Origin of the sequence: Xanthomonas sp. Leaf148 (genome assembly GCF_001423585.1) — a bacterium.
Classification (GTDB): domain Bacteria; phylum Pseudomonadota; class Gammaproteobacteria; order Xanthomonadales; family Xanthomonadaceae; genus Xanthomonas.
This window is the reverse complement of record NZ_LMOP01000008.1, coordinates 1,608,126-1,665,796: the sequence shown is the minus strand read 5'-3', so window position 1 is coordinate 1,665,796 and position 57,671 is coordinate 1,608,126. Positions and strand designations below refer to the sequence as shown.

46 protein-coding genes and 3 other RNA genes (2 of these 49 cut by a window edge) are annotated in these 57,671 nt (G+C 64.8%); 27 read left to right on the top strand and 22 right to left on the bottom strand.

All coding sequences use genetic code 11. From position 1 onward, the window contains the following. Positions 1-604: the 3' end of an ectonucleotide pyrophosphatase/phosphodiesterase gene (locus ASF90_RS11550; protein WP_055849862.1), read on the top strand. The gene continues 701 nt to the left of window position 1, outside the view; only the last 604 of its 1,305 coding nucleotides appear in the window; the start codon falls outside the window, past its left edge; its stop codon occupies positions 602-604. 45 nt (positions 605-649) lie between these two features. Further along, positions 650-1,987, top strand: coding sequence for a chloride channel protein (locus ASF90_RS11545; protein ID WP_055849860.1), 1,338 nt, complete (start codon positions 650-652; stop codon positions 1,985-1,987). Between the two features lie 266 nt (positions 1,988-2,253). On the opposite strand, the gene ASF90_RS11540 is transcribed toward ASF90_RS11545, so the two are convergent. Together ASF90_RS11540 and ASF90_RS11535 are read right to left on the bottom strand one after the other, a co-directional pair. Next, positions 2,254-2,436, bottom strand: a complete 183-nt coding sequence (locus ASF90_RS11540; RefSeq protein ID WP_055849858.1) for a 30S ribosomal protein THX — start codon at positions 2,434-2,436, stop codon at positions 2,254-2,256. 279 nt (positions 2,437-2,715) lie between these two features. After that, positions 2,716-3,132 carry a MerC domain-containing protein gene (locus tag ASF90_RS11535; RefSeq protein WP_055849856.1) on the bottom strand — a complete coding sequence of 139 codons (417 nt, stop codon included), beginning with the start codon at positions 3,130-3,132 and terminating at the stop codon, positions 2,716-2,718. A gap of 159 nt (positions 3,133-3,291) precedes the next feature. On the opposite strand from ASF90_RS11535, the gene ASF90_RS11530 reads away from it, so the two are divergent. The 3 genes from ASF90_RS11530 to ASF90_RS11520 all read left to right on the top strand — a co-directional run bounded on the left by ASF90_RS11530 (position 3,292) and on the right by ASF90_RS11520 (position 7,453). After that, positions 3,292-5,358 (top strand): TonB-dependent receptor, encoded by a 2,067-nt coding sequence (locus ASF90_RS11530; protein ID WP_055849854.1) that lies wholly within the window; start codon positions 3,292-3,294, stop codon positions 5,356-5,358. A gap of 446 nt (positions 5,359-5,804) precedes the next feature. Further along, on the top strand, positions 5,805-6,227 hold the full coding sequence (locus ASF90_RS11525) for a MarR family transcriptional regulator (protein ID WP_055849852.1): 423 nt from the start codon (positions 5,805-5,807) through the stop codon (positions 6,225-6,227). Beyond that, the gene (locus tag ASF90_RS11520; protein WP_055849851.1) at positions 6,224-7,453 is read left to right on the top strand and encodes an MFS transporter; all 1,230 of its coding nucleotides are present in this window, start codon (positions 6,224-6,226) and stop codon (positions 7,451-7,453) included. The genes ASF90_RS11525 and ASF90_RS11520 overlap by 4 nt, the downstream gene beginning before the upstream one ends. A 102-nt stretch (positions 7,454-7,555) precedes the next feature. Here the strand turns inward: ASF90_RS11520 and ASF90_RS22155 are convergent. Next, positions 7,556-7,630, bottom strand: a non-coding RNA gene (locus ASF90_RS22155) — sX9 sRNA. A gap of 289 nt (positions 7,631-7,919) precedes the next feature. On the opposite strand from ASF90_RS22155, the gene ASF90_RS11515 reads away from it, so the two are divergent. The 5 genes from ASF90_RS11515 (at position 7,920) to ASF90_RS11495 (ending at position 16,100) form a co-directional block, all read left to right on the top strand. Further along, positions 7,920-10,298 carry a TonB-dependent receptor gene (locus ASF90_RS11515; protein WP_055850410.1) on the top strand — a complete coding sequence of 793 codons (2,379 nt, stop codon included), beginning with the start codon at positions 7,920-7,922 and terminating at the stop codon, positions 10,296-10,298. Positions 10,299-11,187: 889 nt separating this feature from the next. Continuing rightward, positions 11,188-12,981 (top strand): S8 family serine peptidase, encoded by a 1,794-nt coding sequence (locus tag ASF90_RS11510; RefSeq protein WP_055849849.1) that lies wholly within the window; start codon positions 11,188-11,190, stop codon positions 12,979-12,981. Position 12,982: 1 nt separating this feature from the next. Continuing rightward, the gene (locus ASF90_RS11505; protein WP_055849847.1) at positions 12,983-13,594 is read left to right on the top strand and encodes a hypothetical protein; all 612 of its coding nucleotides are present in this window, start codon (positions 12,983-12,985) and stop codon (positions 13,592-13,594) included. A gap of 135 nt (positions 13,595-13,729) precedes the next feature. Continuing rightward, entirely contained in the window at positions 13,730-15,514 is a 1,785-nt protein-coding gene (locus ASF90_RS11500) for a S8 family serine peptidase (protein WP_330218879.1), read from the top strand. A 1-nt stretch (position 15,515) separates the two neighbouring features. Continuing rightward, entirely contained in the window at positions 15,516-16,100 is a 585-nt protein-coding gene (locus tag ASF90_RS11495) for a hypothetical protein (RefSeq protein WP_055849845.1), read from the top strand. A gap of 69 nt (positions 16,101-16,169) precedes the next feature. Here the strand turns inward: ASF90_RS11495 and ASF90_RS11490 are convergent, their stop codons facing one another. Next, complete coding sequence (locus ASF90_RS11490) at positions 16,170-17,201, bottom strand: aldo/keto reductase (RefSeq protein ID WP_055849843.1); 1,032 nt, start codon at positions 17,199-17,201, stop codon at positions 16,170-16,172. A 156-nt stretch (positions 17,202-17,357) separates the two neighbouring features. Further along, positions 17,358-18,566, bottom strand: a complete 1,209-nt coding sequence (locus ASF90_RS11485) for an MFS transporter (protein WP_055849841.1) — start codon at positions 18,564-18,566, stop codon at positions 17,358-17,360. A 98-nt stretch (positions 18,567-18,664) separates the two neighbouring features. On the opposite strand from ASF90_RS11485, the gene ASF90_RS11480 reads away from it, so the two are divergent. After that, positions 18,665-19,585, top strand: a complete 921-nt coding sequence (locus tag ASF90_RS11480; protein WP_055849839.1) for a LysR family transcriptional regulator — start codon at positions 18,665-18,667, stop codon at positions 19,583-19,585. 242 nt (positions 19,586-19,827) lie between these two features. Here ASF90_RS11480 and ASF90_RS22150 read toward each other — a convergent pair whose 3' ends face one another. Further along, a complete protein-coding gene (locus tag ASF90_RS22150; RefSeq protein ID WP_082473495.1) occupies positions 19,828-20,031 on the bottom strand; it encodes a hypothetical protein in 204 nt (67 codons plus the stop codon). Between the two features lie 210 nt (positions 20,032-20,241). On the opposite strand from ASF90_RS22150, the gene ASF90_RS11470 reads away from it, so the two are divergent. Beyond that, positions 20,242-21,153: an AraC family transcriptional regulator gene (locus ASF90_RS11470; protein WP_055849835.1), complete on the top strand. Its 912-nt coding sequence runs from the start codon at positions 20,242-20,244 to the stop codon at positions 21,151-21,153. A gap of 144 nt (positions 21,154-21,297) precedes the next feature. Here the strand turns inward: ASF90_RS11470 and ASF90_RS11465 are convergent, their stop codons facing one another. Continuing rightward, positions 21,298-21,804 (bottom strand): cupin domain-containing protein, encoded by a 507-nt coding sequence (locus ASF90_RS11465; protein WP_055849832.1) that lies wholly within the window; start codon positions 21,802-21,804, stop codon positions 21,298-21,300. Between the two features lie 340 nt (positions 21,805-22,144). Between ASF90_RS11465 and ASF90_RS11460 the strand changes: the two genes are divergently transcribed. Next, positions 22,145-23,044 (top strand): LysR family transcriptional regulator, encoded by a 900-nt coding sequence (locus ASF90_RS11460; protein ID WP_055849830.1) that lies wholly within the window; start codon positions 22,145-22,147, stop codon positions 23,042-23,044. 92 nt (positions 23,045-23,136) lie between these two features. Here ASF90_RS11460 and ASF90_RS11455 read toward each other — a convergent pair whose 3' ends face one another. Genes ASF90_RS11455 through ASF90_RS11440 form a run of 4 tightly spaced genes read right to left on the bottom strand, consistent with a single transcriptional unit; the run spans position 23,137 to position 29,669 of the window. Beyond that, entirely contained in the window at positions 23,137-23,811 is a 675-nt protein-coding gene (locus ASF90_RS11455) for a TetR/AcrR family transcriptional regulator (protein WP_055850406.1), read from the bottom strand. Positions 23,812-23,818: 7 nt separating this feature from the next. Then, positions 23,819-25,306 (bottom strand): efflux transporter outer membrane subunit, encoded by a 1,488-nt coding sequence (locus ASF90_RS11450; RefSeq protein ID WP_055849827.1) that lies wholly within the window; start codon positions 25,304-25,306, stop codon positions 23,819-23,821. Between the two features lies 1 nt (position 25,307). Continuing rightward, positions 25,308-28,454, bottom strand: a complete 3,147-nt coding sequence (locus tag ASF90_RS11445) for an efflux RND transporter permease subunit (RefSeq protein WP_055849826.1) — start codon at positions 28,452-28,454, stop codon at positions 25,308-25,310. Between the two features lie 15 nt (positions 28,455-28,469). Continuing rightward, positions 28,470-29,669 (bottom strand): efflux RND transporter periplasmic adaptor subunit, encoded by a 1,200-nt coding sequence (locus tag ASF90_RS11440; RefSeq protein ID WP_055849824.1) that lies wholly within the window; start codon positions 29,667-29,669, stop codon positions 28,470-28,472. 126 nt (positions 29,670-29,795) lie between these two features. Between ASF90_RS11440 and ASF90_RS11435 the strand changes: the two genes are divergently transcribed. Next, positions 29,796-30,416 (top strand): TetR/AcrR family transcriptional regulator, encoded by a 621-nt coding sequence (locus tag ASF90_RS11435; protein ID WP_055849822.1) that lies wholly within the window; start codon positions 29,796-29,798, stop codon positions 30,414-30,416. Between the two features lie 490 nt (positions 30,417-30,906). Here ASF90_RS11435 and ASF90_RS11430 read toward each other — a convergent pair whose 3' ends face one another. The 7 genes from ASF90_RS11430 to creD all read right to left on the bottom strand — a co-directional run bounded on the left by ASF90_RS11430 (position 30,907) and on the right by creD (position 37,705). Beyond that, complete coding sequence (locus ASF90_RS11430; RefSeq protein WP_055849820.1) at positions 30,907-31,425, bottom strand: transcriptional repressor; 519 nt, start codon at positions 31,423-31,425, stop codon at positions 30,907-30,909. Positions 31,426-31,438: 13 nt separating this feature from the next. Beyond that, the gene (gene gltX / locus ASF90_RS11425) at positions 31,439-32,842 is read right to left on the bottom strand and encodes a glutamate--tRNA ligase (RefSeq protein WP_055849818.1); all 1,404 of its coding nucleotides are present in this window, start codon (positions 32,840-32,842) and stop codon (positions 31,439-31,441) included. A 244-nt stretch (positions 32,843-33,086) separates the two neighbouring features. Then, the gene (locus tag ASF90_RS11420) at positions 33,087-34,178 is read right to left on the bottom strand and encodes a DUF3616 domain-containing protein (RefSeq protein WP_055849814.1); all 1,092 of its coding nucleotides are present in this window, start codon (positions 34,176-34,178) and stop codon (positions 33,087-33,089) included. A 156-nt stretch (positions 34,179-34,334) separates the two neighbouring features. After that, positions 34,335-35,231, bottom strand: coding sequence for a carbon-nitrogen hydrolase family protein (locus ASF90_RS11415; RefSeq protein ID WP_055849812.1), 897 nt, complete (start codon positions 35,229-35,231; stop codon positions 34,335-34,337). A 70-nt stretch (positions 35,232-35,301) separates the two neighbouring features. Further along, complete coding sequence (locus ASF90_RS11410) at positions 35,302-35,904, bottom strand: GNAT family N-acetyltransferase (protein WP_055850404.1); 603 nt, start codon at positions 35,902-35,904, stop codon at positions 35,302-35,304. 51 nt (positions 35,905-35,955) lie between these two features. Then, positions 35,956-36,378: a hypothetical protein gene (locus ASF90_RS11405; RefSeq protein ID WP_055849811.1), complete on the bottom strand. Its 423-nt coding sequence runs from the start codon at positions 36,376-36,378 to the stop codon at positions 35,956-35,958. Positions 36,379-36,385: 7 nt separating this feature from the next. Next, positions 36,386-37,705 carry a cell envelope integrity protein CreD gene (gene creD, locus ASF90_RS11400; RefSeq protein WP_055849810.1) on the bottom strand — a complete coding sequence of 440 codons (1,320 nt, stop codon included), beginning with the start codon at positions 37,703-37,705 and terminating at the stop codon, positions 36,386-36,388. 442 nt (positions 37,706-38,147) lie between these two features. Here creD and ASF90_RS11395 point away from each other — a divergent pair, with 442 nt between their 5' ends. Then, positions 38,148-38,960 carry a C1 family peptidase gene (locus ASF90_RS11395; protein ID WP_055849808.1) on the top strand — a complete coding sequence of 271 codons (813 nt, stop codon included), beginning with the start codon at positions 38,148-38,150 and terminating at the stop codon, positions 38,958-38,960. Positions 38,961-39,164: 204 nt separating this feature from the next. Next, a non-coding RNA gene (locus ASF90_RS22145) (sX9 sRNA) lies at positions 39,165-39,235 on the top strand. A gap of 4 nt (positions 39,236-39,239) precedes the next feature. Here the strand turns inward: ASF90_RS22145 and creC are convergent. Together creC and creB are read right to left on the bottom strand one after the other, a co-directional pair. Next, complete coding sequence (gene creC, locus ASF90_RS11390) at positions 39,240-40,688, bottom strand: two-component system sensor histidine kinase CreC (protein ID WP_055849806.1); 1,449 nt, start codon at positions 40,686-40,688, stop codon at positions 39,240-39,242. Between the two features lie 49 nt (positions 40,689-40,737). After that, positions 40,738-41,442 carry a two-component system response regulator CreB gene (gene creB / locus ASF90_RS11385; RefSeq protein ID WP_193552624.1) on the bottom strand — a complete coding sequence of 235 codons (705 nt, stop codon included), beginning with the start codon at positions 41,440-41,442 and terminating at the stop codon, positions 40,738-40,740. Between the two features lie 204 nt (positions 41,443-41,646). Between creB and rlmJ the strand changes: the two genes are divergently transcribed. The 11 genes from rlmJ to ASF90_RS11330 all read left to right on the top strand — a co-directional run bounded on the left by rlmJ (position 41,647) and on the right by ASF90_RS11330 (position 56,962). Beyond that, the gene (gene rlmJ / locus ASF90_RS11380) at positions 41,647-42,555 is read left to right on the top strand and encodes a 23S rRNA (adenine(2030)-N(6))-methyltransferase RlmJ (protein WP_055849804.1); all 909 of its coding nucleotides are present in this window, start codon (positions 41,647-41,649) and stop codon (positions 42,553-42,555) included. Between the two features lie 406 nt (positions 42,556-42,961). After that, the gene (locus tag ASF90_RS11375) at positions 42,962-43,504 is read left to right on the top strand and encodes a GNAT family N-acetyltransferase (protein WP_055849802.1); all 543 of its coding nucleotides are present in this window, start codon (positions 42,962-42,964) and stop codon (positions 43,502-43,504) included. Positions 43,505-44,079: 575 nt separating this feature from the next. Then, complete coding sequence (mfd, locus tag ASF90_RS11370; RefSeq protein ID WP_055849801.1) at positions 44,080-47,547, top strand: transcription-repair coupling factor; 3,468 nt, start codon at positions 44,080-44,082, stop codon at positions 47,545-47,547. Between the two features lie 451 nt (positions 47,548-47,998). Further along, the gene (locus ASF90_RS11365) at positions 47,999-48,328 is read left to right on the top strand and encodes an STAS domain-containing protein (RefSeq protein WP_055849799.1); all 330 of its coding nucleotides are present in this window, start codon (positions 47,999-48,001) and stop codon (positions 48,326-48,328) included. An 18-nt stretch (positions 48,329-48,346) separates the two neighbouring features. Further along, on the top strand, positions 48,347-50,365 hold the full coding sequence (locus ASF90_RS11360; protein WP_055849797.1) for a chemotaxis protein CheA: 2,019 nt from the start codon (positions 48,347-48,349) through the stop codon (positions 50,363-50,365). A 66-nt stretch (positions 50,366-50,431) separates the two neighbouring features. Next, positions 50,432-52,585, top strand: a complete 2,154-nt coding sequence (locus ASF90_RS11355) for a methyl-accepting chemotaxis protein (RefSeq protein WP_055849795.1) — start codon at positions 50,432-50,434, stop codon at positions 52,583-52,585. 10 nt (positions 52,586-52,595) lie between these two features. Beyond that, complete coding sequence (locus tag ASF90_RS11350) at positions 52,596-53,111, top strand: chemotaxis protein CheW (RefSeq protein WP_055850401.1); 516 nt, start codon at positions 52,596-52,598, stop codon at positions 53,109-53,111. Between the two features lie 25 nt (positions 53,112-53,136). After that, a complete protein-coding gene (locus ASF90_RS11345) occupies positions 53,137-54,420 on the top strand; it encodes an EAL domain-containing response regulator (RefSeq protein ID WP_055849793.1) in 1,284 nt (427 codons plus the stop codon). Positions 54,421-54,424: 4 nt separating this feature from the next. Continuing rightward, positions 54,425-55,231, top strand: coding sequence for a protein-glutamate O-methyltransferase CheR (locus ASF90_RS11340; RefSeq protein WP_055849791.1), 807 nt, complete (start codon positions 54,425-54,427; stop codon positions 55,229-55,231). Further along, entirely contained in the window at positions 55,228-56,355 is a 1,128-nt protein-coding gene (locus ASF90_RS11335) for a chemotaxis response regulator protein-glutamate methylesterase (protein WP_055849789.1), read from the top strand. Before ASF90_RS11340 ends, ASF90_RS11335 begins: the two co-directional genes overlap by 4 nt. Before the next feature lie 286 nt (positions 56,356-56,641). Next, positions 56,642-56,962 (top strand): hypothetical protein, encoded by a 321-nt coding sequence (locus tag ASF90_RS11330; protein ID WP_055849788.1) that lies wholly within the window; start codon positions 56,642-56,644, stop codon positions 56,960-56,962. A 4-nt stretch (positions 56,963-56,966) separates the two neighbouring features. Here ASF90_RS11330 and ASF90_RS22140 read toward each other — a convergent pair. Further along, a non-coding RNA gene (locus ASF90_RS22140) (sX9 sRNA) lies at positions 56,967-57,042 on the bottom strand. 112 nt (positions 57,043-57,154) lie between these two features. Beyond that, positions 57,155-57,671 carry the 3' end of a phospholipase D family protein gene (locus tag ASF90_RS11325; RefSeq protein ID WP_055850399.1) on the bottom strand. 1,046 nt of this gene lie beyond the right edge of the window, so the window shows 517 of its 1,563 coding nt (coding positions 1,047-1,563); its start codon lies off the right edge, out of view; the stop codon is at positions 57,155-57,157.

The following is a 57,671-nucleotide window of genomic DNA, read 5'->3' as shown; positions in this document are numbered from 1 at the left end:
TGCCGCCATCGGCCGGTTGCTGGCCGGCATGCAGCGCGACAGCACCCGTGCGCGCACCAACATCGTCGTGGTGTCCGACCACGGTATGGCAGAGGTAGCGCCGGGGCATGCGATCAGCGTGGAAGCCATCGCGCCGCCCGCGATTGCCACCGCGGTCACCGATGGTCAGGTGATCGGTTTCACTCCGCAGCCCGGGCAACAGGCCAGCGCCGAGGCCATGCTGCTCGGCACGCATGCGCAATACGACTGCTGGCGTAAAACCGAGCTACCGGCGCGCTGGCATTACGGCACCCATCCGCGCATTCCGCCGATCGTGTGCCAGATGCACGAAGGCTGGGACGCACTGTTCCCTGACAAGTTGGCCAAGCGCGCGCAACAAGGCATGCGCGGCTCGCACGGGTTTGATCCTGCACTGCCGTCGATGCGTGCGGTGTTCGTGGCGCAAGGCCCGGATCTGGCGCAGGGCAAGACTTTGCCGGGGTTCGACAACGTCGATGTGTATGCCTTGATGACGCGCCTGCTTGGCATCACCGCAGCGCCCAACGACGGGAACCCGGCCACCCTGCTGCCGGCCTTGCGCGTGCCGCCGGACGCTGCGCACTGAGCACTGCGCACACCCGCGGCGGCGAGCGGATGCGACAATAGGGCGATGTCTGCTTCTGATCCCTCGCCGCGCCGCTTGCGGCCGCTGTTGTCCAGCGAAGGCTGGCGTCGTCGCGCTGCACTCTGGGGTGGCGCAATTGCGGTGGCTCTGGTCGCCATCGTGTTCGCCAAGGCCAGCGATGCTGCCTTCCAGTTATTTCAACGCATCACCGCGTATTCGATCTGGTGGGCACTGCTGCTGACGCCGGGCATCTTCGCCCTGCTCGCCTGGCTCACCTCCGGGGCGATGCGCCCCACCCGCGGCAGCGGCATTCCGCAGGTCATCGCCGCGCTGGAGCATCCGGACCCGGCGTTTCGCGACACCAATCTGTCGCTGCGTGTGTCGCTGGGCAAACTTGCGTTGACCACGCTGTCGCTGCTCGGCGGCGCATCGGTCGGACGCGAAGGCCCCACTGTGCATGTCGGCGCCAGCCTGATGCACGTGTTCGGGCGCTGGTTCGGCTTTCACGATCCGCGCGAGCTCTCGCATTTTCTGCTTGCCGGCGGCGCGGCCGGTATTGCCGCAGCCTTCAATACGCCGCTCGCCGGCGTGGTCTTTGCGATCGAAGAATTGAGCGGGCGCTTCGAGCACCGCTTCTCCGGCACCTTGCTCACTGCGGTGATCGTCGGCGGCGTGGTGTCGCTGGGGTTGCTGGGCAACTACACCTACTTCGGCAAAGTGGCAGTGGCCTTGCCGCTGGGCCAGGCATGGCTGGCGATCGCGCTGTGCGGCAGCGTGGCCGGGCTGCTCGGCGGGATCTTCGCGCGGCTGGTACTGGCCAGTGTCAGCGGCAAACCGCGCTGGCTGGGCGCGCTGCGCCAGCGGCACCCGGTGCTGCTGGCCGCGTTATGCGGCGTGGCGCTGGTAGGGCTGGCACTGGTGTTCGGGCAAGGCGCCTTCGGCACCGGTTACGAGCAGGCCCGCAGCCTGGTGCAGGGGCATGCAGTGGTCGGCCATGAGTTCGGCTTGATGAAGCTCATCGCCAACCTGGTCTCATACCTGGCCGGCATCCCCGGCGGCCTGTTCTCACCCGCCCTCGCCGTCGGTGCCGGCATCGGCCACAACCTGTCGGTGCTGATGCCGAGCGTGGACCCGCGTACTTTCGTGCTGCTGGGCATGTGCGCCTACCTGACCGGCGTCACGCAGGCACCGCTGACCTCGGCAGTGATTTCGCTGGAGCTCACCGACACCAGCCAGATGCTGCTGCCAATCCTGGCCACCGTGTTGATTGCACGCGCGGTGTCCGGGCTGGTGTGCAAGACGCCGATCTATCGCGGACTGGCCGAGCAGTTGCTGACGCCAGCGGCGAAGAACCCAGCGCCGGCTGCGGACACAGCGCACTAGGGACGCGGCGTTATCGATGCGCGCAGCGCTTTATCGGACTGCATCAAGAACGGCGCCGATTGATGACATGGCGCGAGCCACTGTTCGGATGCGTTGCGCGTCATCGCACCGGATGCCGACGCTGAAGACGCGCTACCGCAGCCACTGCTCAGACCCGCATCAGCACGGGCACGTTGGCAAGCATTCGATCAGTGTTTTTCGCTGAGATCGGGCATAAAAAAACGCGGCGCAAGCGCCGCGTTTTCAGATCGCAAAGCGGGCTGGGGTCAGCTGGCCTTGGCGACGGTCTTCTTGGCAACAGCCTTCTTGGCCGGCGCCTTGACCACGCCCTTCTTGGCAACCGGGGAAGCTGCACCCACGACAACCTTGCTCACCGCGTGCGAACGCGAATTGCCGTAGCTGGCGTTGTAGCGCTTGCCCTTGGCGGTCTTACGGTCACCCTTACCCATTTCGTCGACTCCTGAATGTGAATACAAATTCCCGTGCTGGCACGGGTTTGGCGAGGTTTGCACCGGCGGTGCCCTCGCGCAAGGCCGATAAGCCTATCACGTCGGCCCGGGGCCGCGCAGCCCGGACGGCCTGCAGGCCTGTGAGCCAGCCGGTCGTGAAGCGGATACACCATCGGCAGGCGCCTGGCTGTCACCTCACGGCAGCGGCCTGGCAACAGCGTCAAAACGATCGCCCGCACCATCGACTGCAACCATCGCGCAGTCGCGCGTCAGCGCATATCAGTGCGCACAGCTCGCGTCATGGACATGCGCATGACCGTGATTCAGCCGCAGATTGACCAGATGGGCAATGCCGACCAAAGCGCCGCCCAGCGTCATCACCACTGCGTGTGGCACCACCGAATGGTGCAGCGGGTCGTACAACAGACCCACCCAAAGCAGCGCCAGGCCAGGCAGCAGCAGCGCCAGCGCATGCAGCGCCTTGTGGCGGCGATACCCCAGGACCAGGCTGAAAAGACCCAGCAAGGTCACGAACACCACGATCGCCAGTTCGACGCCATCGCCCAGCCAGAACGACAACCCGAGCGACGGCGCCAGGGCCAGCACCAGCGGCAGTACCGCGCAGTGCACGGCGCACAGCAGCGACCCGGTCGCACCGAAGCGGTCTAGCAGATGGCGAAGTGTGGGCAGAGGCATGACTTCCAGCAGGTGCTCGCGGCGACGTGGAATAATATAACATCTTCCTTGTTCCAGGCCCGCACCACTGCATCGCGCAGAGCGGGGCTTGCCGTCGGCGCAGCAGGCAAACTGCGCCATCCTATTGATATATAGTAACAATTAGAGAGTCCGATCCACATGGCCCCCACGCTCATCCCCTCGCTGCGCCGCTCCGCTCTATCACTGGCACTGACCAGTCTGTTGACTCCTGCCCTGGCCATGGCCGAAGACGCACCGGACGTTGCCGACCCGCAGACGCCGCCGACATCGGACACCCGGCATGACGCCACCCATTCCAGCGGCCGGCACATCAAGGACCTGGACAAGGTGGTGGTCACCGCCAGCCCGCTGCGCGATGCGGCCGGCGAGCTGAGCCGCCCGGTCGAGGTGCTGGCAGGCGAGCGTCTGGATGAGGTGCGCAGTTCGAGCCTGGGCGAGACCGTGTCCAGCCTGCCGGGCGTGCAGAGCTCCAACTTCGGTCCCGGCGTCGGCCGGCCGATCATCCGCGGCCTGGACGGCCCGCGCGTGGCGGTGCTGCGCGATGGCCTGTCCACCCAGGACGTGTCCACCGTCAGCCAGGACCATTCGCCGGCCATCGAGCCGTTTCTGGCCAACCAGATCGAAGTGTTGAAGGGCCCGTCCACGCTGCTATACGGCTCCGGCGCGATCGGCGGCGTGGTCAACGTGGTCGATGGCCGCATTGCCGAAACGCCGGTGGACGGCTTCAGCGGCCGCGCCGAAGTGCGCTTCGATGGCGGCGACAAGGACGGCAACACCGACATGTTCCGTGTCGATGCCGGCAACGGCAGCGGCCTGTCGATCCACGCCGATGGCGTGTACCGCAACCAGAACGATTACGACACCCCGCAAGGCCGCCAGCGCAATAGCTGGATCGACTCCAAGGTGGGCTCGATCGGCGCCTCGCTCTCCGGCGATTGGGGCTTTGTCGGCCTGTCGGCCTCGCGCTTCCGCGACAACTATGGCAACCCCGGTGAGCCGGGCGACCCGTCCCTCGGCGAGCGTGGCGTGTCGTTGAAGCTGCAGCAGGACCGCTACGACCTCAAGGGCGGGTTGACCGATCCGTGGGGCGAAGGCAGCGCGCTGCGTTACAGCTTCGGCCATACCGACTACGCACACACCGAGTTCGAAGGCACCGAAGTCGGCACCGTGTTCACCAAGCGCGCCAACGAAGGCCGCGTGGAAGCCTCGTTCACCTTTGGTGGCGGCTGGCAGACCGCGTTCGGCCTGCAAGGCAGCGATACCACCTTCCAGGCAGTGGGCGAAGAATCCTTCGTCCCCAAGACCGATACCCGTTCGCTCGGCGCATTCGCCGTGGCGCGCAACAGCTGGGAGCGTGTCACCGCTGAAGTCGGTGCGCGCGTGGACAAGGTCAAGTATCAGACCGACATCGGCGTGGACCGCGATTTCACCCCGACCAGCTTCTCGGCCAGCGGCGGTTTCCGCTTCAACGAGCAGTGGCGCCTGACCGCCAACCTGGATCACGCTGAGCGCGCACCGGCCGAAGAAGAACTGTTCGCCAACGGCCCGCATATCGCCACGCTCGCTTTCGAGATCGGCGATGCGAATCTGAAGACCGAAAAGGCCAACCAGGCCGAGCTGGGGCTCAACTTCCAGAACGAATGGGTGGATGCCAAGGTGGCGGCGTACTACAACCGCTACAACGACTTCGTCTACATCGTCGACACCGGCAATCAGTGGTTCAACGCAGAAGACAACGACTTCCTGCCGATCCGCCAGTGGACGCAGGCCGATGCGATCTTCCACGGCTTCGAAGGCGAAGCGACGTTCCACCTGGCCAACAACGACACCGGCGCATGGGACCTGCGCGTGTTCGGCGATACCGTGCGTGCACGCCTGAAGGACGGCGACAATCTGCCGCGCATCGCGCCGGGCCGTTTCGGTGCGCAGATGCGCTGGAATGCCGATGCATGGCGCGCCTCGATTGGCGCCACCCGCACCATGAAGCAGGACAAGGTGGCGGTGAACGAAACCCCGACCGATGGCTACACCTTCGTGGATGCGCATCTGGCGTATCACGTGGACCGCGGCAGCAATGCGTGGGAAGTGTTTCTGGACGGCAACAACCTGACCAATCAGGACGCACGCGTGCACACATCCTTCCTCAAGGACGATGTGATGTTGCCTGGCCGCAGCGCCTCGTTCGGCGTGCGGATGTTCTTCTGACAGCGGTCTCTCTCCCCCGCTGAGTAGAAGCGAGGCCGCCTTCGGGCGGCCTTTTTTGTGTGGGGTTGTCGATCGGTTGCCGATCGGATTGCCGCGCTTGGGATGTAGTGCTTGTCGCAACCCGAATCGCACGGACGGGCCGGCACCGGGACAACGCCGACGCGTTGTGCAGCCTTCATTGCACAGCGGTAGTCCCTGTGTAACAGCGCTGGCTGTTTCGCAACACCGGTGGATCTTGTCCTCGGAGCTTGATATGGCAGTGCGCGCTCTACCGCGCGAACCGGTCACGGTCATGCGTGGTCGCGCCCGGGTGCGCTCCTACGTGGCTGGTTGGGGGACTACAACATTGTGGAAAAGCGCGGTTGCTTGGGAAGCTGCAGCACGGCTGGCCACTTGTAGATAAGTGCATATACACGCAATATGCGCACATCCTGCGGAGCGCGTTCATGTCCAGCACTTCCAACTGCACCTGCTTTCATTTGCGCCGGGCGGCGCGTCGGATGTCGCAGCTGTACGACCATGCGCTGGCACCGGTGGGGCTGAGCCTCAACGCGTATTCGATCCTGCGCCGGCTCGATACAGCGCAGTCGCTGGGCACGCTGGCACAGGCCTTGGGCATGGACCGCACCACCCTCACCCGCAATCTCAAGCCTTTGCTTGCCGCTGGATGGATCACCACTCAGCGCGGCGAAGATGCCCGGCAAACGTGGCTGATCCTGAGCCGCAGCGGCCGTGGGTTGCTGCGGCGCGCACAACCGCACTGGCTCGCCGCACAGCAACGCATCGAGACGCTGTTCGGTGCAGCGCCCACCGCGCAGCTGCATGCCACGCTGGACCGCCTGGACGCCGTGCTGGATACCGCCACATGAGCGCATCGGCGACAGCGCGCGCCGGTGCGCAATGGGGCCTGCTGCTCACCGCCTCGGCGATGCTGATGCTGACCATGGGCGCGCGCCAGACCACCGGGCTGTTCGTCGAGCCGATCCATCGGCAGACCGGCATCGGTATCGCCTCGATCAGCTTCGCGCTGGCGATCGGGCAATTGGTCTGGGGCGCGGTGCAACCGGTGTTCGGTGCAATCGCCGATCAGCGCGGGCCGCTGCCGGTGCTGCTGTTCGGCGGCGTGTTGCTGTCGTTGGGATTGGCGCTGACGCCGTGGCTGGCCAGCGAATGGGGCTTGATCGTGTCGCTGGGCGTGTTGGCGGCAGCCGGTGCCGGCGCTGGCAGTTTTTCAGTGTTGATCGGCGCCACCGCGAGTCGCATCGCACCGGAACGGCGTTCGTTTGCGGCCGGATTGATCAATGCCGGCGGTTCGCTGGGCCAGTTCGTCTTCGCCCCGTTGGTGCAGGTGATGATCGGCGCGGCCGGCTGGGCCAAGGCGATGCTCGGCCTGGCGTTGGTGTCGCTGCTGACCTTGCCGCTGGCCTGGCCGTTGCGCCGCGTGCCATCCGCAGCGGGCAGCGCATCTGTGCGCGCGGCCGATGACATCGGTCTGCGCGCGCAACTAAGTCTGGCGGTACGCGACCGCAGTTATTGGTGCCTGCATCTGGGCTTTTTCACCTGCGGGGTGCATATCGCCTTCCTGGTCACGCATCTGCCCGGCGAGGTGGCGCTGTGCGGGTTGCCGGCCAGCGTCTCGGCAGTGTCGATCGCGCTGATCGGCCTGTTCAATGTGGCCGGCAGTCTGGTCGCCGGCAAGCTGGGCGAACGCGTGCGCATGAAGTGGTTGCTATGCGCGATGTATGCCAGCCGCGCGGTGCTGATCGGCGTGTACCTGCTCGCACCGCCCACACCGCTGACGTTCTATCTGTTCGCTGCGGCGCTAGGCTTCACCTGGCTGGCAACGGTGCCACCGACTGCGGGATTGATCGGCAAGCTGTTCGGTCCGCGCTACATGGGCACGTTGTTCGGCCTGACCTTGCTCTCGCACCAGCTCGGCGGTTTCTTCGGCGCCTGGCTGGGCGGAGTGGTGCTGGAACACAGCGGCGACTACAGCTGGATGTGGTACGGCGACATGGTGCTTGCGGTTGCGGCCGCGCTGATCAACCTGCCGATTCGCGAAGCGGCGCCGCTGCGCACTGTTGCCGCGACATAAGACGCGCGTAGAACAACGCAATCATCTTCGGCACGCTGCGCGCAGCAGCGATCGCGCGTGGTTGCCACTGCATGCGTTCGAGTCAACATGCGCGCCAAGAGCCGCTAACAAAACGTAGCGAGCCGTCGTCAGTTTGGTGCGGCGACGCGGAGGAATCGGGATGTATGCGTGGCACACGCCGCAGCGAGCATCAGCTGCGTCCGCCTGGCAGCTGCACACCCGTTTCCCGAGCTGCCCTAGCGCCGCTCGATCCATGCGTACGCTCGCGCATCACGCACACGTCGATCGCTGCATGCGTTGACGCGGCGCACAACAGCTTTTATGCGCGACTCCGTTAGAACAGCAACACGCGCTGTGCAGGCTTGTTGCACCATCGATGCATTCCTGTGCGGCAAGTCACTTTTTCAGGCAGCAAGCCGTCCACTGCGACGGGATCTACCGGTTGCTGCGACAGAAGGAAATCATCATGACTTCATCCATGCCCCGCTACGCGTTATCGCTGACCATCGCCACCTTGCTTGCGCCGATGGCGCACGCGCAGACCGCACCGCAAGAGACAACCAAGCAGGACGCCACCACGCTGGATGCGGTGATCGTCAGCGGTACCGCGCGCTTCAAGGGATTGGCCAAGCGCGATGCCAGCTTTTCGATCACCACCGCCAGCCCCGAACAGATCCAGCAAGCGGTGCCGCAGAGCACTGCCGACCTGTTGAAGATCGTACCGGGCGTGTGGGCCGAGCCCAGCGGCGGCGGCACCGGTGCCAACATCTTCGTGCGTGGTATGCCTTCCGAAGGCGACGCGCCGTTTGTGACCATGCAGTTGGATGGCTCACCGCTGTTTCCGCCGCCGACCCTGTCGTTTCTGGAGAACTCCACGCTGTTCCGCGTCGACGACACCGTCGAGCGCATGGAAGTGCTGCGTGGCGGCTCCAGCCCGATCTTTTCCAACGGGCAACCCGGGCTGACGGTCAACTTCATCCAGAAAAAAGGCCAGGACGAGCCGGAGGGCAGCGTGCGGCTGACCGGCGGCAACAATGATTTGCGCCGCATCGATGTGTTCAACAGCGGGCCGATGGGCAATGGCTGGTACTACAGCGTGGGCGGCTTCTTTCGCGAAACCGATGGCGTGCGCGACCCGCAGTTTTCTGCCGACAAGGGCGGCCAGTTCAGCGCCACCTTGAGCAAGCGTTGGGACAGCGGCGAGCTGTCGTTCTATGCGCGTCATACCGACGACAACAACGCCTTCTACACCGCCATTCCGCTGCTGTCGCGCAATAACGGCAACGACTTGTCCAGCTTCCCTGGCTTGAATGCGCAGACCGGCACCTTGCTCGGTCGCGATTTCCGCAACGTGGATCTGCTGGTCGGGCCGAACGGTGAGACCGTGCAACGCGACCTGGCCGATGGGCGCGGTGTCAACATCGATGTATTCGGCGGCGAACTGAACTGGGAAATCGGCGACTGGACCATTGCCGACCGCTTCAACGTGATGAGCGGCAGCGCGCCGACCTATGCATTGTTCACCGGCGATGCACCTCTGCGGTTGAGCGATTTCATTGCTGGCTATGGCAGCAGCGGTAGCGCGACCTATACCAATGGCGGCGGCGCCGTCGACCCGAATCAACAAGTGCTCGAAGCCGGCTGGTGGTCGGTGGACAAGCGCCTGAATTCCTTTACCAACGATCTGCGCTTGAGCCGCGAGCTGTTTGCCGGCAATACCTTGACCGTGGGCGCGTACTACGCCAAATATTCCTCGGCCGATACCTGGTACCTGGGCAACACCATGTTGCTCACCGCACAGAACAACGCGCGTCGCATCGACGTGGCATTGGACGATGGACGCCAGGCCACGCGCCAGGGCTTCACCAGCACCGCGTTCTTGAATCTGCGCGCCAACTACGACGGTGAAAACATCGCCGCCTTCGTGGCTGACGAGTGGGAACTCAACGATCGGCTGCGCCTGGACCTGGGCGCACGCTACGAGCGCCAGAGCGTAACCGGCAATGTGCACGACACCAGCACGGTGGACCTGGATGGCAACCCCGCCACCTTGTACGACAACGCCACCTCGCTGGCCTTGGCGACCACACGTCGCATCGATCAGGACGACGAGGCGTTCTCGTGGACGGCCGGCTTGAACTTCAAACTCAATGACAGCAATAGCCTGTTCGCGCGCGTCAACTCGGGTGTGAAGTTTCCCGGCTTCGACAACCTGCGCGATGGTCAGAACCGCGTCCAGGAAGTGGACCAGTACGAGCTTGGCCTCAAGTCCGGTGCCAGCGCCTACGATCTGTATCTCACCGCGTTCTACAACACGTTCAAGAATTCGCCGTTCCAGGCATTCCTGGCCAATGGCGATAACTTCACCGCCGTTGGCGATTCGCGCGCGCGCGGCCTGGAGGTGGAAGGCGCGATCCGCCCGTTCGGTGGCTTCGAGCTGGCCGGTACCGGGGTATGGCTGGATGCGAAATACCGCAACTATCGCGAGTTCACCGGCAACCAGGTGATGCGCCAACCCAAGCGGCAGTTCCGGCTCACACCGAGTTATTACTGGATGCTGCCGTTCGGCGATCTCAAGGTATTTGCCACGTACTCCTACATCGGCGATCGCTTTGCCGATCTGGCCAACAGCCAACGCCTGCCCTCCTACGACATGGTCGATATCGGCGCCAATCTGCATGTGGGCGAGCATTGGGAAGTGACCGCCAGCGGCAGCAACGTCACCGATACGCTGGGGCTCACCGAAGGCAACGTGCGCGTGCCGGGTGCGGCGACCGGCGGTGTGTTCATGGGCCGGCCGATTGCCGGGCGGCAGTACCAGATGTCGGTGGCGTATCGCTGGTAGCTGACAGGTTCAAGACATCGCAGCATCAAGGCGTCGATCCCGGGGCACGCGCGGGATCGACGCCTTTTCTATTGCGACAGCCCATGCTGTCACCGGGCCGGCACGTCCCTACGCTGCATTGAACGATGCGGGTGACATGGATGTCGGCCCAGGCGCCGTTGGCCGCGCGCCCTCATAAAGCATCTCAGTCCTGAATCGTATGGCATCGCATCACTGCGACAGATGCGCATGAACGTCGCAATCTGCGCAGTGCGCCGACCCGGATGCGAAGCGGACCCACGCATCGTGATGCGTTGTGCCTATTGGCACGCAATACATTTCACACTATTGCGGCCAATTCCGCGGCCGAAAACTTCGCTTTGCGCGCGTGAATACGCATGCCTGGCATAAATTGCGCAACCAGTCACGCGACTGTCTTCTGGCGCTCAGCTTGCGAGCGCGGAATGGGCCCTCTTTAATCGAATCGCTGCCACTGCATTCGCATTGCCAGCGTCGGCTGCGCGGACGCGCACAGGGGAGCCGACTGATGACCCGGTCGCATCCATCCAGCGTTTCGGATCGATGCGTTTCACTGGCTCTTTCGGGATACATGGACATGGACCCTGTTACTGCTTCTTCGCGTTGTTCTCCTGCACGTCTCATCCGATCCCACCTGACCCTGACTGCGTGCTGGCACTGCCAAGCGCATCTGTTCGGCGCTGCCTGATCGGTTTTGCTCGCCGCGGCCGCTGCCGCGTGGATTCACCTAGACGTCCCCTGATGCTTCTGATTCGGGCTCGATAGGCACCGCCCGAATCTGTTGAAGCCGTTGCACTGGCCGATTGTCTGATCGGCCGGAGGGGAACTGTGTCGCGTCGATCGTGCCTACCCTTGACTGGACTAAAACGGAATGAACTCTTATCGCAGGCGCCCTCTCGCGCTGTTGATCGGTGCCTTACTGATCACAGGCGCGTCACTCCCCGCACTGGCCGATACGCCAGTGACCGCGGCCACCATCACCGCCAACTCCACTGCCACCACCACTGCCAGCTCCAAGGGCAACGATCCACTGCTGCGCTACCAATGGCACATTTCCAATCAGGGACAGGCCGTGATCGCCGACAGCCGCCCGGTGCCCGGCGTCGATATGGATGTGGACATCCTGCATTCGCTGAACATCCGCGGCCGTGGCGTACGCGTCGGTGTGGTGGATGACGGACTGGAATTGGCGCATGAAGACATGTCCGAAAACATTCTGCCCAACGGGTCCTACAACTTTGGCGACGGCTCGCACGACCCCACGCCGATCGATCCGGGTAGCGGCCACGGTACCTCCGTGGCCGGCATCATCGGCGCGGTCGGCTGGAACGGCCGCGGCGGGCGCGGGGTGGCGCCGGACGTGCTGCTGGCAGGATTCGACTTCCTGGCACGCGATTCGTCCAGAAACTACGCAGCCGTCCTTTACGCATGGGGTGAGGGACCGGAGGGACGCAATATCGATGTATTCAACAACAGCTGGGGAACGAATGCATCGTTCTACCTCGATTTTACTCGGGCAGAGCAACGCTCCTGGGAAACATTGATGCGCTCGACCCGCAGCGGTCTTGGCGGCATCTACGTCAAGTCGTCAGGCAACAACTTCCAAGATTTCCTGATCGACGATGCGGAAGGCAATACCATCGATCTGTGCCCTGACACGACACGCGCATTGAATGTCGGTTGTACGCTGAACAACATCGAGGCGATCAACAGTCTGGTTGGCACCATCGTGGTCGGCAGCGTTAACGCGAAGGGAGTGCGTTCGTCGTACTCCACGCCCGGCTCAGCGCTCTGGATCTCCGGAATTGGCGGCGAATACGGATATCAGCGCAAGTTCGCTCCAGACATCGACCTTCGGACTATTTACGACCCGGCGATTGTCACCACCGACCTGAGCGGTTGCTCTGCAGGTTCCAACTTCGACGGCCTCACACCTATCAATGCCTTGGACACCAGTGGCTCCAAGATCGATGGATCGTGCAACTACAACGCCATCATGAACGGCACTTCCGCAGCGGCTCCTACCGTTTCCGGCGTCGCGGCGCTGATATTGAGTGCCAACCCCAGACTGAGCGCACGCGATGTCAAATACATCCTGGCCACCACTGCACGCCAGATCGACCCCTGGCAGCCGCGTGCGGTCTACCAGGGCAGCGTGATCGACCCGGGCTGGATCACCAATGCCGCCGGACACCGCTTCAGCAATTGGTACGGGTTCGGCTTGGCCGATGGCGCGGCAGCCGTCTACAAGGCGAGCTACTTCACGCCACTGCCACCCATGCGCGATACGCAATGGGTCGCGTCCACCAATCCGCCCAGCCAGATCGGCGGGCCGGCACGGCCGGGCACGCTGCGCATCCGCATCACTCAGGCGATGAAGATCGAAGCAGTGCAGTTGTCGTTGCAGTCTGCGCATCTGACGCCGAGCAATCTGCGCGTGGTGCTCATCTCGCCCGGCGGCACCCGCAGTGTGGTGGCCACGCCGTTCTCGGTCCTGGACCCCGCGGCCTATGCCAAGACCGGCTTCTACATCGACCTCACCTCCAGCAATGCGTTTCTGGACGAGTCCTCGCTCGGCACCTGGACACTGGAAGTCACCGACATGACCGAACCCACCAAGACCGCCGCGCTCAAGTCCTTCAACCTTCGCATCGTGGGGCACTGACATGAAGATCGCGCTTATTGTTTCCTTGTTGATGGGCTGCAGCGTTGCAAGCGGCGTTGCGCATGCAGCGCAATCGACCGATCCACAGGCCCTGCTGGCGGCGGCTACCGGTACACGCTTCCGCTCCGGAACGGACACGTTCCGCATGTTGACTGCCACGGTCATCGAGCAGAAGACATCCGCTGTCGGTGCCAAGCGGAGAGTGGGGCCTGGCAGCGTTGCGCCTGCGGGATCTGCCGCGCCGCCGCCGGGCAGCAAGGTGATCGCACGCATCGGCAGCTTCCTGGTGGTGCTTGATCCGCCTGCCGGCGCGGCGCGCAATCAACCCGGCGCGTCCACGCACACGCTCGCCGCCGCAGTGAACGAGCGGACCGACCGGGTGGTGCTGGTCAGGCCGCAGGTGAAGCTGACCGGCACCACACCTGCCACAGCGACCACGGCGGCCAGAGGGACCGGCGGCAACATCGTCTACGCCTCCCAGGTGAATGGTGATGCGGTGATCGCCTATGCCTCGATCGAGCAGGCACAACGCGCAGCGACCCAGCTGCAGGCCAGTCGCGGTATTGCGCAGGCATCGCTGGTAGTGACGCAGGCGATCATGCAACCGATGTGAGTTTCCAGGGCGCAGGCAGACACCTGCGCCCCTTCTCACAGGCGTGCTGTCACCGGCGCCATCTCCGCAGTTCCCCTTTACTGATGAGACGTCATGATGATTCTTTCTTCGCGGCGCTGTGCGCTGCCGTCTGCGCTGCTGCTGGCACTGTGCCTGTGCAGCGGTGCTGCCACTGCAGATGAGGTCGTCGCGCAGAACGCCGCACAGGCAGCGGCCAGGCCGAAAATGCAAGGCGACGACCCGCTGTTCCGCTACCAATGGCATCTACTCAATCAAGGCCAGCCGGTGTTCGGCGATGGACGCCCGCTGCCCGGCGTGGACCTGGACGTGGAGATCCTGCATGCGCAGGGCATCCGCGGTGCGGGCGTCAACGTGGCGGTGATCGATAACGGCCTGGAGATTGCGCACCCGGACCTGGTCGACAACATCCTGCCCAACGGTTCGCACAATTTCTTGAACGGTTCCAACGACCCTACGCCGCGTGCGGATGACATCGATGGCGATCATGGCACCGCAGTGGCAGGCATCATCGCTGCGCGGGGTTGGAACGGCATCGGCGGGCGCGGCATTGCCCCGGAAGCCAAGCTGGCCGGCTTCAACGCCGGTGACACCACTGATGGCAGTACCCAGTACGTCAACAACCGCTACTCCTGGGGCGACGGGCCCGAAGCGCAGGTCATGGATGTCTACAACAACAGCTTCGGGGTCTCGGCCGCCGTCTATCAATACAGCGACCTCGACGAACAACGCTCCCTGGAGAAGCTGATGCAGGCCCAGCGCGGCGGCAAGGGCGGCATCTACGTCAAATCGTCGGGCAACTCGTTCAATACGCTGATCGATACGGATGCGCAGGGCAAGCTGATCGATCGCTGCAGCGACCAGACCCGGCAGCTTGGCGTTGCCTGCAGCAGTGCCAACGTCGACAACATCAACAGCCTGACGACCATGATCGTGGTCGGTGCAGTCAATGCCAACGGCGTGCGTGCCAGTTACTCCTCTCCCGGGTCTGCATTGTGGGTGTCCGGACTCTCTGGCGAGTATGGCTTTCAGCGTCGCTTCGACCCGCATCCGGAGACCTTTAAGGAGCTCTATGGCATCGTCAATGCCCAGGGTCCGCAGCCATTCTTCTCGCCTGCGATCGTCACTACCGATTTGAGCGGTTGCAGCGCCGGCAACAATCGCGACCGCACACGCGCGATGCAGAATGCCTTGGATACCAGCAAGTCCAAGATCGATGCATCGTGCAATTACACCGCACGCATGAACGGCACCTCGGCCTCCGCACCCACCGTCGCAGGCGTTGCCGCCTTGATGCTGAGCGCCAACCCGCAATTGACGCTGCGCGACGTCAAGTACCTCCTGGCGACCACCGCAGTGCAGGTCGATCCACAACAACCCAAGGTGCTCTACAACGGCAGTGTGATCGAGCCTGGCTGGATCACCAATGCGGCCGGCCACCGTTTCAGCAACTGGTATGGATTCGGCCTGGTGGATGCGGCCGCGGCAGTGGAACGCGCCGTGCATTTCACCTCGCTGCCGGCGATGAAAGACACCGAGTGGAAGGTCTACGACGGCAAAAGCAGCACCATCGGCGGTGCTCGCTCACCCGCAAAACTGGCGATCGACATCAGCCAATCCTTCAAGGTGGAAGGCGTGCAGCTGTACTTCCTGGGCACGCATAAGGATCCGCGCAACCTGCGCGTGGTGCTGGTGTCGCCCAGCGGCACCCGCAGCACCGTGATGACGCCATTTTCCACGCTCGACAAGAGCGATGAAGGCGTGGTGGTGTTCCTGACCTCAAGCAATGCCTTCCTGGACGAGCCCTCTGCCGGGCGCTGGACCCTGGAGGTGGCCGACATGCTCGCCGACAACGGCAAGCAACAATTGAAGGAATTCGAAATGCGCGTGGTGGGCCACTGACATGAAGACAGCTCTGATTGCCTTACTCGGTATTGTTGCAGCCAGCGTTTGCGTTCCCGCGTCGGCACAAGTAAACGAGCGCGCAAGCCTGCGCGCTGCGGCGACCGGGCAAACCATTGTGGTGGGCCATGCCAGTTTCCGCTTGATTCCTGGCGCGGTGGTGCGGGTTGCCGACGCTGCGCGCGCCACTGCAAGCACGCAGCCGCTGCAGAACGCGCAAACCAGCGCGGATACGCCAATTGCACGCTTCGATCGCTACGCGATCTATCTCGACAGCACGGGTCACGCACGCACCGCAGGTGCACAACAACCGGCAACCATCGCAGCAGCGCTGGAAACGCGGAGTGGCCAGCTGGCATTGTTGGGCGCCTCGATCAAGTTGTTCGACACCACGCCTGCCATCGCGCGGGCCTTGGCAACGCGCACGGGCGGCAAGGTGATCTATGCCTCGGCCATCGATGGCAGCGCGATGATCGGCTACGACTCGGTAGCAGCTGCATTGGACAACTGCGCACAATTGCAGGGCAGCAAGGGCGTGGGCGCGATCAAGCCTGAGGTGATTCCGCGCGCGGCACGGCCGTTGTGATGCGGCCACGGTGATGCACGCCACGCTGTCGCCAGCGGGCGGCAGCGTGGCGCGATGGCGCAGCCCGCGTTACACCGGCAGCGGGTTGCGTTCGGCAAAGTGGCCACGCCAGTACGGGTAATACGGATAAGGCGGCTCCACCGCACTCACTGCATCCAGGAGCGTGCGCTGCTCGGGCGTGAGTTGCCAACCCACCGCCCCCAGGTTCTGCCGCAGCTGTGCTTCGTCGCGCGCACCGATCAGCACCGTGCTCACGGTGGGCCGTTGCAGCAGCCAGTTGATGGCGATCTGCGGCACGCTGCGGCCGGTGTCTGCGGCAATGCCGTCGAGCACATCGACGATATCGAACAGGCGTGCATCGTCGATCGCCGGGCCGGCGGTGGCGGTGGCATGCAGGCGGCTGTTGTCAGGCAGCGGTTGACCGCGACGCAGCTTGCCGGTCAGCCGGCCCCAGCCAAGCGGGCTCCAGACCACCGCGCCGATGACCTGGTCGATACCGAGCGGCATCAACTCCCACTCGTAGTCGCGCCCGGCCAGCGAGTAATAGGTCTGATTGGCAACAAAGCGGCTCCAGCCCTGTGCATCGGCCATGGCCAACGATTTCATCAGCTGCCAACCGGCGTAATTGGAAGCGCCCAGATAACGCACCTTGCCTGCGCGCACCAACTCATCGAGCGTGGACAGGGTTTCTTCCACCGGCGTCATCGCATCGAATGCATGCAGTTGCAGCAGGTCGATATAGTCGGTGCGCAAACGGCGCAGCGACGCATCCACCGCACGCAGCAAACGGAAGCGCGATGCACCGGCATCGTTAGGCCCATCGCCCAGGCGCAAACCGGTCTTGGTCGAGACAATCACCTGATCGCGGCGGCCCTGCAGCGCCTGGCCAAGAATCTCCTCAGAGGCGCCGTCGGAATACACATCGGCGGTGTCGAACAGGTTCAGGCCCGCCTCAAGGCACAGATCGATCATGCGCCGCGCCTGCGCCACATCGGTATCGCCCCACGCAGAGAACAGCGGCCCCTTGCCGCCGAAGGTACCGGTGCCCAGACCGAGCACCGGCACCTTGAAGCCGGAACGGCCGAGAAAACGTGTGTCCATTGCAATGCTCCTTGGAACCGAAAGAAAACCCGCGCGCAATGCCGGTCGATCCGACACCACGCGGTGCCAGGCACGACGCTCTGCTCACCGATCACCCGCGCAATGACCGCACGCCTGCCGATAGCGCGGTCTGCGCGCTACGCCTGAAGAATCGAATCAACCCACCTGCGCGCATGTGTCCGGCGCAGCGGCGCGACGGCGTTGCAGATGCACGCTCCACAACGCGATGCCCAGGCCAACGGCGCTCAACAGCGCGGCGACCCACGGAGTAGCGACCAGGCCGGCGTGCGTGGCGATCGCCACACCGCCCAGCCAGGCACCCAGCGCGTTGCCAAGGTTGAATGCGGCGATATTGAGACTGGAGGCCAGGTTCTGGCCGGCACCGCGTGCATGTTCGAGCACACGCAATTGCAGCGGCGCCACGGTGGCGAAGGCGGCCACGCCCAGCAGCCCGACAACCACCACCATCGCGGTCTTGTTGTGCAGGGCCAGACCCATCGTAGCGAGCACCGCCACCAGCGTGGCCAATGTGCCCAGCAACGCGGCAGTGGCGCGCCGGTCGGCCAGGCGCCCGCCCAGCAGATTGCCCACGATCATGCCGACACCGAAGACCAGCAAGACCGGCGACACCGCCGCCTGCGCGAACCCGGTCACCTGCACCAGCAGCGGCTGGATGTAGGTGAACACCGCCAACACGCCGGCATAGCCCAGCACCGTCATCGCCAGCGCCAGCAACACCTGCCCGCGCCGCAACACCGCCACTTCCTGTCGCCATGACACCGGCGCGGCCGCACCTGCGGCGGCCGGCACCCACAGCGCCACCGCAGCCGTGGCCAGCACCCCGATCACCGTCACCGCCCAGAAGGTGGCCCGCCAGCCCAGTTGCAGGCCGAGCCATGCACCGGCCGGCACGCCCAGCAGGGTGGCCACGGTGAGGCCGGCAAACATCAACGAGATGGCCGAGGCACGCCGCTCGGGCGGCACCAGGGAGGTGGCCACCACCGCGCCGACGCCGAAGAACGTGCCATGCGCCAGCGAGGTCAGCACCCGCGCGACCATCAGGCTGGCGTAGTCGGGCGCCAGGGCACAGGCGAGATTGCCCAGGGTGAAGACGACCATCAGGCTCACCAGCACGGCCTTGCGCGGCCAGCGAGCGCTGAGCAACGTGAGCACCGGCGCGCCGATGCTCACGCCCAGCGCATAGCCGCTGATCAACAGGCCGGCCGCGGTGAGCGAAACGTCCAGGTCGGTGGCGACCTGCTGCAACAGGCCCATGATGACGAATTCGGTTGTTCCGATACCAAAGGCACCGATGGTCAACGCCAGCAGGGCTGGCGGTAGACGGGACGCAGCAGCAGAAGACATGACAGAAACCCTGGAGAACTGCGCACAGCCTGCGCCGCGCGATCCTCTTCAAGAAGCCTTGTTATGCTGATTCACTTTCAAGGCTACGTTGACAATGTATGGACCGTCTCGGTGATATCGCGCTGTTCCTGCGCGTGCTGGACCTGGGTTCGATCACCGCCGCCGCCCACACCCTGGACCTGTCGGTGGCGGTCGCCAGCCAGCGCCTGAAGCGGCTGGAACGCGACCTCGGCGTGCGCCTGCTGCACCGGACCACCCGCCGTCTGCATCCCACACCGGAAGGGCAGCAACTGGCGGCGCGCGGCCGGGTGCTGGTGGACGACCTGGAAGCGCTGGCCGACGACTTGCGCGAGAGCGCCAACGATGTCGGCGGGACCTTGCGGGTCACGCTGTCGGCCTCGTTCGGGCTTCAGTACATTTCCCCGCTGCTACCCGCCTTCCAGGCCCGCCACCCGCGCCTGCGCATCAGCGCGCATCTGAGCGACGACCTGGTGGGCCTGGTCCAGCAGGGCTTCGACCTGGCCATTCGCATCGGCGCGCTGGACGACTCCGGCCTGGTGGCCAGGCGCATCGCCGACAACCGCCGCACGTTGGCCGCCTCGCCTGCGTATCTGCAGCGGCACGGCACACCGCGCACTCCAGAAGAATTGATGCAGCATCCAGGCGTGCTGCTGATGGGCCGTACTGGCCGCCAGGACCTGTGGACCCTGCAGACACCGGAAGGCGGCGAGGTACGGGTGCGCATGCAGAGCCGCTTCGAAAGCAACTTCGGCGAACTGGTGCGCGATGCGGTGCTCGCCGGGCAAGGCATCGGGATGTATTCGTACTGGCATATCGCCGACGACCTGCACGCCGGCCGTTTGGTCGAAGTGATGACCGATTACCCGCCTCCCACCTCGCAGATCAGCGCCGTGATGCCCGCACGCCAGCTGCAGCCGCCGCGGGTGCGTGCGTTTGTGGAGTTTCTGCTCGAACACTTCGGCCAAACACCGCCATGGGAATCGGATTCGGGCGCATGAGCGCCGGCATGACGGCCCGCTAAAGATCGTGTGCGTCGTCCTCCAGCGCGGCGATGATCGCCGAGGTCTGATCCGGCGTCCCGCCGTTGCGCGGCCTTTTACCCTTGCCCGCGATGCCGCGCAGTGGCGTGGCGTCAGGCCGCGATGGAATGTTGCGCGCATGCCGCACGCTAGGTTTTCCGCCTGCAGACTTGGGCCAACTGTGTACGCAACGCGGCCAGGGTGCCGGCGGTGCGAACGCCTTATTTCCCGCTGCGCTGCAGGCGTTTGCTCAACGCGCGGCGCTGGGCCTCGCTGAGCAGATGTCCTTGCGTGCGCAGCAGGCCGATGATCTGCTGGTGCGCCAGCTGCGTGCGCCTGGCAAGCTCGGCGGTTGCCGCCTGCTCGATCGCCTTCCAGTCGGCAGGGGTGGAGGGAGCAGCTAGGGATGGGGGTTTTGCAGGCATGACGATCGGAGCACCGGAGACAGGTCGCAAGAATACGGAATGTGCGTGAGTGATCGATCAGCGGCATTGGCTTGATGGCTGCGGCCGCACCGCCACGCGCAAGGATCCGCGGCATTGTCGAGTCTGCCATTGATGGGCGCACCACGGCGTCCCTTGTAGGATCGCGCTACCGCGGCCGTGCCGCACAGCGCTAGCGCACGAGCGTTCCGCATGCCCTCCGCCACCGCCGACCTGACCGACATCCTGCTGCGCCACGCGCCGGCCGACGGCATGCACGCCACGCCGATCGCCGGGCTGCATGTGATGCGCAGCGCCGTCGCCACCGACGCCATCCCCACCGTCTACACGCCGATGCTGTGCCTGGTGGCGCAGGGCCGCAAGCGCGCGATGCTGGGCGCGCAGGCCTATCACTATCATCCGCAGATGTATCTGGTGGCGTCGGTCGATCTGCCCATCGTCGGTTCGGTGATCGAGGCCAGCGCCACGCATCCGTACCTGTGCTTCTGCCTGGACCTGGACACTGCCGTGCTCAGCGAGCTGGCGATCCACCATGCGGAACTTGCCGAGCCGCAACGCGACACCACAGCCGCCGGTCTATTGCTCAACCGCAGCACACCGCAGCTGTACGACACCGCGGTGCGGCTGGCAGGCCTGCTCGACCGACCGCAGGAGATCGCCGCGCTGGCACCGCTGGTGACGCGCGAACTGCTGTATCGCCTGATGGCAGACCCCGCCAATGCGGTAGTGCGCCAGATGGCGATTGCCGATAGCCGCCTCAACCAGATTTCCAAGGCCATCGTGTGGTTGCGCGAGCACTACGCACAGCGTTTCAGCATCGAACAGATCGCCGATCTGTCGGCGATGAGCCGCTCTACCTTCCATGCACACTTCAAGACGGTGACCTCGATGACACCGCTGGAGTACCGCTCGCATCTGCGCGTGCACGAGGCGCGCCGGCTGATGGTGGCTGACGCGCTCACCGCCGCCGATGCGGGGTTTCGGGTCGGCTATGAAAGCGCATCGCAATTCAGCCGCGACTACGCGCGCATTCTGGGCGAGCCGCCCGCACGCGATGCGCAGCGGTTACGCGCAAGCGCGCCCGACGCGACGGAAGCGGCGTGAGACTGCTGGCCTGACCTCGCTGCAGCCTCTTGCACGCGGACATCGCGCTGTGCTCGACATCTGCGCCGCCCAAGCAGCGATGCTGATGCAATAAGTAGGTGCCGTCGAAAACGGCAGACCCAGCACAGCAGCGTGATTGCTTACTCAATCGGCTTGGTACTGCGCCTCTGTCACCTGCTCGAGCCAGGTCACCGGCGAGCCATCCACCGATTCTGCGATGGCAATGTGCGACATCGCCACCGTCGCGTTTGCGCCGTGCCAATGCTTGACGCCCGGCGGAATCCACACGATGTCGCCGGGGCGGATCTCCTGCGCCGGCTTGCCCCATTCCTGCACCCGCCCCGCACCGGCGGTGACGATGAGCGTCTGCCCCAGCGGATGGGTATGCCACGCAGTGCGCGCGCCCGGCTCGAAGGTCACCGTGGCGCCGCCCACACGTGCCGGGGCATCGGCCTGAAACGGCGCATCGATACGCACCTTGCCGGTGAAGTAATCGGCCGGGCCCACGGCCGACGCCGCGCCGCCGGCACGGCTTACCTTGATCGGTGCCTGCGTCTGCCCCGCATGCTCCTCGCCACCCTGCCCCTCACCACCCGGAGCGGTGGTAGCGGCCATCATCGACAACGACATTGCAGTTGCGAACAGATTCATTGCAGTACTCCTTGAACGTAGTGAAACAACGTAGCGGTCGCTTGCCAGTCGACGCGCAGGGCGCCACTCAGATCGAAGCGAACCAGCAGCTGCTGCGCGATCGAGCAGCAACCGCATCGGTAGGGCAGTCGGCAGCAGAGCATCGCCCTGCCCCGCATCCGGTTGCCTGCACTGTAGCGCGCATGCGCGCCTGCACTCCCCCTGCAAATCTGCATGCAGCTAGAAACGCAGCGCATCAATGCGCCTGCGCTGCGGGCCGCCACGACATTGAGGCCATCACACGCCATCGCGCATGATGCTGGCCGCATGAATCGCATGCCTGGAGCGGGCACTGGCAGCAATGGCTCGGGAAAACCTCAACGACCTGCAGGTCTTCGTCACCGTCGCGCGCGAAGGCAGCTTCACCCGCGCTGCCGCGCAACTGGGCGTCTCGCAATCGGCGTTGAGCCATACCGTGCGTGCCCTGGAAACGCGCTTGGGCATCCGCTTGCTGACCCGCACCACGCGTAGCGTCTCAATGACCGAAGCCGGTGCGCGCCTGTTCGAAACGGTGGCGCCGCGGCTGCAGGAGATCGACGATGAGCTGTCCGCGCTGACCGACTTCCGCGACAAGCCGGCCGGCACCATCCGCATCACCAGCGCCGGCCACGCCGCCGATGCCTACGTGTGGCCGGCGCTTTCGAAAGTGCTGCCCGACTACCCGGACCTCAGGATCGAAGTCACCGTGGATTACGGTCTGGCCGATATCGTGGCCGAGCGCTACGACATCGGCATCCGCTTGGGCGACCAGGTGGCCAAGGACATGATTGCAGTGCCGATCAGCCCGCCGCAGCGCATGGCGGTGGTCGCGGTGCCAACCTACTTCGTGCATCACACCATCCCGGCCGTTCCGGCCGATCTGGCGCAGCACAACTGCATCGGCCTGCGCCTGCCCACCCACGGTGGGTTGCTGGCCTGGGAGTTCGACAACGCCGGGCGCGAGGTCAAGGTGCGCGTGGACGGGCAATGGACCTTCAACAGCAGCAGTGCGATGTTGCGCGCCGCATTGGCCGGCGCGGGTATCGCGTATCTGCCGGAATCCATGGTGCTGGAGCACATCGCCGCCGGCCAGCTGCGCCGCGTGCTGGAGGACTGGTGCGAGCCATTCGAGGGCTATTACGCCTATTACCCCAGCCGCCGTCAGTCCTCGGCGGCATTGCGCGTGGTGATCGATGCGCTACGGCAAGGTCTGACGCGCTGATAAGCACGTTTCGATAGGAGCATGCGTGCGCGCGACGAAGCCTTCCCGCAACCGCCCATCGCGCCCAGGCATGCTGCTACGCGGGATCGCTGCTAAAACCCGCTGGGCGTCTCGCGTTTACGTTGCGCCGTCGGATGTGCCGCCACCGGACGATAGGCACGCAAGAACAGCGACACCGCGCCGCTGATATAGGCCGCTTGCTGTAAGGCGCGGTCATGCGATGCCGTCTCGCGTGACGCCGCATTGGCCGGCAGCCCGGTCATCAGCCCGAAGAAATGCCCCGATGCGTCCGGCAGGTTGTCGATCGCCAACGCACTTTTGTCCACCTCACGCGCCAACAGCGAGTGCATCATGCGGTCGTAGCGCTCGAAGCACAGCATCCACATCTCCTCGCGCATCTGGCTGGGCACTAGCGGCGGTCGCACCAGCCCGTAGGCGGTATCGTCCGGCGCACTGCGGCTTGCAACGTTTAGTAGCGCATTGGCAACGGCAATCAGGCGCTGATCCAATGGACCACGCGCCTGCAGCAGCACGTCCCAATGACTGCGCGGGGCATGCGCCAACGTTTCGAGCGTGGTGCGGAACAACACCTCCTTGGAAGCGAAATACGCGTACACCGTGGCCTTGGACACCAGCGCATGGCGGGCAATGCTGTCCATGCTGGTGCGGTCGAAGCCGTCATGTTGAAACAGCGCACGCGCCGCCGCCAGGATCGCGCTACGTTTGCCGGATAGCGAACGCGCACGTGGCGGCGTATCACCGGACAGGCTGGCGTCACCCACGGGGCTGCGCTGTCGCGACGCTGGCCATCTCCGGTTCTGCGGTCTGTAACCAGCCGCCGCCCATCGCCTTGTAGAACGTCACCAGATTGGTGAAGCGCGACAACTGCGTGCCGATCAAGGTCTGCTGTGCGCTGTACAGCGAGCGCTGCGCATCCAGCGCCTGCAGATAACTATCGATACCGCGCTCGAAACGCGCCTGCGACAACCGATAGCTATCGGCAGTTGCATCGACCAATGCCTGCTGGGCCTGCAATTGCCGGCCCAGCGTGTCGCGTTGCGCAAGCGCGTCGGACACTTCGCGGAACGCGCTCTGGATGGATTTTTCGTAGCGGGCCACTTCGATATCGCGATTGGCCTTGGCCATGTCCAGGTTGGCGCGATTGCGCCCGGCGTTGAAGATCGGCAAGGTCAGCGACGGCACGAAGCTCCAGGCGCGGGTGCCCGAATCGAACAGGTTCGACAGGCTGCTGCTGGATGAGCCCAACGAGCCGGTGAGGCTGATGCTGGGGAAAAACGCCGCACGCGCTGCACCGATGTTGGCATTGGCCGCGCGCAGGTTGCGCTCGGCCTCCAGGATGTCCGGGCGACGTTGCAACAACTGCGAGGACACTCCTGCCGGCACGCTGGCCAGCACGTTGCCGTCCACACTGGCACCATCGGGTAACGCGCGCGGCAACAAGGCGTCCGGCATCTGCGTGCCGACCAGCAGCACCAGGGCATTGCGATCCTGCGCCACCTGCGCGGTATAGCGCTCCACATCCACGCGTGCGGTTTCCACCGTGGTTTGCGCCTGACGCAAGGTGAGCTGCGAGGCCACACCCAGCTCAAAACTGCGTTGCTGCAGGCGATAGCTATCGCTTTGGCTGCTCAAGGTGGACTGCGCCAGCTGCAGCGATGCCTGATCGGCGGCCAGGGTCAGATAGGCGGTGGCGACTTCGGCGACCAGGCTGATATGCGTGCTGCGGCGCGCTTCGGCGGTGGATAGAAATTGTTGCAGCGCCTGCTCCTTGAGGCTGCGCACGCGCCCGAACAGATCCAGTTCGTAGGCGCTGATGCCGACGTTACCGCTGTAGGTGCGGAACACCGCCGGCTGCCCTGGGATGGCCAGTTCGGACGGTGTGCGCGCATTGTTGGAGGTACCGGTGCCATCGATGGCCGGTACCAATGCAGCGCGCTGCACCCGGTATTGCGCACGCGCCACTTCGATATTGAGTGCGGCCACGCGCAGGTCGCGGTTGTTTTGCAGCGCCAGCGCGATCACCTGCTGTAACGCGGGGTCGGTGAAGACCTCGCGCCAGCCGATATCGGCCACGCTGCGCGCCTGTTCGGTTGCAGCGGCATCGGGCGTTGTGGTGGAACCGCCACCGGCAAAGTGGTCCGGCACCGGCGCGTCTGGGCGGGTGTAGCGCGGCATCATGGTGCAGCCAGACAGCACGCTGGCCACCGCGATCGCGGCAAGTGTCATGCGAATCGGTGTCATGTCAGTGTCCTGTCGGTTGCGGAGTAGCGGGCGTGGCAGGTTGCGCGCGGCGCTTGAATAACCCGCTGACCAGCACGAAGAACAGCGGTACGAAAAAGATCGCCAGCACCGTGCCGGACAACATGCCGCCGATCACCGCCGTGCCCAGCGCATGCTGCGCACCGGCACCGGCACCGCTGCCGAGCACCAACGGCACCACGCCCAGGATGAAGGCCAGCGATGTCATCAGGATCGGCCGCAAACGCATGCGCGCCGCTTCCAGCGCCGACTCGATCAGGCTCTTGCCGCTCTCGTGCAGCTCTTTGGCAAACTCCACGATCAGGATCGCGTTTTTCGATGCCAGGCCAATGGTGGTCAACAACCCCACCTGGAAGTACACGTCATTCATTTTCCAGGTCAGTATCGCGCCCAGCAGCGTGCCGAACACGCCCAGCGGCACCACCAGAATCACCGAGAACGGAATCGCCCAGCTTTCGTACAACGCGGCCAGACACAGGAACACGATCAGGATCGACAGGCCGTACAACAGGCCGGTCTGGCCGGTGGAGGATTTTTCCTGCCGCGACAACCCGGTCCACTCGAAGCCGATGCCCGGCGGCAATTTGGCCGCCGCCGCTTCCACGATCTGCATCGCTTCGCCACTGGACGCCGCGCCGGGCAGCGCCATGCCCAGGATCTCCACCGACGGCACGCTGTTGTAACGCTCCAGCCGCGGCGAGCCCGATTGCCAGCTGGCAGTCGCGAAGGCATTGAACGGCACCATGGTGCCGGCGCTGTTGCGCACGAACCAGCGGTCGACGTCCTGCGGGTTCATACGGTAAGGCGCGTCGGCCTGCAGCATCACCTTCTTGACCCGTCCCTTGTCGATGAAGTCGTTGACGTACACGCTGCCCCACGCACTGGCGAAGGTGTTGTTGATGTCGGCGATCGACACCCCCATCGCCTGCGCACGGTGCGGGTCGATCTCCAGCTTGAACTCGGGCGTATCTTCCTGCCCGTTCGGGCGCACCGCCACCAGGCGTTTGTCCTGCGACAGCTCGGCCAGCAACTGATTGCGCGCCTGCATCAAGGCGTCATGGCCCAGATTTGCGCGGTCCTGCAGCATCAGATCGAAGCCGGTGGCATTGCCCAACTCCGACACCGCCGGCGGCGCAAACGCAAACACCCTGGCATCGCGGATGCTGGCGAAAAAAGCGCCGGCCTTGCCGGCCACGTCGGTGACGCTCTGGCCCTTGCCGGTACGCTCGTCCCACGGACGCAGTTTGACGAAGGCAAACCCCACGTTCTGCCCGGTGCCGGCAAAGCTGAAACCGGACACCGCAAACACGCCTGACACCGAATCCTTCTGATCGACCAGGAAGTGATGCTCCACCTGTTTGAGCACCTCGTTGGTCCGCGTATCGGTAGCACCGGGCGGCAACTGCACCAGCACGAACAACGTGCCCTGGTCCTCGTCCGGCAAAAAGCCCACCGGCAACTTCATGAAACCGAACACCACCAGCGCCAGCAACACCGCATAGGCCAGCATGTAACGCCAGCCCTTGCCAAGCATGTGCCGCACCACGCCTTGATAGCGGTGATTGCCGCGATCGAATACGCGGTTGAACCAGCCGAAAAAGCCGGTAGTGGCCATGCCATGGCCTTTGTGCACCGGCTTGAGCAAGCTGGCGCACAAGGCCGGGGTCAGGATCATCGCCACCAGCACCGACAAGGTCATCGCCGAGACAATCGTGATCGAGAACTGGCGGTAGATCACCCCGGTGGAGCCGCCGAAGAACGCCATCGGCACGAACACCGCCGCCAGCACCAGCGCAACACCGACCAGCGCACCGGAAATCTGGTCCATCGATTTGCGTGTGGCGTCCTTGGGCGACAACTGCTCCTCACCCATCACGCGCTCGACGTTTTCCACCACCACGATGGCATCGTCCACCAGCAGGCCGATCGCCAGCACCATCGCGAACATGGTCAGCGTATTGATGGTGAAACCGAAGACGGCGAGTACGCCGAAGGTGCCCAGCAACACCACCGGCACCGCAATGGTCGGAATCAAGGTCGCGCGGAAGTTCTGCAAGAACAGATACATCACCAGGAACACCAGCACTACCGCTTCGATCAAGGTGCGCACCACCTGCTCGATGGAGATGCGCACGAACGGCGTGGTGTCGTACGGCTTTTGCACCTTCATGCCCGGCGGGAAGAATTTCTCCTGTTCTTCCAGGCTTTTGTCGATGGCGCGCACCGTATCCAGCGCATTCGCACCGGTGGCCAGCTTGATCGCCAGACCTGCGGCCGGCTTGCCGTTATAACGGCCCACCGTGTTGTAGCTTTCGCTACCCAGTTCGATACGTGCCACATCGCGCAGCCGCACCTGCGCGCCATCGGCCTGCGTGCGCAGCAGGATGTTTTCGAATTGCTCGGCGGTCTTGAGCCGGGTCTGCGCGGTGATGGTGGCATTGAGTTGCTGGTTGGCCACCGCCGGCAACGCGCCGAGCTGGCCGGCCGACACCTGTGCGTTCTGCGCCTGGATGGCAGTGCGCACATCCACCGGGGTGAGATTGAAATTGCTCAGCTTGTCCGGGTCCAGCCAGACGCGCATGGCGTATTGCGAACCGAACAACGTGGTGTCGCCCACGCCTTCGACACGGCTGATGGTTTCCTGCACGTTGGCTGCCACGTAATCGGACAGGTCCGAGTCGCTCATGCTGCCGTCTTCGGAGGTAAAGGCCAGCACGTTGAGGAAATTGGTGGCCGACTTGGTCACCGTCACACCCTGCTGCTGCACTTCCTGCGGCAGCAACGGCGTGGCCAGCGACAACTTGTTTTGCACCTGCACTTGCGCGGTATCCGGGTCGGTACCGTTGTCGAAGGTCAGCGTAATGGTCACCGCACCGCTGGATTCGCTGGTGGAGGCCATGTAGCTGAGATGGTCCAGCCCCTTCATCTTCTGCTCGATGACCTGGGTGACGGTGTCTTCCAGCGTCTGCGCCGAGGCGCCCGGATAATTGGCGGTAATGGCGACGGCGGGCGGCGCGATGCTGGGGTATTGCGCAATCGGCAAGGTGGCGATGGACAGGATGCCGGCCAGCATCACGATGATGGCCAACACCCACGCAAAAATCGGACGGTCGATGAAAAAGCGTGCCATGTCGTGTGATCCGCCTTAATTTGCCGCACGCGGCGTGCTGGGCGCAGATGGCGCGGCCGCAGCGTCGCTGCGCTTTGGTTGCCATGGCACGGTCTTGACCTGGATGCCGTCGCGCGCACGCGAAGCGCCTTCGACCACCACCTGTTCGCCGGGCTTCAGGCCGCTGCGCACCAGCCACTGGTCGCCGACTTCGCGGTCGGTGTCCAGCACGCGCAACTGCAACTTGTGGTCGGCGCCGACCACGAAGACGGTCGGCTTGCCGGCACCATTGCGCGAGACCGCCTGCTGCGGCACCAGCACGCCCTGTTGCTTGACGCCTTCCTGCAGCACTGCGCGCACGTACATGCCCGGCAGCAGATCCGCGTTGGGGTTGGGGAACACCGCGCGCAGGGTGATCGAGCCGGTGTTCTGGTCCACGGTGACATCGGAGAACGCCAGCTGGCCCTGCAACGGATAGCGGCTGCCGTCTTCCAGCAGCAGCGACACTTTGGCCGCGCCCTCGCCGGCCTTTTCCAGGTCGCCGCGCGCCATCGCCTGCTTCAGCCGCAACACCGCCACGCTGGGCTGGGTGACGTCGATATAGATCGGGTCCAGCTGCTGGATGGTGGTCAGCGCGGTGGCCTGATTGGCGGTCACCAACGCGCCCGGCGTGACGCTGGAGCGGCCGATGCGGCCGGAGATCGGGGCGTCCAGACGGGCGAACGCCAGGTTGATACGCGCGGTCTCCACGCTGGCCTTGCCGGCGGCCACGTCAGCCTCGGCCTGGCCTAGCGCCGCGTCGGTGTCGTCGCCTTCCTGCTGGCTGATCGCCTTGATCTGCGCCAGCTCGGTGTAGCGCTCGGCCTTGAGCCTGGCGGTGCGCAGATTGGCCTGCGCCCTGGCCAAGGTGGCCTGGGCGCTGGCGTAGCTGGCGCGGTAGGTCGCCGGATCGATCTGGTACAGCGTCTGCCCGGCCTTGACGTCGCCGCCTTCGGTGAACTGGCGCGACTGCACGATGCCGCCTACCTGCGGCCGGATTTCGGCGATCAGGTACGGCACGGTGCGCCCCGGCAGCGCGGTGGTCAGCGGTACCGGCTGCTGCTTGACGGTCAGCACCGCCATCTCGGGAGTGCCCTCTTCTGGCGGTGGTCCGCCCGGCGGGCTGCCGCAGGCGCTGAGCAGGACGGTGGCGGCAACAGCAAACAACGGCAGGCGGTAAGAGGCTTGAGAACGCACGAGAAGGTCTCCGAAGACGCGCGATTAAAAATATAAACGGTACGGTTCGGTATCCTAATAAGCTCAACCGTGGGCGTCAAGCATTTCTGCCCAGTTGGTATACTTATGAATTAGCAGGAGGACGGGATGCGGGTCAGAACCGAAGCAAAACGCGACGCCATCATTCAGGCTGCCAGCGAGGTATTCCTCGAACTGGGCTTCGAAGGGGCGTCGATGTCGCAGATCGCGGCCCGGGTCGGCGGCTCCAAGCGCACGCTGTACGGCTATTTCCCGTCCAAGGAAGAGCTGTTCGTTGCGTTTGCCAAAGACATGTCCGACAGCTACATCGACCCCTTGCTGGATGCGCTGTCACAGAGCAGCGGCCCCATTGCCGTGGCCTTGCAGCGTTTTGGCGAGGACATCCTCACCTTCCTGTGCGCCCCCTCCTCGATCACCATCTGGCAGACCATCATCGGCGTCTCCGGCCGCTCGGAAGTCGGCGCGCTGTTCTTCAATGCCGGTCCGGAAGAAGGCATGCAGCGCGTCGCCGACTTTCTGCAACTGCAGATCGACCGTGGCCTGATGCGGCGTACCGATGCGTCGTTGGCCGCACGCCAACTGGGCGCCCTGTTTGAAGCGGAAACGCTGATGCCCTGCCTGTTCGGCGCGCTGAAAGATCCGTCGCCCGAGTATCTGCGCGACGCCACGCAACGCGCGGTGGAGATGTTTCTGGCGGCGTATGGCTGCGAGGCGGGCAAGACGGCCTAAAGCGCTGCATCCGCGCCGTTGCGGTTTGTGCTGCGCGCACCATCACCTGCGCAGGCGGGCGCATCACGCGTGCATTGGCTTGTGTGGTGGTTCAACACTGAAATGACCGCGCCGTCAGCGCGATCAGGCATGGAACCGGCGCAACGAACGCGCTGTTTCAACCCGGCCTGGAGGCGCTGCGTGAACTCCATGCGCCGTAGCGGGATTGAAATGTCGGTGACGTGGCGCGCAGGTCAGGCATCGGAAAAGCCAGCACTCACTGACCGATGATCGATGACCCGCTGGCTTGAACGCGGCGGGCCATCAACGCATTGCTGTACCACGCAACGACATGCATGGTGCCGCCACTTGGCGGCATCGGAACCGGTGATCTGCCGCATTCAACCATCTGCGCGCTGCTGCCCCCTCACTGCATCCCTACGCACACTGCAGCCATGGCATCGCGCCGCAGGCGTGCCGAAGCCGCGCGTTGCGCGAGCTGGCGGGGGGCTTACTCCGCCACCGCGCACTTGGCGCACAGGCCATGCACTTCCAGCGTCTGCGCCTGCGGCTGGAATCCCAGCGCCTTGGCGCGGGCTTCCAGTTGCGCCACCACCTCACGGTCTTCTAGTTCCACGGCGCTATGGCAGCGGTCGCAGATCAAAAACGGCACCGAATGCTGGGCGCTGTTGGGGTGGTGGCAGGCGACGAAGGCGTTGACCGATTCGAGCTTGTGCACAAAGCCATTGGCCATCAAAAAATCCAGCGCGCGGTACACCGTAGGCGGGGCATCGGCGCCCACGCCCTTGCCTTCGCGCACCCAGTCCAGCAGTTCGTACGCCTTGACCGGTTTGCCGGCATCGGCGATCAGCCGCAGGACGTTGGCGCGGATCGGCGTCAGCCGCAGGCCGCGCTCGCTGCAGGCGCGCTCCACCGCGCGCACGAAGCTGTTGGCATCGTCCACGTGATGATGCGGGGCTGTGCAGGCATGGTCCTGGTCGTGCGTTTGGGTGTGCGTGTGCTTGGTCATACAGGCTCCGGCGTCAGGCCGCTCCAATCTTGATGAGTGCCGCATCGATGCGTTTCAAGGCACCCTCGCGACCGGCCAGGTACACCGTCTGCGAAATGTCCGGGCTGACCTGGGTGCCGGTGATGGCCACCCGCAGCGGCTGGGCGACCTTGCCCATGCCCAGTTCCAGCGCTGCGGCGGCCTCGTGCAGCGCCGCCGACACGCTCTCCACGCTCCACTCGCTCAGCGCCGCCAGCATCTCGCGCGCCTTGCCCAGCGGCACTTCGGCGCCGAGCTTCAGGTGCTTGATCACCGCCGCTTCGTCGTAGGTTTCCAGCGGCTGGTACCAGACCACGGCCTTTTCGGCCATTTCCTTCAGCGTCTGCACGCGCTCGCGCAACGCCACCACCACATCGGCAGCGGCCGGGCCGGCGGCGATGTCCAGACCAAGCTTGGCGAGCTGATATTCCAGCTGCGGCGCGATGCTGGCCGGGTCGTCGGTCTTCAGATAATGCTGGTTGACCCAACCGAGCTTGGCCATGTCCAGGCGGGCAGCCTTGGAGTTGACGTCCTTGACGTCGAACAGGTCCAGCAGTTCCTGCTGGCTGAACAACTCCTGGTCGCCATGCGACCAGCCCAGACGGGCCAGGTAATTGATCAGCGCATGCGGCAGGTAGCCGGCGTCCTTGTACTGCATGACATCGGCCGCGCCGGTGCGCTTGGACAGCTTGGCGCCCTGCTCGTCCAGGATCATCGGCATGTGCGCGAACTTGGGCACCGGCGCGCCCAGTGCTTCATAGATGTTGATCTGGCGCGGGGTGTTGTTGATGTGGTCGTCGCCGCGGATCACCTCGGTGATGCCCATGTCCCAATCGTCCACCACCACCGCAAAGTTATAGGTGGGGAAGCCGTCCGGGCGGAAGATCACCATGTCGTCGAGCTCGCTGTTGGCGATCTCGATACGGCCCTTGATCAGGTCGTCGAACACCACCGTGCCGCCGACCGGGTTCTTGAAGCGGATCACCCGGTTGGGGTCGTCGCGGTACGGCAGCTGCTGCTCGCGCGCGGCGCCGTTGTAGCGCGGTTTTTCCTGCTTGGCCATCGCGGCCTCGCGCATGGCGTCGAGCTCTTCGCGGCTTTCGTAGGCGTAATAGGCCTTGCCCTGCGCCAGCAGCTGCTCGGCCACCTTTTGATAGCGGGCGATGCGCTGGGTCTGGTAGATCGGGCCTTCGTCGTAGCCCAGGCCCAACCAGTCCATCGCCTCCAGGATGGCGTCGATAGCCGCCTGGGTGCTGCGTTCGCGGTCGGTGTCTTCGATGCGCAGCACGAACTCGCCGCCGCGGTGGCGCGCCTCCAACCAGCAATACAGGGCGGTGCGGGCGCCGCCGATGTGCAGGTAACCGGTGGGGCTGGGAGCAAAGCGGGTGCGGCAGGTCATGGAGCGCTCGGCGAAACGGGAGTGCGCCGATTTTACCTTGCGCAGCGTGGCCCTGCCCGGCCGGGTGCAGCGGCGGTGATGTCGGGGGCCGCAGCGACGCCGCGTCGCGTATCGACGGCGGTGCCGGCACGCCCGTGCCCTTGCAGCGCAACGCCTTCAGCCGCTCGCGTCTGCGCTGCGATCAGAGCCTTGAAGCTCGACCGCCGGCTGCGCACTGCACGCTGCGGCCGGGGTCGGGCCTGGCTCAGCGATTGCGCAACAAGTCGCCGTACACCACGCATTCGCCATCGCTGCGCGCCGGGCCGGGCGCGTCGTACAGCACCAGCCAGCTGGGAACCTTGCCGGCCAGCTGCGGCGGCAGGTTGCAGATGGCTTCGGCGCGGTCGCTGTCCTTGCCATGCGGCAGCACCGCCGATTCCAGCAAGGCATGCTGAAAGCGCACCGGCTCGCGGTTGGCGGCCAGCACGGTGCGTGCGTCCGGCCATTTGAACAGGCGGATCTCGCCGTTCAACACCATCGTGGGGCCGGCCAGCAGGTACAGATCATCGCCGGAATAATGCAGATCGCGGATGCCCAGCCCGCCAAGTTGCAGGAAGTGCTTGCGCAGCAGCGTGCCGTCGTCGTCCAGCGGCGCCAGGCGCAGATGGTCGCCATGCGCTTCCACCTGGATTTCCAGCAGCGCCGACCAGCCGCGCAGCACCGGCCCGCGTAGGCCAAGCAGCAGGCGCTTGCCGTCGGCCACGATGCCTTCGATATCGAAGCCATTGTCCTTGCCGGGAATCTTCAAAAACGGGCCAAAATGCGCATCGTCGGCCAGCAGTTCGGTGAGCTGGTTGTGCTTGGCGTCGCCCTTGAGCCGCAGCGCGCGGCGGCCATCGGCAGCCTCGCGCACCAGCCGTGGCGTGCCATCGGCATCGGACTCGATCGGCAGACAAGCCAGCAGGCGGCGGTTGGCGTCGAGCTTGAGTTTGGTCAGGCGTTTGGCGTTGTCGGCATCGTCGCGGCCGGGCTTGGCGTTCTTGCGCTTCAAGCCATGCGAGCCGATCACCCAGAGATAGCCGTCCGACAGGCCCATGCCTTCCAGGTCGGCTTCTTCTGCGTCCTCCCCCGGAAGATCCAGCAGCTCGGCCAGTGGGAAACTCTGGCCTTCGCCGAAGCGCAGCGTCTCGCGCTGGGTAGGCTGCAGCTTGCGCAGGCGATCCACCGCGCAGGCTTCGTCGCCGGCCACCCACAGCCAGTCGTCGGTAAACGCCGCGCCGGACAGATTGCTGTGCACCAGCGCGCCGGGTGCGAACTCCAGCCGGACGCTGTGCGGAATCAGGGTTTTCTTGGCCATGGGAACCTGGTGGGTGGTGTTGCGAAGTTGGGCGATTGAAGGCCTGCGCACGTAGCTGCGCGGTCGCTGCATGCGGCGGCAGGTGCTGAGCGCACCCGCCGCGTGTGCAACCTCCGCGCCTGCGTACGATGCGAGCAGGGGATCAATCGTTCTTGGTCAATCGAACGCGGCCAGCTTGGCACGCGCCACTTCCGGCGCCAACTGCCCCGACCAATCGCGGTCGTTGGCCACCTGCGCGTGGGCGCGGCTGGCTTCGAACGCATCGAAGTCCAGCGCGGCATACGCCCAGACGGTGTCTGCATCGGTTTGCGCCAACACGCCGTCGGCGGGAAAGCCCACATCCATCGGTGCAAACACCGCCGCCTCGCCGGTGTTGATGTCCAGCGCGGGGCTCCAGGGCGCCTCACCGGCGGTGACCGATTGCGCGACGAACATGCGGTTTTCCAGTGCGCGCGCCAGACACCCGACCCGCACGCGGGTGGCGCCGGCGGCAGTGTCGGTACAACTGGGCACGATCAACAGGCGCGCGCCGGCTTCATACTGCGCGCGCACCGGCAACGGAAATTCGCTGTCGTAGCAGATCGCAATCGCCGCACGTACGCCGTCCAGCGCGAACACCTTCAATGCATCGCCCGGCTCGATCAGCCCGGTGGCTTTTTCAAACCCGGTCAGTTGCAGCTTGTCCTGCCAGCCGTGGCCGCCGTCGGGCGTGAACCAGTCGCTGCGATTGCGATAGCGGCCCTGGCCCAGATCCAGCAGAAAACTCCCGGCAATCAGATGCAACCGGTGCTGCCGCGCCAGGCCGGCAAACAGCTCCAGCCACGCCGTTCGCAGCGCCTGGATGGCCGCCAACGACTCAGGCAGGCCGGCCGACACCTGCGTGCCGAACGTGGCCGCCAGCTCCAACGACAGATATTCCGGCAGCACCGCCACCCGCGCGCCGGCAGCCGCAGCCTCGCCGATCAGTGCCGACATGCGCGCGGCGAAGGCTGCGAAATCCACGGGTTTGCCGATCGGATATTTGGCAACGGCAATGGTGAGCGGAGCATTCATCGGCAAGCTTCCTTTAACGGCTCTATAGCGACGTAAAACGTGCGCAACAACGCAATCGACTTCACCACGCTCAAGGTTTCAGCGCGCGCGTCCACACACTCAAGCTGTGGTCGATCTGCCCATGTTGCAACTCCGCCCACTCCAGCCGCACCTGCATACCCGGCTGCGGCGCGTAACCGCGCTTGCGCCAGAACACATCGTTGGGGCGATAGTCGGCAGGTTTGCGCGGGTCGTCCGCTGCACGTTCCACCGAGCAGAACGCGGCGAGCGTAAAGCGGCCCAATGCGCGGGCATGCGCCTCGCGCCTGTCGAAGAAGGCATGGCCAATGCCCTGCCCGCGATACGCCGGCAACAACACCGACTCGCCGAAATAAAACACGCTGGCCGGGTCGATGCCGGCGGCGATGAATGGCGTGTGGAAAGCGTCGCTGTCGTCGAGTAACGGCAACCCGGTAGACGCGCCGATGACCGCAACGCCATCGCGCGCCAGGACGAACACGCTATCGGGCGAAGCGGCATAGGCAGCCAGATAGTCGCGTTCGTAGTCGGCATCGCCGTCGTACAGATACGGCCATGCGCGGAACACCGCGATGCGCAACTGCGCTACCGCATCCAGATGCGGCAACACCGCGTTGCCGTGGACTGTTTCAACGATCAGGGAGGTGCCGGTCATGCGGCCATGGTAAGCGAGCCTGGCCGCATTGCGCTGCTGCACTGCCGCGGCTCAGCGCAGCCAACCGTCATGGCGTTGGGCCGCGTTGCCGGGCTGTTGCCACACCAACCACACCGCCGCTTCTTCCTGGGCCACCAGCACCCCAAGCAGCGCATCGGTACTGCGCGCCCAGTAACTGCCGTTACTCAAGCGCTGCCACGGCCCGTAGCCGCGCACACGTGCGTCCGGTGCCGGCGCCTGCTGCTGCCGCGACGCCTGCAAGAAACTGCATCCATCCACACGCAAGGCCTGCGCCGTGCGCGCATGCAGGCGCATACCGATCACCCCACGGCGGCCCTCGCGCGCCAGCGGCAACGCCGACAGCGGCGAGCCTTCCCATTGCGACAGTGGCGCTGCGGGAAGCAGCGCCACCGTGTCGATTCCGGCGGGCAGCAAACGCTGCGCCCGCCGGTACACCTGTGCATGCACGCGCATGTCGACCTCAGCGCAGGCTGTTGCCAAGCTCGTACCAATCGACCTTACGCGTCACCCACATGATGCTGGCCAGGATGCCGAACAGCAGCAACGACCCCATCAGCAGCGAGTTGTCTTCCGAGACCAGCAGGCTATAGAGCACGCCATACAACGCCGTCAGCATCACCGAGAACCCGGCAGCGCGTACCCAGCTCCGCAACACCCCGGACAGATAGAAGAACTGCAGGCCGATACACGCCGCCGCCGACACCAGATACGCCTGCCAGAACGCGATGTGCTCGGAAAGGCTCAGCAGCAACAGGAAGAAGATCGCCAGCGCCAGGCCGACCAGCAGGTATTGCAACGGATGGATCGGCAAGCGCTTGATCAGCTCGAACAACACGAACGCCACAAAGGTCAGCACGACGAACAGGATGCCGTATTTGCTGGCGCGATCGGCCTGGGTATACACGTCCACCGGGTCGACCAGACGCACTTCCAGCGTATCCAGCGACGACTGCGACGACTGCAACTGCGTCTGCGCACCGGTTGCCAGCGACGACAGCGACCAGCTCGCATCGAAGCCACGCTCGCTGATGGTCGGCGCATTCGGCAGAAAGCGCCCACCGAACAACGGATGCGGCCAGGCCGAACGCAGCGCGATGTCGTTATTGTCGGCAATCGGCGCGATGGTCAGACTGCGCGTGCCATCCAGCACGAATGCCATGTCCACTGCATTGCCGTCGACCAGCTTGCCGGCCAGCGGATCGCCCAAGGGCTGCAGATCGGCGTGAATGCCGGCCGAGCGCGATGCGAGGCCGCCAGCGCCGCTTTCCAGCGTCAGGGTGCGGCCGTCCACCCGCAGCGTTGGCGTGCCGACCAAACCACGTACGTCCGAAATGCCCACGGCCAGATGCGGCTGACCATAGCTGCGCCCGGCCACGGCCGGATACTCGAGCGGGTCGAATTCGGCCTTGAGCTTGGCCTTCCACGAATACACCTGCACGCGGAACAGGCCGATCTTGCGCTCGGACGGCAGCAACTCGCCGCTCAGGTTGAGCGTGCGCGGGGTCTGCAGCAGCTGCCCATCGCGCTTGCGCCAGACCTTGTGCGACTTGCCCTCCTCGTCCGGCTCGGTGACCTGCACATCTTCGGTGTACGGCAACACCCGCACCGGTGCGATGAACTGCTGCTCGCCGGCCTTGCTCTGCGCCACCCGCTCCACCGCCTGGTCGCGGTACTGCGCACGGTCCTGCACGGTGCCGCGAATCAGCAACAAGGGAATCAGCAACAACAGGATCAGTCCGCCGATGGTGGCGAACCGCAACAACAGTTTCAGGGATTTCATCGGCCATCCTCATTCTGGGAGGTGGTCAGGGTGCAAGGCCAAGGTGTCCAGGGTTTGAGGTGAATTTGAAGCGAATGTGAAGTGCCGCCTCTGCACGCGCGGCGGCCGGCACTGTGACCCAGTCAGGAAATCGCGTTTTCACGCTTTAAAAGTGCAACGCAGGCCCAGTGCACGCTTCCGTTTCAGTGATGACACTTCGCATCACCGCCGCGTTCTTTCGCGCCAGGCGCAAGGATGAGCACGCAGCTACGCACTTCAGGGCCATCCCATCTTTTCCTGAGTTATTTCGCTTACGGCTTTCTGGTTTTGTCGGTCTTCGGCGTCTCTTTCCTTTTTTCTGCGTGCACCGCATCGGTGTCGTCCCACCCGTGTGCCCGCTTGCCGGCCGTGGTTCCAACAGTGCGCACGACTGCATTCCTCTACTCCCTGGAGTCTGTCTTCCATGAACAAGCAATGTTCACTTGCGCTTTGCGTGCTCGCCGCCCTGAGCCTGTCCTCCGCCGCAGCGCAGGCGGCAACGCACGGAATGGGTTTGAAGCCATCGTCGTTGATGCAGCCGGTCACCCCGCTATTCGGAACCGCGAGCGCGGCCAAATCCCTTCCCGCCTCGGTGGACCTGACCGCCTGGGCGATCACGCCGGGCGATCAGGGACAGGTGGGATCGTGTGCGTCGTGGGCCACCGCGCACACCTTGACCGGCTGGTACGCCAATGCCAGCAAACAGGCGCAAACCCGCTTTGCCCCGATGTATCTCTATAGCCAGGTCAACGGTGGCGTCGATGACGGCTCCACGCTGGAAGCCCCGCTGGAAGTTGCGCTGGCGCAAGGCATCGCTACCGAGCAGCATTATTCGTGGGGCAACTACAACTGGAAGAACCCACCCACCGCCGCCGACCGCGCCAACGCCGCCAAAAACCCCACGCCCTACCGGAAATACACCGTGCTGTATGCGGGCAACGGCGATGGCGGGCGCGCCCTGATCGAGCAGATCAAACTGGCGCTGGCCTCGTCCACGCCGGTCGCCATCGGCTTCTATGTGCGGCAGGGTTTTGAAGACCTCACACCCAAGAATCAGGTCGACTACGACATCAAGACCCCGATCCTGGGCGGGCACGCGGTGATCGCGCTGGGTTACGACAGCGAAGGGCTGATCGTCGAAAACAGCTGGGGCACCGAGTGGGGCAACAAAGGCTTTGGCAAGCTGTCCTGGTCGGTGGTGGCCAAGGACGTCACCGCCGCCGACGTGGTGCACTAGCGCACCGCGGAAGCGCACTGCGATGTGCGGCTGATACGGATACGGCATGCGCGCTGGTGCATGCCGTGTTCCACATGCCGCATGCCGCATTTCGTGCAGCGATGGTGCGTTCTCGGCGTCCTACTGCTGCACAAGCTCCACCCAATACCAAGAGCGGCCAACAACATGCCGGCGTCACCGCCAGACGGGCGCGGCCGATGCGGCATGGCCCTCTCTCCGGATCTGAGCGCGCCGTCCACACTCATCTGACAACTGCTCGCGACGTTGTGTCAGCCGCGCTTAGCCGATCGGCAGCCGCAAGGTCGCAATCGCACCGCCACCCTCGCGATTACCCAGCGCCACATCGCCATCGTGCAAACGCGCCACCTCGCGCACGAACGGCAAGCCGAGGCCGGAGCTGCGTTGCCCGGTCTGCGGCCGCGCCAACGAGTAAAAGCGCTCGAAGACGCGTTCGATGGCGTAGTCCGGCACCCCGCTGCCCCGGTCTTCGACCGACAGCTGCCAGTGCCCTGCATGTATGTGCGCACGCAACTGCACACTGCTGCCCTGCGGCGAAAATGCAATCGCATTTTCCAGCAGATTGATCAGCGCCTGACGCAACAAAAATCCATCGCCAGATACGTGCTGCTCGCCGCTCGAATCGGGCGGCGCGGCACTCTCCAGCTGCACACCCGCTGCGGCGGCACGCGGCGCAACCGCCTCCAACGCCGCTTGCAGCACGCTGCTCACAGCGATGCGCGCGCGCGTCTGCAGCCGACCGTGTTGTTCCACCTCAGCCAGCGCGAGCAGCTTGTCGATGGTTTCGGTGAGCCGTTGTTCCTGCGCGCGGATGCTGGCGACAAAATGCTGGCGATCGGCTTCCGGCAACGGCTCGGTCAACAACTCCGATGCACCACGGATCGCCGCCAACGGGCTTTTCATTTCATGCGTCAGCGACTGCACGTAATGCTCGACGTAGGCCTTGCCTTCGAGCTTGCGGCGCATGGTTTCCAACGCCTGGCCGAGGTCGCCGATTTCATCGCCGCGCGGTTTGGGTGGCGGCACCGGGATGCCGGCGCTCACGGCCTGCGCATAGCGGTTGAGCCGGCCGATGCCGCGCATCAGCCACCAGGTCATCAGGATGCCGATCAACGCGGAAATACCGATCAACCAGGCCCCGCGCTGCAGGATGTTGCGTTGGCTGGCTTCGATAAACGGGTCGATACTGCGATTGGGCTGGGCCAGGGTGAGCACGCCGATCAACTTGCCAGGTTGGTCGGGCGCGTAGATCGGTGCGGACACATGCATGACGGTGGCTTTAGGGTCGCCATCGAGTTCCGGGCTGGAACGCGCGCCGTATTCGCCACGCAAGGTGCGGTAGACATCGTTCCAACGCGAGTTGTCGCGGCCCACATCGCGGCCCAGCGAATCGAATACCACCACCCCGCGCGCATCGGTCACGGTGACGCGGTAATCCACATTGTTCTTGCGGAAGCGCCACACCCAGGCCTTGGGGTCGCGCTGCTGCGCCTGCGCCAGGTTGCGCGCAAAGCGGCCGTCGACGATGTGCCCGGCGGCCAGGTCGCTGCTGGCCATTTCTGCAAGCACGTTGGCCGCATCCACCAGCGTGGATTCCATCGCTTGACGCACGCCGGGTTTGACCTCGTTGACGAACACCCGCATCACGAAGAACGCGGCCAGGCCCACGATCAGGAAGAAGCCCAGAAACAGCTTGAGACCAAGCCGCATGTCAGCACCCCACTCGGTTCAACGCACCACACACACGCCCATCCATCGGCTACAGCTCCAGGGCGTAGCCAAGGCCACGATGGGTGCGAATCGGGTCGGCCGGCACGCCGGCCAGGCGCAGCTTGCCGCGTAGCGTCTTGATATGGGTGTCGACGGTGCGATCGGCGCTGTCGGCGCTGGCATCCCAGCCGCGATCCATCAACTGCGCACGGCTCAGGATCGCACCCGGGCGTTGCAGCAACGCAGCCAGCAACGCGTATTCGTAACGGGTCAGCGGCAACAAGGCATCGCCGTAGCGGATGCGGCTGCCGTCGCGGTCGATCGCGAACGCGCCATGCGGCTGCCAACCCGGTTCGGCCACTGCTGCCACGCTGCGGCGGCGCAGACGTGCGCGCACCCGCGCCACCAGCTCGCGCGGGGAGAACGGCTTGGCCATGTAATCGTCGGCGCCCAGCTCCAGCCCGAGCACGCGGTCGATCTCGTCGTTGCGCGCGGTCAGGAAGATCACCGGCACCTCGCTGAAACTGCGCAGGCTGCGGCACACCTCGAAGCCGTTGATGTCCGGCAGGCCCACGTCCAGCACCACCACATCGGCCGGGTCGGCACGCAGCCGCGCCAGCGCGTCGCGGCCCAGCAGGCAATGTTCCGCCGCATAGCCTTCGCTACGCAGCGCGTAGAGCACGGTATCGGCGATGGCGGCTTCGTCTTCGACGACGAGCACGCGGGCGGGAGAGTCGGACATGGCGCGCAGCATAGCCGCATGCCGGCGCGGCCCATAGCGCGCACGCTGCCAGGCCGTGGCACGCACGCAAGCGTCGGCGACAGACGTTGGCAACAGATGGCCGGGGTAGCTGCGCGCGCCCGGCGCCACGCCCTCAAGCCCATACCGCTAGTGCATCCCGCCACCCCGCGCACCCGCGCGCAGCGCAAAGGGCCGCGCACGCTCTACACTTCCCCGATGAACTATCGCCACGCCTTCCATGCCGGCAACCATGCCGACGTGCTCAAGCACATCGCCTTGCTGGCGCTGATCGACACCCTCAAGCGCAAGGACACCCCGTTCTTCGTGCTCGACACCCACGCCGGGCGCGGCCGCTACCAGCTCGGTGGCGAAGAAAGCCGCAAGACCAACGAGGCCGATGCCGGCGTGATGCGGCTGATGGCCGAGTCCACCTTGCCGGAAGTGGTCGAGCGCTATCTGCGTGCGGTGCAGGCAGACAACCAGACCGTCGCCCGCCCCGCCGTACCCGGGCAGAAGCCGGCCCGCCCCACCGCCGGCATCCAGCTCAACCATTACCCCGGCTCGCCGCTGCTGGCCGCGCAGGCCCTGCGCGAGCAGGACCGCATGGCGTTCTGCGAATTGCAGCCGGACGAGGCGGAGGCGCTCAAGACCCTGTTCGCCAAGGACAGCCGCGTGCGCGTGCATGCCGGCGACGGCTATGCGGCCATCCGCGCATTTTTGCCGCCGCGCGCCGGCGACACCAAGATCGGCCGCGGGCTGGTGCTGATCGACCCGCCGTACGAGTCGCAGGACGCCGAATACCAGCAGATCATCCATAGCGTGCGTGAGACGTTGGCGCGCTGGCCGCAGGCGATCTGCATGGTGTGGTACCCGATCAAGCTGCGTCGCAGCCTGCAGCCGTTCATGCGCAAAGCGGCCACGTTGCCGGCCAAGTCGGTGCTGGTGGCCGAGTTGCAGGTGCGCCCGGACGACTCGCCGCTGCGCCTGACCGGCAGCGGGTTGTTGATCGTCAATGCGCCCTGGCAATTCGACAAGGTGCTGGCACCGGCATTACCGGTGCTCAAGAAGCATCTTGGCGAACTTGGCGCTTCCACGCGGCTGGAATGGCTGCGCCAGGACGCCTGATACGCCCGGCAACTTGTGGAGCGTTCGCCTGGCCGCAGTTGCGGCGATTGCACACGTCGCACGGTGTGCCTTGCACCGGCGTCAGTGCGCATCGGCTGCTGGCTGGCTGACGGCCGCAGCAGCCTGGCATTGGCACTGGCATGAGGCAGGGCCTTGGCGCGACCGCCGGGCCTGGTCTCAAACAGTCGCTATCAATCCAGCAGGCCGCCATCCAGCCCCGCCAACAGGCGGCAACGGCGGGGGTGATCGCGTGCGGGCAAGCTCACGACCGGCTCACGGCTCCGCTCGTTACAGTTGTCTGGGAAGCACTGCCACCCCTTGATGGCCCTCAGCGGCGCACCGGATTCATTCATGGTTGCGCGCCGGGCTGGTGCCAGAATCTTCCGATCTTTAAGGAACACCGGTCATGGCCATTCGCAATCGCATGCCTCCCTGGCATGAAAACTTCAGCCTGCCCAATGGCCGCACCCTGTTGCTCCGCCCGATCCGTCCCGAGGACGGCCCGCCGCTGCAAGGGGCATTCAGCCTGCTGGGACCGGAGGAAATCCGCGCGCGCTTCGTACGCTCCTCCGCCGAAATCACCCCGGAGATGGTGCAGCGCCTGACCCATCCCAACCCCAAGACCGAGATCGTGCTGGTCGCCGCCGAGCAGTTGCCCCCGGGCGAAGCCCTGGTCGGTGCGGTGGCGCGCGCAGCATTGGTGCCGGGCACCCGCCAGGCCGAATACACCATCCTGGTCAGCAGCTTCGTCGCCGGCCAGGGCCTGGGCCGGCAATTGATGCGCAAGCTGGTGAAGTGGGCGCGCCGCAAGTATCTGGATTGCCTGTTCGGCGACGTGCTGCAAAGCAACGTCCCGATGCTGCAGCTGGCCGAATCGCTGGGCTTCAAGCCGCAGGCGCACCCGGATTCGCCGGAATTGGTGCGAATGGTGCTGGAGCTGGATGCCTGAGGGGCTGGGATTGGGGAGTCGGGATTGGGGATTCGCTAAAGGCCGTTTCGGTGCTTGCTGGTTGCAGGGCCCTTGCCCGCCTACCAGCGCGGGACACGCCGCAAGTACGTCCCTGTAGGCCCTTACGCGGCATCCACGCCGCGTAAGGTCCCGCGCCGGCAGGCGGGCAAGGACCAGTCGAGATCGTCGGTGTGCATGGTTCAAGCCAGGGGCGGTGAGCGGTCCTATTGACGGCCTACCGAACCAATACTGGGACCAAAAAAGCCGCCTGCGGTCTGATGCCCCTCCTCAGACGGCCGACCAACGTGCTGGCGCGGTGTCCTTACCGATTGCGGGACCGTGTAGCGGCATGGATGCCGCCACCGAGCCTCCATGGACGGATTCACGGCGTGTCCCGCAAACGGTGAGGGCACCGCGCCTTCGACCTGCTCAACGGTTGCTCCAAAATCGGCCAGTCACCAGAACGACAGCAACAAGCCAGCAGAACTTGGCGAAGCTCTCCGCGCACGAGCCAACACAAGCTTTCACGCCAGATGGACCGGGCACTGCAGGCGCTCTGATAAAATCGCGGACTGATGCCGCAGCCTACCTATCCCTCGCCGCCGCTGCCCAAGTCTGGCCAGCTCCGCGCCTACTGGCGCTCTCCGTCTTCTCCGACTGCACTGGCCTGGTCGATCGCCCGCGCCGCCGAGGCGCATGCCGGCCCGCTGCTGGTGATCGCCCGCGATAACCAGAGCGCGCATCAGATCGAAGCCGATCTGCACGCCTTGCTCGGTGAGCACGCGACGCTGCCGGTGGTGCCGTTTCCCGATTGGGAAACCCTGCCCTACGACCAGTTCAGCCCGCACCCGGAAATCATCAGCCAGCGCCTGGCTGCCCTGCATCGCCTGCCCGGCCTGAGCAAGGGCGTGGTGATCGTGCCGGTGCAGACCCTGATGCAGCAGCTGGCACCGCTGAGCTACATCGTCGGCGGCAGTTTCGATCTCAAGGTCGGCCAGCGGTTGGATCTGGATGCGGAAAAACGCCGCCTGGAAAGCGCTGGTTACCGCAACGTGCCGCAGGTGATGGACCCAGGCGATTTTGCGGTGCGCGGCGGGTTGCTCGACGTGTTTCCGATGGGCGAAACCACGCCGCTGCGCGTGGAGTTGCTGGATGAAGACATCGATTCGATCCGCGTGTTCGACCCGGAATCGCAGCGTTCGCTGGACAAGGTGGGCGCGGTCAAGATGTTGCCCGGCCGCGAAGTCCCGATGGACGATGCCAGCGTCGAACGCGTGCTGGCCTGCCTGCGCGAACGCTTCGATGTGGATACCCGGCGTAGCGCCTTGTACCAGGATCTCAAATCGGGCCTGGCGCCGTCGGGGGTCGAGTACTACCTGCCGATGTTCTTCGCCAAGACCGCCACGCTATTCGATTATCTGGACAAGCGCGCGCTACCGTTGATCGCTACTGGCGTGTCCAACGCCGCCGATACGTTCTGGGCGCAGGCGCAGAATCGCTACGAACAGCGCCGCCACGATGTGGAGCGCCCGCTGCTGCCGCCGGAGGAGTTGTATCAATCGCCGGATGCGCTGCGCGAGCGGCTCAACAAGCTGGCGCGTATCGAGGTGTGGGCCAGCGACCATGCGCGCATCGACGAGGCCGCCGCGCTCGGCGACCAACCGTTGCCGCCGCTGCCGGTTGCGGCAAAAGACGCGCCGGCTGGCCAGGCACTGGCCTCGTTCCTGAGCCACTACCCGGGCCGTGTGCTGGTCGCCGCCGATTCGGCAGGCCGCCGCGAAGCCTTGATGGAAGTGCTGGCCGCCGCCCAGCTCAAGCCGGATGTCGTGGCCGATGTGCCCGCCTTCCTGGCGGCGACCAAGCTGCGTTTCGGCATCACGGTGGCAGCGCTGGAAGACGGCTTTGCGCTGGACGACCCGCAGATTGCGGTACTGACCGAGCGCCAGCTGTTTCCCGAGCGGGCCAACCAACCGCGCCGCACGCGCCGGGTCGGGCGTGAGCCGGAAGCGATCATTCGCGACCTGGGCGAGCTGTCCGAAGGCGCCCCCATCGTGCACGAAGACCACGGTGTGGGCCGCTACCGCGGGCTGATCGTGCTCGATGCCGGCGGCATGCCCGGCGAGTTTCTGGAAATCGAATACGCCAAGGGCGACCGGCTGTATGTGCCGGTGGCCCAGTTGCATCTGATCAGCCGTTACTCCGGTGCATCGGCCGAGACCGCGCCGCTGCATTCGCTGGGCGGCGAGCAATGGACCAAGGCCAAGCGCAGAGCCGCCGAGAAGGTGCGCGACGTGGCTGCCGAACTGCTGGAAATCCAGGCCCGCCGCCGCGCGCGCGCCGGCCTGGCGCTGCAGGTGGACCGTGCGATGTACGAGCCGTTTGCAGCCGGGTTTCCGTTCGAAGAGACCACCGACCAGCTCGCCGCCATCGACGCCACGCTGCGCGATCTGGGCAGCAGCCAGCCGATGGACCGCGTGGTGTGCGGCGATGTCGGTTTCGGCAAGACCGAGGTCGCGGTGCGCGCGGCATTTGCTGCGGCCAGTGCCGGCAAGCAGGTCGCAGTGCTGGTGCCGACCACCCTGTTGGCCGAACAGCATTACCGCAATTTCCGCGACCGCTTTGCCGATTACCCGATGAAGGTGGAAGTGCTGTCGCGCTTCAAGAGCACCAAGGAAATCAAGGCCGAGCTGGAGAAGGTCGCCAGTGGCGATATCGACGTCATCATCGGCACGCACCGCTTGTTGCAGCCGGATGTGAAGTTCAAGGATCTGGGCCTGGTCGTGGTCGACGAGGAACAACGGTTCGGTGTGCGGCAAAAAGAAGCGCTCAAGGCGATGCGCGCCAACGTGCATCTGCTCACGCTCACCGCCACGCCGATTCCGCGCACGCTCAATATGGCCATGGCCGGCTTGCGCGATCTGTCCATCATCGCCACCCCACCGCCCAACCGGCTGGCGGTGCAGACCTTCATCACCGCCTGGGACAACACGCTGCTGCGCGAAGCATTCCAGCGCGAGCTCAGCCGTGGCGGCCAGCTGTACTTCCTGCACAACGATGTGGAAAGCATCGTGCGCATGCAACGCGATCTGTCCGAACTGGTGCCGGAAGCGCGTATCGGCATCGCGCACGGGCAGATGCCCGAGCGCGAGCTGGAACGGGTGATGCTGGATTTCCAGAAGCAACGCTTCAACGTGTTGCTGTCGACCACGATCATCGAATCGGGCATCGACATTCCCAACGCCAACACCATCATCATCAACCGCGCCGATCGCTTCGGTCTTGCGCAGTTGCATCAGCTGCGCGGCCGCGTGGGCCGTTCGCATCACCGCGCTTACGCGTATCTGGTGGTGCCGGACCGGCGCTCGATGACCTCCGATGCAGAAAAGCGCCTGGAAGCCATCGCCTCGATGGACGAGCTGGGCGCAGGCTTTACGCTGGCCACGCACGATCTTGAAATCCGCGGCGCCGGCGAATTGCTCGGCGAAGACCAGAGCGGCCAGATGGCCGAGGTCGGTTTCAGCCTGTACACCGAGCTGCTGGAGCGCGCGGTGCGCAGTATTCGCCAAGGCAAACTGCCCGATCTGGATGCCGGCGAAGAAGCGCGCGGCGCCGAAGTGGAGCTGCATGTGGCCTCGCTGATTCCCGAGGATTACCTGCCCGATGTGCATACGCGCCTGACGCTGTACAAGCGCATTTCCAGTGCACGCGACACCGATGCCTTGCGCGAATTGCAGGTGGAGATGATCGACCGCTTCGGCTTGCTGCCGGATCCGGTCAAGCACCTGTTCGCGATTGCCGAGCTCAAGCTGCAGGCCAATGCGTTGGGGATCCGCAAGCTGGATCTGGGCGAAAACGGCGGGCGTCTGGTGTTCGAAGCCAAGCCGTCGATCGACCCGATGACCGTCATCCAGATGATCCAGAAGCAGCCGAAGATCTACACCATGGATGGCCCTGACAAACTGCGCATCAAGTTGCCGATGCCCGAAGGCGCAGACCGCTTCAACGCCGCACGTGGTTTGCTGGCCGCACTGACACCGGGCTGAAGCGCAACGCCGCATTTAGCGGCGTCGCAACAGACTCGACAGCACTCCACGTCATGCACGCAGGTGAGCATCACCTGCGTGCATGGCGTGTGCGCGAGACGTCTCCGATATCGCGCCAATCTGCGTCACACGCAATGGGCTCGCAGCCCTTGCCCTTGCTCGATTCGCACTGCTCCGCCGTGTTTGAAACACGTGCGCGTTGTCCCGGGACTGTCCGGGACAAACGCCTTATGAGCCTGCTTGCGACAAACCTGAGCAGTTAATTTCAGAACTGCTAGAAGATTTCACATTTACGTCATTCGACTGAATTTGGCCTAAATATTCCAGCGAGGCGCCGATACCTGCATAGACCGGCATGACCCTGTGTGCAGAGCACGCCACGCAGATCCATGTCACCGCGACTTTCCCCCCGCGTCATCGCACCCAGCGTGCGCCATCGCTTGAGGCACCCATGAACACTCCATCTCCCGATCTGCCCGCGCCGTTGACGCTTGCCCTTGAGGGCGAGATGACGATTCGTCGCGCCGCCGAACTCAAGCCGCTGTTGCAGCCGGCGTTGGCGCATCCGGGTGGAGTGCATCTGGATCTGGCGGCAGTGAGCGAAATCGACACCACAGGCCTGCAATTGCTGCTGGCCACCAAGCAGGCGATCCAGGCCGATGGACGGCCGTTTTCGCTGACCGATTCCAGCCGTGCGGTGGTCGATGTGATCGAACTGCTCGGCCTGCTCGAAGCGCTGTACCCGCATGCGGTTGCCGGCCTCGGCGAACACATTCACTAACGGACGGGTGACGCGCGCATGGACATGAACCAGCTGATGCAGACCTTTCTGGCCGAGAGCCGGGACCTGCTCGAAGACATGGAACGGCATCTGCTCGAAGCCGAGCGTGGCGAGTCGTCGCCGGATGCGGTCAATGCGATCTTCCGTGCCGCGCACACCATCAAGGGCTCGGGCGGATTATTCGATCTGCCGCAGCTGGTCGGCTTCACCCATGTGGTGGAAAGCGTGCTCGATCTGGTGCGCGATGAAGCGCTGACGTTGAGCTCGGAACTGATCGGGCTGCTGCTGGTGTGCTGCGATCATATCCATGCATTGGTGGAGACTGCCGCCGACCCCAGTCATGCCGATGCGGATGCGCTGGCTGCCGAAGCCGAACCGTTATTGGCGCAGCTGCAGACCTATCTGCAAAGCAGCGCCTGCGGCGTCACCGCTGCCGCCATCCAGTACAGCACGCCTGAAAAACAGAGCGGTTACTGGCGCATCTCGCTCAAACTTTTCGCCGACGCACTGCGCTTCGGTAACTCGCCGCTCAAGCTGATCCGCAATCTGCGCGGCCTGGGTTCGGTGGAATCGATCGGCACCGACTACAGCCAATTGCCACGGTTTGAAGACCTCGACCCGGAAGCCAATTACCTTGGTTTCCAGATCCTGCTGCGCAGCGATGCCGACCGCGCCGCGATCGAAGAGGTGTTCGAATTCGTCCGCGACGATTGCGATCTGGATATCGCCGCAGTGCCTGCACCAGCCGACACCTCCATGCTGCTGATCAGCGAGCCGGTGGCTGTCGCCGTGCCGGTCAGCGTACTTGCCGCCGTGCCCAACGCTGCAAACGCCGCATCGGCGCCGGCCCGCACCGCGCCCGACGCGGGCGGACGCAACAACGATGCGCGCTCGATCCGTGTGGATGCCGACAAGCTCGATCGCATGATCGATCTGGTCGGCGAACTCATCATTGCCGTCAGCAGCACCAACGCCAACGCGCAGCGTACCGGCGATGCGCAACTACTCGAATCGGCCTCGATCCTGGCCGGCCTGGTGGAAGACGTGCGCGAAAGCGCCTTGCAGCTACGCATGGTCAAGATCGGCGGCACCTTCAGCCGCTTTCAGCGCGTGGTACACGATGTGGCGCGCGAACTCGGCAAGGACATCGCGCTGGTGGTAGCCGGCGAAGACACCGAACTGGACAAGTCGGTGGTGGAAAAGATCGGCGACCCGCTGACGCATCTGGTGCGCAACGCGATGGACCATGGCATCGAGCCGGCGGACGTGCGCGTGGCACACGGCAAACCCGCACGCGGCACCGTGGGCCTCAACGCGTATCACGACTCCGGCAGCATCGTCATCCAGATCACCGACGACGGCGGTGGCTTGAACCGCGACCGCATCCTGGCCAAGGCGCTCGAGCGCGGCCTGATCGAACCCGGCCGCCAGCTCAGCGACCGCGAAGTGTTCGCGATGATCTTCGAACCGGGCTTTTCCACCGCAGAAAAGGTCACCAACCTGTCCGGCCGCGGCGTCGGCATGGATGTGGTCAAACGCAACATCACCGCCCTGCGCGGCACGGTCGAGATCGACAGCGCTGCAGGGCTGGGCACCACCATCTCGGTGCGCCTGCCGCTGACGCTGGCCATCATCAACGGCTTCCAGGTGGGCGTGGGCAAATCCGTGTTCGTGGTGCCGCTGGATGTGGTGGAGGAATGCGTGGAGTTCACGCCCGACTACGCCAGCGACTACATCGACCTGCGCGGCAGCGTGCTGCCGTATGTGCGCCTGCGTGAACTGTTCGCCCTCGGCGGCAGGACGCCGGCACGCGAAAGCATCGTGGTGATCCGCCAGGGCGCACAACGCTTCGGCCTGGTCGTGGACACCTTGCTGGGCGAATGGCAGACCGTGATCAAGCCGTTGTCCAAGGTGTTCGCACAGGTCAAAGGCATCAGTGGCTCCAGCATCCTGGGCAGCGGCGATGTCGCGCTGATCCTGGATGTGCCCAGCCTGATTCAGCAGTTGCATCCCAACCAGGACGCGCTGGCGGCCTGAGCATTCGCAGTTTCGCTCCTTACAACCCGCCTCGTTCGTTGTTACCTGACCCCAGGAACTCTCGCCATGTCACACCGTCTTCCGATCGCCACCCAGTTATGGTTCACCGCCGCACTTGCGGTGGCCCTGCCCGTCCTCGTGATCGTCGCCGGCTTTGCGCTGACGCTGTCGCATGCAGCCCTGCTCGGCGCCAGCATCGTTGCAGCACTCATCAGCGGTGCACTGCTGATGTGGGCGATCCGCATCGCCAGCGGTGCGCTGGACCTGGCCACCACCACACTGGACGCCTTCTCGCGTGGCAACTTCGATGTCGCCCTGCCGCAGACACGCGACGAGCATGCCGGCGACGTGCTGCGCGGCTTGCGTAAAGTGCAAAGCGGCATCCGCCACGTCAACGACGAGATCAATCGCGTCTCGCGCGAACACGATGCCGGCGAAATCGACGCACGCATCGATGTGGCGCGCTTCGACGGCGACTTCCGCACCATGGGCGATGGCATCAATCGCATGGTCGCCAGCCATATCACGGTGAAAAAGCAGGCGATGGCCTGCGTGGCCGAATTCGGCCGCGGCAATTTCGCCGCCGAGCTGGAACGCCTGCCTGGCAAGAAAGCCTTCATCAACGAGGTGGTGGACCAGATCCGCGGCAACCTCACCGGCATGGTCGCCGAGGTCAACCGCATGTCGGTGGAACACGATGCCGGCGATATCGACGTGGTGATCGACACGCAGCGCTTCACCGGCGACTTCCGTCGCATGGCCGAAGGCATCAATGCGATGGTGGCTGGCCACATCGCCGTCAAGAAGCAGGCCATCGCCTGCGTCGGCGAGTTCGGCCGCGGCAACTTCACCGCACAACTGCCGTTGCTGCCAGGCAAGAAGCGCTTCATCAACGACACCATCGATCAGGTGCGCGGCAACCTCACCGGACTGATCGCCGAGATCAATCACATGTCGGCCGAACACGAAGCCGGCGATATCGACGTGGTCATCGACAGCACCCGCTTCGATGGCGACTTCCGCAGCATGGCCACCGGCATCAACGAGATGGTTGGCGCACATATCGCGGTCAAGAAGTTGGCGATGGGGGTGGTGGCCGAATTCGGCCGCGGCAACTTCGATGCGCCGCTGGCGCGGCTACCCGGTAAAAAGGCCTTTATCAACGACACCATCGAGTGTGCACGCGGCAACCTGCGCAGCATCTCCGAGGTGATCCAGGTGATGGGCGCGATGGCCGATGGCGACCTCACCCACACCGTGGAAGGCCGTTACGACGGCGCATTCGCCGACATGCAGCGCTACGTCAACACCACCATGACCCGCCTCACCGAGATCGTCGATGAGGTCAATCGCAACGCCGAAAACCTCGCCAGCGCATCGGAAGAAGTCAGCGCCACCGCGCAGGCCCTGGCCCAGGCTGCCAGCGAACAGGCTGCCGGCGTGGAACAGACCAGCGCCTCGCTGGAGCAGATGACCGCTTCCATCGCGCAGAACACCGAGAACGCCCGCGTCACCGACAGCATGGCCGCCAAGGCCGCCAGCGAAGCGGCCGACGGTGGCGACACCGTGCGCGCTACCGTGGTGGCAATGAAGGACATCGCCAAGAAGATCGGCATCATCGACGACATCGCCTATCAAACCAATCTGCTCGCGCTCAACGCGGCCATCGAAGCGGCGCGTGCCGGCGAGCATGGCAAGGGCTTTGCGGTGGTGGCTGCGGAAGTGCGCAAGCTGGCCGAGCGTAGCCAGATCGCCGCGCACGAGATCGGCGAAGTGGCCGGCTCCAGCGTGGAGCTGGCCGAGAGCGCCGGCCGCGTCTTGGGTGAGATGGTGCCGTCGATCCGCCGCACCTCCGACCTGGTGCAGGAAATCGCTGCAGCCTCCGAAGAACAGACCGCCGGCGTCAGCCAGATCAACACCGCGGTGGGTCAGTTGAACCAGACCACGCAGTCGGCCGCCGCCAATGCCGAAGAACTGGCCGCCACCTCCGAAGAAATGAGTGCGCAGGCCGAGCAGCTACAGCAGCTGATGGGCTTCTTCCGGCTGGGCACGGGCGGCCGCAGCGCTGGCTCAGGCAGCAAGAGCGGCCCGCGACGCGTCGTGCAGGCCAGCCACTCCACGGCGCTCAGTGCACCGGCACGACGGACCAACGTGCGTCAGATCGGCATGGTGGCGGCAACTGCCGATGCCATCGACGAGTCGCAGTTCGCCAGCTTCTGAGGTGCACACCATGCAAGCGCACAACACCGCCAGCAGCACCGCACCGTCGCCGACGGCACCGCAGCAATACCTGACCTTTTTATTGGGCGGGGACATGTTCGGCCTGGGCATCCTCGGGATCAAGGAGATCATCGAATACCGCACGCCCACCGACGTACCGATGATGCCGCCGGCACTGCGCGGGGTGATCAATCTGCGCGGCGCAGTCGTGCCGGTGGTGGATCTGCAGCAGCGCTTCGGCCGCGACGCCAGCGCGATCACCAAACGCAGCTGCATCGTGATCGTGGAGATTGCGCAGGGCGATGCGCACCTGGTGCTCGGGTTGCTGGTGGATGCGGTCAGCGAAGTGCTGGAGATCGCACCGGCCGATATCGTCGAGCCGCCCAGTTTCGGTGCCGGCATCGCACGCGATTTCATCCAGGCCATGGGCAAGATCGGTGAGCGTTTCGTGATCCTGCTCGATGCCGATGCCGTGCTGGGCCGCGATGCGCTCGCCCAGCTCCCCGCCGCCCCGCTGGCGGCCTGACTTCCGCATGCAAGCAAGGATTCCCATGCGCCCCGCCCTTCTCTCCTGCAACTGCACGCTCACCGGCCCGGTGCTGGTGGTCGACGACAGCGTGGTGCAACGCGAACACGCCATGGCCTTGTGCCGCCAGCTCGGCGCCAGCACGGTCGATGGTGCCGTCGATGGCCACGCTGCGTTGGCCTGGCTAGTCCACGCCAACGCGCCCTCGCTGTTGTTGATCGACCTGGAAATGCCGGGCATGGACGGTGTGCAACTGCTCGATGCGCTGGCGCGTGGCCAGCACAACGTGCCGGTGGTGGTGGTGTCGCAACGCGGCGGTGCCCTGATCGATGCGGTGATGCAGCTCAGCCGCAGCGCCGGCGTGCGTGTGTTGGGCGGCATCGAAAAACCGATGAACCTGCAGGACCTGGCCACCGTGCTGGAATGCGAGCCCGAATCCAGCGCCAGTGTGCCGACCTTCGTGCAAGCGGCAGTTTCGCCGTTGATGTCCAGCGGCGGCGCTGCCGCCTCGCGTCTGGATCGCGCGATGCGGCGCGGCGAAATCCGCGTGGCGTATCAACCCAAACTCGATCTGAAAGACGGCCGCTTGCGCGGGGTGGAAGCACTGGCGCGCTGGCGCCGCCCGCAGGGCGACATGATCGGGCCGGACCGCTTCATTCCGCTGGCAGAGCGCGAAGGTTTGATTCACGCCCTGACCCAACAGGTGATCGACAAGGCGATTGCGCAACTGGTGGATTGGCGCAACGAAGGCTTCCAGTTGACCCTGGCATTGAACCTGTCGCCGCGGCTGCTCGGCGAAGAGGATTTTCTCGAACAACTGTGCGCCAAGCTGAGCGACAACGGCCTGCGTCCGGCGGACCTGGTGCTGGAACTCACCGAAAGCGCCATCGTGGAACCGGCCAATGCGTTGAGCATGCTCGCGCGTTTGCGCCTGCATGGCTTCGGGTTGTCCATCGACGATTACGGCACCGGCTTCTCGTCGCTGCAACGCCTGGCCAGCATCCCGTTCACCGAACTCAAGCTGGACCGCAGCTTCGTGCAGGCCGCGCATCGCAGCCGCAGCCAGCGCACCGTGCTCGAATCCACGCTGGAACTGGCCCATCGCCTGGACCTGACCGCCGTGGCAGAAGGCGTGGAAACCCCGGACGACTGGCGCCTGCTGCGCGAGCTGGGCTGCGACCTGGCGCAAGGCTATCTGATGGCCTCGCCGATGCCAGGGCCGATGCTGTCGGACTGGTGGCGCGAACATGCCGTGCGCATCGCCCGATTGAGCGACACCACGCTTCCCAGCGATGCGGATGTGGCCTGAGCCGATGAATACCGCCACCGCCATTACCGAACAAGAGTTCGGGCGCTTCCAGCGTTTTATCTTTGAAGCTGCCGGCATCAGCATTTCGTCGGGCAAAAAAGCCATGTTGTGCGGCCGCCTGGGCAAGCGTCTGCGCGAACATCAGTTCAGTAGCTACACGCAGTATCTGCAGTTGCTGGAAAGCCGCCAGGACCGCGAGGAGATCCAGACCGCGATCGACCTGCTGACCACCAACGAAACCTATTTCTTTCGCGAGCCCAAGCACTTCGACCTGCTACGCAAACTAGCCGGCGAGCACCGCGGCGGGCTGCCGTTCCGCTGCTGGAGCGCAGCCAGTTCCAGCGGCGAAGAGGCCTACAGCATGGCGATGGTGCTGGACGATACGCTGCAAGGCCGCCCGTTCGAGGTGGTCGGCACCGACATCAGCACGCGCGTGTTGGCCAAGGCGCGCACCGGGCATTACGCCTTGCAACGCATCGACGGCATTCCGCAGCCGTATCTCAAGCGCTACTGCCTGCGCGGCCAGGGCGAGTATGCCGGCACCCTCTTGGTAGAACGCCGCCTGCGCGACCGTGTGCAGTTCGTGCATGCCAACCTCAACACTGCACTGCCGGCATTGGGGAGCTTCGATGCGATCTTCCTGCGCAATGTCATGATCTATTTCAATGGGCAGACCAAGCGCGAAGTCATCTTGCGCGTACTTGCCACCCTCAAATCGGGCGGGCATTTCTGCATTGGGCATTCCGAAAGCCTGAGCGAACTGGACATCGATCTGGTCCAGGTGGCACCTTCGATTTTCCGCAAGGCATGAACCAAGGATCCACCGTGTCCACAGCGTTCAATCGCCCCGTCACCAATCCCAACACCATCAAGGCCATGGTGGTCGACGATTCGGCGGTGGTGCGCCAGGTCCTGGTAGGCGTGCTTAACGACGCCCCCGGCATCGAGGTGATCGCCACTGCCGCAGACCCCTTGCTGGCCATCGAAAAGATGCGCCAGCAGTGGCCGGATGTGATCGTGCTGGACGTGGAAATGCCACGCATGGACGGCATCACCTTCCTGCGCAAGATCATGAGCGAGCGCCCCACTCCGGTGGTGATCTGCTCCACGCTCACCGAAAAAGGCGCGCGCGTGACCATGGATGCGCTGGCCGCCGGCGCGGTGGCGGTGGTGACCAAACCGCGTCTGGGCTTGAAGCAATTCCTCACCGATTCGGCCGACGAGCTGGTCGCCACCGTGCGCAGCGCCGCACGCGCCAACGTCAAGCGCCTGGCCGCACGCGTCACTGCCGTGCCGCTGGAAGCGGAGGTCAAACACACCGCCGACGTGATCTTGCCAGCGCAAAGCGGGCGTGCGCTATCGCAAACCACCGAGCGCATCGTCGCCATCGGCACCTCCACCGGCGGCACCCAGGCGCTGGAAGAAGTGCTCACGGCCCTGCCGCGCGTGTGCCCGGGCATCGTGATCGTGCAGCACATGCCGGAGAAATTCACCGCCGCCTTCGCCGCACGCCTCAATGGTCTGTGCCAGATCGCAGTGAAAGAGGCCGCCAACAACGATCGCGTGATGCCGGGGCGCGCGTTGATCGCACCGGGCGGCAAACATCTGCTATTGCGCCGCAGTGGCGCGCAATATTTCGTCGAAGTACTGGAAGGCCCGCCAGTCAACCGGCACCGCCCGTCGGTGGATGTGTTGTTCCGCTCCGCCGCGCGTGCGGCCGGCAGCAATGCGCTCGGCATCATCATGACCGGCATGGGCGACGACGGCGCCGCCGGCTTGCTGGAAATGCGCCAGGCCGGCGCACGCACGGTGGCGCAGGACGAACACACCAGCATCGTGTTCGGCATGCCCAAGGAAGCGATCAAGCGCGGCGGTGCGGACCGCATCCTGCCGCTGGGCGCGATGGCGCGGGAGATCGTGACGCAGCTGCAGTAGGCGCGACCCCGCAAGCCCACCGGCACCGCCTGCAGCCCGTGGGCATCGACGTGGCAGACGAACCTGCGCAAGCGCCACCTAGCGGCGTACGGAGACTGCGGCAAACGCGGTATCCCGGTGTCCGCCACGCAGGCCCTGTCTTCCAGCCACAGGCCACACCGCCGCTGTATTGGCGTGCAAGGCAACCTAAAGATCCGCCGTCGCTGCCGCTAACTTGATTGAAGGCCCAGCATTGCGCGGGTCACCCGAGGCGGCGGTATCCCCGTCCCGGGACCGGAGGTGCAACATGACGACGCGCGATCTCAACGACGGTCCGTTTATCGATCCGGTCAGTGTGGACTCGGTCATTGTCGACCCCGTGATCGAAGCAGGCGCCAACATCCGCTGTGCTGGATTGGTAGCACCCGCTGCCTATGGCATCGAGGACGCGCACTGCGACCAGCCACATCTGCAACAAGTGCCGGCCATGCACTGCCCACAAGCAGAGCTTCGCCCCGACTGGGCACAGGCGCGTGCAGCCTTGCTCGCGCCGCCCGATGCGCATCGCGCCGTTGGTGATGCGCAGGCGAGCGTGGAATACAACACTCTCCGTCACCGCCTGCATTAAGAGCGGCAACACCACGTAGCGAGCCATCGTTAGCTGGGTGTGGAAAGCGCGCTCATGACCGGCATGTACGAGCGGTACATGCCGTAGCGAGCGCCGGGCGCGCCTGCCTGCCGGTGAGCGGAATCGTTTGTCAGCCGCAACACGTCACCGTAAGCGTTCGACATGCGCTACTCGCGCATGCGCCGGCAAGTCTTAAAGCTGCGAATCCAACGGCAGCCACCCAAGCACCTTCGCCGCACTCCGGCGCCAGACACTGGCCTCCGGCTCGCGTGTCCAGATGCGCGGCGGCTGCGCGGCATCGTCGTGCCAGCGCAGCGCGTCCTGTTCCAGGGTGACCCGGTAACTCACCGGCGCACTGACCTTGTGGTTGTACAGGCGCTCGAGCTCCGCGGTGACGGTGCGATCTTCGAACAGCAAGCCCATCTCGGTATTGAGATTCATCGAGCGCGGGTCGAGGTTGAACGAGCCGATGAAACCACTGGTGTCGTCCACTACAAACGCCTTGGTGTGCAGGCTGGCGCCGCTGGACCCGAACAGACTCCCGTCCGGCTTACCCATCGGCTTGAGCTCATGCAGGCGCACGCCCTGCTGCAGCAGCGGCACGCGGTAATCGGCATAACCGCTGTGCACGGCCACCACATCGTTTGCCGCCAGCGAATTGGTCAGGATGTTCACGCGCACCTGGTGCCGACGCAGATCGCCGATCCAG

Bases quoted from the DNA above. Each gene is read 5' to 3' on its own strand.
- ASF90_RS11545 (WP_055849860.1), top strand. From the start codon at position 650: ATGTCTGCTTCTGATCCCTCGCCGCGCCGCTTGCGGCCGCTGTTGTCC.
- ASF90_RS11540 (WP_055849858.1), bottom strand. From the start codon at position 2,436: ATGGGTAAGGGTGACCGTAAGACCGCCAAGGGCAAGCGCTACAACGCC.
- ASF90_RS11535 (WP_055849856.1), bottom strand. From the start codon at position 3,132: ATGCCTCTGCCCACACTTCGCCATCTGCTAGACCGCTTCGGTGCGACC.
- ASF90_RS11530 (WP_055849854.1), top strand. From the start codon at position 3,292: ATGGCCCCCACGCTCATCCCCTCGCTGCGCCGCTCCGCTCTATCACTG.
- ASF90_RS11525 (WP_055849852.1), top strand. From the start codon at position 5,805: ATGTCCAGCACTTCCAACTGCACCTGCTTTCATTTGCGCCGGGCGGCG.
- ASF90_RS11520 (WP_055849851.1), top strand. From the start codon at position 6,224: ATGAGCGCATCGGCGACAGCGCGCGCCGGTGCGCAATGGGGCCTGCTG.
- ASF90_RS11515 (WP_055850410.1), top strand. From the start codon at position 7,920: ATGACTTCATCCATGCCCCGCTACGCGTTATCGCTGACCATCGCCACC.
- ASF90_RS11510 (WP_055849849.1), top strand. From the start codon at position 11,188: ATGAACTCTTATCGCAGGCGCCCTCTCGCGCTGTTGATCGGTGCCTTA.
- ASF90_RS11505 (WP_055849847.1), top strand. From the start codon at position 12,983: ATGAAGATCGCGCTTATTGTTTCCTTGTTGATGGGCTGCAGCGTTGCA.
- ASF90_RS11495 (WP_055849845.1), top strand. From the start codon at position 15,516: ATGAAGACAGCTCTGATTGCCTTACTCGGTATTGTTGCAGCCAGCGTT.
- ASF90_RS11490 (WP_055849843.1), bottom strand. From the start codon at position 17,201: ATGGACACACGTTTTCTCGGCCGTTCCGGCTTCAAGGTGCCGGTGCTC.
- ASF90_RS11485 (WP_055849841.1), bottom strand. From the start codon at position 18,566: ATGTCTTCTGCTGCTGCGTCCCGTCTACCGCCAGCCCTGCTGGCGTTG.
- ASF90_RS11480 (WP_055849839.1), top strand. From the start codon at position 18,665: ATGGACCGTCTCGGTGATATCGCGCTGTTCCTGCGCGTGCTGGACCTG.
- ASF90_RS22150 (WP_082473495.1), bottom strand. From the start codon at position 20,031: ATGCCTGCAAAACCCCCATCCCTAGCTGCTCCCTCCACCCCTGCCGAC.
- ASF90_RS11470 (WP_055849835.1), top strand. From the start codon at position 20,242: ATGCCCTCCGCCACCGCCGACCTGACCGACATCCTGCTGCGCCACGCG.
- ASF90_RS11465 (WP_055849832.1), bottom strand. From the start codon at position 21,804: ATGAATCTGTTCGCAACTGCAATGTCGTTGTCGATGATGGCCGCTACC.
- ASF90_RS11460 (WP_055849830.1), top strand. From the start codon at position 22,145: ATGGCTCGGGAAAACCTCAACGACCTGCAGGTCTTCGTCACCGTCGCG.
- ASF90_RS11450 (WP_055849827.1), bottom strand. From the start codon at position 25,306: ATGACACCGATTCGCATGACACTTGCCGCGATCGCGGTGGCCAGCGTG.
- ASF90_RS11445 (WP_055849826.1), bottom strand. From the start codon at position 28,454: ATGGCACGCTTTTTCATCGACCGTCCGATTTTTGCGTGGGTGTTGGCC.
- ASF90_RS11435 (WP_055849822.1), top strand. From the start codon at position 29,796: ATGCGGGTCAGAACCGAAGCAAAACGCGACGCCATCATTCAGGCTGCC.
- ASF90_RS11430 (WP_055849820.1), bottom strand. From the start codon at position 31,425: ATGACCAAGCACACGCACACCCAAACGCACGACCAGGACCATGCCTGC.
- gltX (WP_055849818.1), bottom strand. From the start codon at position 32,842: ATGACCTGCCGCACCCGCTTTGCTCCCAGCCCCACCGGTTACCTGCAC.
- ASF90_RS11420 (WP_055849814.1), bottom strand. From the start codon at position 34,178: ATGGCCAAGAAAACCCTGATTCCGCACAGCGTCCGGCTGGAGTTCGCA.
- ASF90_RS11415 (WP_055849812.1), bottom strand. From the start codon at position 35,231: ATGAATGCTCCGCTCACCATTGCCGTTGCCAAATATCCGATCGGCAAA.
- ASF90_RS11410 (WP_055850404.1), bottom strand. From the start codon at position 35,904: ATGACCGGCACCTCCCTGATCGTTGAAACAGTCCACGGCAACGCGGTG.
- ASF90_RS11405 (WP_055849811.1), bottom strand. From the start codon at position 36,378: ATGCGCGTGCATGCACAGGTGTACCGGCGGGCGCAGCGTTTGCTGCCC.
- creD (WP_055849810.1), bottom strand. From the start codon at position 37,705: ATGAAATCCCTGAAACTGTTGTTGCGGTTCGCCACCATCGGCGGACTG.
- ASF90_RS11395 (WP_055849808.1), top strand. From the start codon at position 38,148: ATGAACAAGCAATGTTCACTTGCGCTTTGCGTGCTCGCCGCCCTGAGC.
- creC (WP_055849806.1), bottom strand. From the start codon at position 40,688: ATGCGGCTTGGTCTCAAGCTGTTTCTGGGCTTCTTCCTGATCGTGGGC.
- creB (WP_193552624.1), bottom strand. From the start codon at position 41,442: ATGCTGCGCGCCATGTCCGACTCTCCCGCCCGCGTGCTCGTCGTCGAA.
- rlmJ (WP_055849804.1), top strand. From the start codon at position 41,647: ATGAACTATCGCCACGCCTTCCATGCCGGCAACCATGCCGACGTGCTC.
- ASF90_RS11375 (WP_055849802.1), top strand. From the start codon at position 42,962: ATGGCCATTCGCAATCGCATGCCTCCCTGGCATGAAAACTTCAGCCTG.
- mfd (WP_055849801.1), top strand. From the start codon at position 44,080: ATGCCGCAGCCTACCTATCCCTCGCCGCCGCTGCCCAAGTCTGGCCAG.
- ASF90_RS11365 (WP_055849799.1), top strand. From the start codon at position 47,999: ATGAACACTCCATCTCCCGATCTGCCCGCGCCGTTGACGCTTGCCCTT.
- ASF90_RS11360 (WP_055849797.1), top strand. From the start codon at position 48,347: ATGGACATGAACCAGCTGATGCAGACCTTTCTGGCCGAGAGCCGGGAC.
- ASF90_RS11355 (WP_055849795.1), top strand. From the start codon at position 50,432: ATGTCACACCGTCTTCCGATCGCCACCCAGTTATGGTTCACCGCCGCA.
- ASF90_RS11350 (WP_055850401.1), top strand. From the start codon at position 52,596: ATGCAAGCGCACAACACCGCCAGCAGCACCGCACCGTCGCCGACGGCA.
- ASF90_RS11345 (WP_055849793.1), top strand. From the start codon at position 53,137: ATGCGCCCCGCCCTTCTCTCCTGCAACTGCACGCTCACCGGCCCGGTG.
- ASF90_RS11340 (WP_055849791.1), top strand. From the start codon at position 54,425: ATGAATACCGCCACCGCCATTACCGAACAAGAGTTCGGGCGCTTCCAG.
- ASF90_RS11335 (WP_055849789.1), top strand. From the start codon at position 55,228: ATGAACCAAGGATCCACCGTGTCCACAGCGTTCAATCGCCCCGTCACC.
- ASF90_RS11330 (WP_055849788.1), top strand. From the start codon at position 56,642: ATGACGACGCGCGATCTCAACGACGGTCCGTTTATCGATCCGGTCAGT.